The sequence below is a fragment of the Myceligenerans salitolerans genome (assembly GCF_017349295.1).
Taxonomy (GTDB): domain Bacteria; phylum Actinomycetota; class Actinomycetes; order Actinomycetales; family Cellulomonadaceae; genus Myceligenerans; species Myceligenerans salitolerans.
In genome coordinates this window covers 172385-227873 of sequence record NZ_JAFMPK010000048.1, presented here as the reverse complement: position 1 = coordinate 227873, position 55489 = coordinate 172385, and the positions used below count along the sequence as shown (strand labels likewise).

Sequence of the window (55489 nt, the reverse complement as noted above, 5' to 3'; positions counted from 1 at the left end):
GGCAAGGGGCGGCCGGGCGTCGGCGGCGGCGAAGCCGGCGATCTCCTGATCACCGTCCATGTGACGGAGCACCCGGTGTTCACGCTCGACGGCGCGAACGTCCGCCTCACACTGCCGGTGACCTTTCCTGAGGCGACCCTGGGAGCGACGGTCGAGGTTCCGACGCCGTCAGGGGAGACGGTGAGGATGAAGCTGCCGCCGGGGACGCCCTCGGGCAAGGTGCTGCGCGCCAAGGGCCGCGGCGTGCGTACGGCGCGTGCGACGGGAGACCTCCTGGTCACCGTGCAGGTGGTGGTCCCGCAGAAGCTGAGCAAGGGTGCCCGGGAGGCGCTCGAGGCCTTCGCGGCGGCGAGCGACGGCACCGACCCGCGTGCGGACCTCGCGGAGCGGGCGAAGGAGTAGGAGAGAGCGTGGCCGACGACGCACCGGTGTTCACCGTGTCCCAGGCGGCGGAGCTCGCGGGCATGCATCCGCAGACGCTTCGCCAGTACGACCGGCTGGGGCTGGTCGTGGCCCGGCGTACCCGGGGGCGAGGCCGCCGGTACTCGTTGCGCGACGTCGCCCGGCTGCGGCAGGTGCAGGAACTCGCGCAGGGCGAGGGCATCAATCTCGCGGGGATCAAGCGCATCCTCGACCTCGAGGCGCACGTGTCGATGCTGGAGGAACGGCTCGAGGACGCGCTGGTGCAGCTGCAGCAGACCGGAAGGGTCTTCGCCGCGGGGACGAGCGGTGACGTGGTCGTGGTGCCCCGCGGCCGTCGGGTGCGCCGCGGTGAGATCCATGTCGAGGAGACCGTGGTGGAGCGTGCCGAGGGAGGCCGTCGTACGCGCGCGTCCGGCGCGCTCGTGCTCTGGCGGCCGCACCGCGGTGAACGGGGCTGAAGGGTCAGCGCACCCCATCCCCGGATTTTGTTGATGCCATTGTTTCTCAATGGCATTCTTCCGTTCGTGGCCCTGGATAAAGCTCAGGCAAGCCTTTCCTGGCTATCCGATCCCCGGCTTGTGGAATATGTTGGTGAGTGACCACGGAACGCCCGGCGAACCGCCCGGCGTGCCGTTCGTACCGGGGAGGCAAGCATGAGCACGTTGATGGACATGCCCGAGGTCGCCGAATGCTCGGTGGAGGGCTGCGGATACAACCATGACCATGGCTGTCACGCCGGCGCCGTCACCATCGCCGGCCATTCCGGCGACGCGTCCTGCGCGACGTTCATCCCGCTGAGCACCAAGGGCGGGTTGGAGAAGGTCATCGCTCACGTGGGCGCCTGCCAGCGCGGCGAGTGCACGCACAACGACCAGCTGGAATGCACGGCCGGCTCCATCCGTGTCGGGGCGGGCCCGGACGACGCGAGCCACGCGGACTGCCTGACGTTCGAAGCGCGCTGAACCGTCCGGCGCGGTCGCGATCCGTCGCACGGCGGCAGGGCGCGGGCCGTGGAGGTGTCTCGCCCTGCTGTGCCGCGGAGCGCGGCCGCACCCGCGGACGTGGTGGGCCGTGCCGGACACCGGCCCGGCGGCCCGCCCGACGGTCAGCGGCTCAGGTGCGAGAGCAGCATGAGCGCCGCCTCGTGCGTGTCGGGCAGACGCTCCAGCCAGACGCGGGTGGGGCGCCGCACCTCGGCGGTCAGCCCCAGCACCTCGGCGTTGTGCTCGACCACACGGCGTAGCGCCTGGCCGGTGTCGGCGGTCGCCCTCCCGCGCTCGCACAGGACGGCGTAGGTGGCGTCCGTGATCGCCGCCATGGGGTGTCCCTCGCCGAAGACCTGGTGCAGGGTGCGGCCGATGGCCGCGGAACGGGCGAGACGCTGCCAGGTGTCGAGGTCGTCGATGCCGACGTCGAGCATGAGCAGGCAGTGGGTGGCGGCGACGGTGCTGCCGTCGCGTTGCGCGGCGCCGTAGGTCTCCCGGAGACGTTCGGCGAGGTACTCGCCGGTGGGCAGGCCGGTCGCCGGATCGTGCGCGGTCACCTGGAGCGGGACGCGTTCGTTCTCCGTTACCCAGCCGACGGCGACGGCACGCATCACGTGCGGGGGAATCGGTAGCCGGGCGACCGCGTACAGCACGGTGACGTCGTCGAGCGTCTCGGCGATGCCCGCGCCGACGGCGGCGCGGGCAGCACCGAGACGCTCGGCAGGCCCGTCGACCGGCCGGTCGTCCACCACTGCTTCCACGAGTGCCTCGACAGCCGGGTGGTACCAGTCCCCAGGACGGATCCACACCGTGGCCAAGCTCTCGTCGCGCCAGCGTTCTCGCAGGCCGCGGACAGGATTCCGGGCCTTCTGCTGCGACTCGCTCATAATTGTTGGACCCCCACGGGGATACATCATGACGCATATTCAGACCGGTGAGACCACCCCCGGCACAATTTCATCCGTGGTTTCACCCTCCCGCGTTCCGCGCCAATGGGCCTATAGTCTGATCCGTCAAGTGTGTTCCGGGGCCGATGGCGGACCACACCGGACGAGCACGAGACCGAGGGCGGCGAGGGTGGCAACGTGACGCAAGTGGATCGCGGCGCTGGAGAAGCGCCGAGCGACGCCGAGTTGATCCTCCAGGTCAGGTCAGGTGACCGGGAGGCGTTCGGCACGCTCTACACGCGTCATGCCGCGGCCGCTCGAGCGCTCGCGCGCCAGTACGTGAAGCCCGGCGACGCGGAGGACGTCGTCGCCGACGCCTTCGGGAAGCTGTACGAGATGCTGCGCCGGGGCGCCGGCCCGGACAGCGGGTTCCGTACCTATCTCTACACGGTCGTGCGCCACCGCGCGTACGACGTGTCCAGGGGCGCCAGCCGGATGCGCCCCGCGGAGGACGCCGAGATCGAGGCCGCGCTCGGGCGGGTGGCCTCCTCGGAGGACCCCGCTCTCCAGGGCTTCGAGCGCTCCGTCGTCTCGCGCGCGTACTTCGGCCTGCCGGAACGCTGGCGGGAGGTGCTCTGGTACTGCCTGGTCGACGACCTCAAGCCCGCCCAGGTCGCCCCCGTGCTGGGACTCACGCCGAACGGTGTGTCCGCGCTCCTGTACCGGGCGAAGGACGCTCTGCGCGACGGATATCTGCAGCAGCACCTGACCCACGCGCCGTCGGACACGTGCCGCGCGGTGAACCCCCACCTCGGCGGGTATGTTCGTGACAGCCTGTCGCGCCGGGAGAAGGCGCGGATCGAGGACCACCTGTCGACCTGCGGCACGTGCAGCGCCCTGGTCCTGGAACTGGCGGACGTCGCGCACGGGATGAAGTGCGTGGTCGCGCCCCTGGTGCTGGGCGCCGCCGGGCTGGCTCTCGTCGGCTCCGCGATTCCCGTGGGAGCGAGCCTCGCGGCAGCGGTCAAGGCGGCGTCGGCCGGCGGCATCACGGGGACCTCGGCAGGCGGTGGGGCCATGGGCGGTGTGGGGAGCGCCGCAGCCGGCAGCTCCGGCATGGGCGTCGGGGCGAGTGCGACCGCCGGCGCCACGGCGGGCGCGGGAACCACGGCGGGTGCCGGCGCGACGGCGACCGTCGGCTCGACCGCCGGGGCCGCGGCGACCGTGGGAGCGTCCGCCACGAGCACGGCGGCCGGTGTCGCCGGGGCGACCGCGGGCGCGACCGCGGTGGGCGTGGTCGGGGCCGGTGGCGCCGCCGCCACGGGCGGTGCGATGGCGGCCGGCGCGATCACGGTCGCGACCGTCGGCGTGGTGGCCGCGCTGCAGATCATCGGCACCCACGCCGAGGCCGAGCCGGACGGGCCGCCCGCGGCCGTCGTGGCCTCGCCCGTGGCCTCGCCGTCGCCGCGGCCGACGACGACCGGGCAGCCGTTCGTCCCGCCGGACGAGAGCGCCGCGGACCCGGCCAACCTGCTCCCGCTCGTCGAGGACCTGTCCCTGGCGTTCACCGGCGGTGATGCGCCGTTGCAGCCGCGAGAGGCGCAGGACCTCGTGCTCAGGCTGGAGAACCACGGTGGCGCCGAGGTCACCGGAACCACGGTGCACCTCACCCTTCCCGACGGCATGACGATGGCGGCGCAGGACTCGCCGTCGGGCTCCGGCTTCGGTCGGTCGATCGTCGACACCGACACCGGCGACAAGCCTTCTTCCGGCGGGAACGAGGCCGGCGGTGCCGGCAAGGGTGCCGCCGGCAAGGGCGCCGCCGGCGACCGGGATGCCGGTGACGCGGCCGACGGCGCAGCCGCAGCGGACGACGGCGACTCGACGGAGTCGCCGGCGGGCGGGGCGGACACCGCCACCGGTGACGGAGGGGCGGACACCGACGGGAACGGCGGTGTCCCGGAGGAGACTCCCTCGGACCGGACCACCGCTCCGGTGCGGACCGTCTGCACACCCGGCGCCGAACCCGGTGCGGTGGTCTGCGACGTCGGGCACCTCGGTGCCGGCGTGACGCACGAGGTACAGGTCACGGTGCGCGCGCAGGCGGGCGGCAGCTACCCGATCGGGGCCGAGCTGCGGGCGGACGACATCGATGCCACCTCCATGGAGCTCCCGGCGCGCCGGGTGGCATCCTTCGGCCCCGAGCTCACGGCTCAGGCCGGAGCCTTCGGACTCGCCTCGCCCGGCAGGGGAGTCCTTCCCCTGCGGATCGGGAACACCGGTGACGAGCGCGCCGCGTCGGACTGGTCGATGGCGGTGACGCTGCCGGAGGGGGTGCGGCCGGCCGTGCAGCAGGACGCGCTGGTCTGCACGACGATCGAGTCACGGACCTGGTCCTGCGTCGCCGGGGAACCGACCGGGATGGAGCCGGGGCACTGGCGTGAACTTCCGCTGTCCGTCGTCGCGTTCTCGAACTCCGTGGCCGCGCAGGTCTCCGGGACGGCCGTCGCGGCACCGGCGGGTGTCTCCCACGCACGTGACGCCCGGGCCCAGGTCGTCGTGACGCCGGCCTGGGCGGGTGCCGCCCAGGGCGCCGGAGCCCTCACGTCGAGCTGCGTCGCGTCCGGTGGCCTCGCCGAGGCGAAGGCCGCGATCGCCGGAACGTACACGAACACGACACCGGGGACGGTGTTCGTCACGCTGGAGGCGGCGGGCGACAGCGCCTCGCACGCCGATCCGGTCTCCCCCGGCCAGAGCGTCACGCTCCGGCGCGACGAAGGCATCCGGGTTCCCGGCGGTTCGGCGACCTGGGTGCTCACCCGGACGGTGGAGGGCACGGCGTACGAGCACCGGGTGCCCGCGGGCGAACTGCCCGCCGTGGACTGCTACGACCCCGACTGGGCCGCCACGGCGAAGGCCGAGACGGTCAACACGGCCGGACGGGTGGGCGTCCGTGGCACTCTCGCCAACGCGTCGGACGAGCCCATGAACGTGAAGATGATCGTGCAGGCGAAGTCCGGCCGGCTCGTCTCGGAGGCGCGGACCGTGCCGCCGGGCGGCCGTGACACCTTCACCGTTCCCACGGGGGCCAAGCGTCTGCCCGCCGGCGCCGTGACGTTCGAGCTGGCTCGCTGGACCTTCGACGAGGACGGCGATCCGCCGAAGAGCGCTGCCCGGCCCGAGGCGGGGCCGCGGGCCACGTATGCCCAGGCGGTGATCGCGCCGTCGTACACCGGCCAGCACACGATGAGCGCGGAATGTGCCTACGACGCCGGGCGCGGCGCCTCGATCGGGACCTTCCGGATCCCTGTCGACAACACCTCGTCGACGTTGCCCGTGACCTTCCGGCTCGGCGGCGCGACGCACACGGTGGCGGCCGGTGAGGCCGGGACCCTCGTCGCGCGCGTTCCCTGGGGCACCGGCAAGCTCCCGCTGCTCTCGGGCGACGATCCGCTGGGCGACATCGACGTGACGTTCTCGTCCTGCGCCCAGGTGGACTGGCCCGAGGACTCGATCGAGGTGCACGTCGAGAGCCAGTGCGTGGACGGACGCGAACAGGTGGTCGCCGACGTGCGGAACACGAGCGGTGCGACCTGGAAGGGCCGTCTGGTGGGGAAGTACTCCGGACGGAACGGTGACGAGGCCGAGGTGCCGGCCGGAGGGTCGGCACAGCTCGCGCTACCGGGCTCGGACGCCCCGGTCCCCGACCTGGAGGTGCTCGTGCGGCTCCATCGGGAGTTCGAGGGAGCCGTGCGCGTGGTCGAGCGGGACTACGACGTCGTGCGGGTGACGTGCCGGCCGGAGGACAGGTGCCACGACGGGGAGGAAGCACCGAACTGGCTCGCGGCGCTGTTCGGCCGCCAGTGCACGGACAAGGACCGGGACGACCGTGGCGAACACGTCGAGCAGGCGACGTTCATGCCACCCGTGTTCTGGGGCCGGAGCCAGGGCGCCTGACAGCCGTCACACGACGCCGTACAGCCGGTCGCCCGCGTCGCCCAGGCCGGGGACGATGTAGGCCTTCTCGTTGAGACGCTCGTCCACGGCCGCGACGACGATCTCGACATCCACCCGGTCTCCCGCGTGCTGCTCGACGACCTTCAGCCCCTCGGGTGCCGCGAGCAGGCAGACGGCGGTGACCTCGCGCGCGCCGCGCTCGAAGACGTAGTCGATCGCCGCGACGAGCGTGCCTCCCGTGGCCAGCATCGGGTCGAGGAGGAACACGTGGCGCCCGGTGAGGTCGTCGGGCAGGCGGTTGGCGTACGTGACGGCCTTGAGCGTCTCCTCGTCGCGCATCATCCCGAGGAATCCCACCTCCGCCGTCGGGAGCAGGCGAGTCATGCCGTCGAGCATGCCGAGGCCCGCGCGCAGGATGGGTACCACGAGCGGGGCGGGGGAGGCCAGCGTGGTCCCGGTCATCGACGTGACCGGGGTCCGGATCTCCTTCGGCTCCGTGGCGATGCCCCGGGTGGCCTCGTAGGCGAGCAGGGTGACGAGCTCGTCCACCAGCAGCCGGAACGTGGCGGACGGCGTGGTCTCGTCCCGCAGGGTGGTGAGCTTGTGGTCCACCAGCGGGTGATCGGCAACGTGCAGGCGCATGAGGCCACCGTACCGGCCGGTGAATAGGCTGGGCCGCATGACCGACGGCTTTCCGGGTGTGACGCTCGCCGAGCGAACGGCGACGTGGGAGTCCGCGATGGGCGCCGCGCTGGCCGAGGCCGCCGCGGCGCTCGGGTCCGGCGACGTTCCCGTGGGCGCCGTGGTGCTGGACGAGGCGGGACGCACCATCGCCGTCGGGCGCAACGAGCGCGAAGCTGCGGGCGACCCGACCGCGCACGCCGAGGTCCAGGCGTTGCGCGCTGCCGCGGCCGTGCGGGGCGAGTGGCGGTTGGAGGGCTGCACGCTCGTGGTCACGCTCGAGCCGTGCGTGATGTGCGCGGGTGCGCTGCTACTGGCGCGGGTGTCACGGCTGGTCCTCGGGGCCTGGGACGCGAAGGCCGGGGCCACCGGCTCGGTGTGGGACCTGGTCCGCGACCGCCGCGGCAACCACGAGATCGAGGTGATCGGCGGGATCCGCGAGGAGGAGTGCGGCGCCGTCCTGCGCGACTTCTTCGACGCCTGCCGACCGCGCTGAGAGCCCGGAGCCGCCTCGTCCATGGCCGGTCTGTCGCCGGCCGGCCCGGTTTGCCGCCGACCGCCCCGGTCAGCCGCTGGCCGGCCCGGTCAGCGGCCGCCCCGGTCATGGCGACCACGCCATCTTGAGGGGGTGGGAGCGCGCCCATCCCCTCAAGATGGCGTGGTCGACGACATGGCGTGGTCGCGCGCGGGTGCCGACGGCTCTGTTCAGGCCGCCCCGGGAACCAGCCAGTTCGTCGTGCGGCTCGCCAGGTCGGTGATACCGCCGCGGTCGGACGGCGAGTAGGTGCCCACCCGGGTTCCCGGGTGCAGGCGGGGATCGCCCTCGTAGAGCTCGGCGAGCTCCTCGGCGGCGACGTCGTCCCCGGCGTCGGCCGCGACGAGGAGGTGCGCGAGCTCGTCGGCAAGGGCATCGAACTCCTCGGACGACACGTCGAGGCCGGCCATACCCGCTGCGGCGGCGGCCCGCTTGCCCGCTGCCTGCGGGGCGTCGTCGGGGAGTGCTCCGATGACGGGTCCCCACACGTCCCACAGCAGCAACTCGTCACGGTGCCGGTGTGCCACCTCGAGCAGCACGTAGCGCCGCACGAAGTCCCGGCCTGCGAGCTCCGGCACACCTGCCACGCCGTACTTGGCCGGGTCGGCCGCACCGGCCTGGATCGCGAGCCAGGCCTGCGCCGCGGTGACGAACGGCTGGTCCAGGTCGGACGCCGGGTCACGGGTCGCCGCGACGGGCATGTCGTACGGGTCGAAGTCCCACTCGTCGCCAGGCGTGAGCTCCGGGTCCCAGCGGACCCACCGGGTGCCGTCCCAGTGCTCGGCCACCACGTGATCGACGCCGGAGCCGGGCTCGAGGTAGTGGGCGAAGCCGATCCGGGAACGGGCCGGCACGCCGTGGGTGCGCAGCACGCCGAGCGAGAACAAGGTGTGGTCGCGACAGCAGCCGGCGACCTGCCGGTCGGCTTCACGCGGTGAGGTGAGCGGGCCCGCGGCACGCTCGGTCGCGGCGTCGAGGATCGACGAGAGCCAGCGCCGGTCGATGTCGTTCCACTGTTCCGGGGTGGGCCCGTCGGGCAGGTTCTGGTCCCGGTAGTGCACCACCGTGGCGCAGGCCGCGGTGTGCACCGCGAGCGGTTCGGGCGGGATGGCGGTGAGCAGGTCGGTGTGCGGCGCGGGATCGCTGTACGGGCTGTGGGTGGCCCAGTCGCCAAGGCTCGGAGCAGGCACGTCGTCGTCCCTTCACGGTTGCGGTGAGGCGACGGTAGCAAAACTCAGATTTGACGCGCCAGAGACTTCTCCGGGCGGCCGCACTGCGGCGCTCGCTGCTCGGGCGGCCGCACTGCGGCGCTCGCTACGGCCCCGAGGCGTCGAGATCCGGCAGTCGTGTGACGAGAGCGGGCAGGACGCTGCTCGTCCCGCCGTCCACCTTCACCGTGGCGTGAGCGTCGCCGCGTGTCACGCCGCGGTTCACGATGACCACGGGTTTGCCGTCCCTGGCGGCGCGCTTCACGAATCGCAGGCCGCTCATCACCGTCAGTGAGGACCCGGCCACCAGCAGGGCGTCGGCGCCGTCCACCATGGCGTACGCGGCCTCGACCCGGGCGCGCGGCACGTTCTCGCCGAAGTAGACGATCTCGGGCTTGAGCACTCCGCCGCACGAGTCGCACGGCGCCGGCCGGAAGTGGGAGGTCGCGGAGATGACGGCGTCGGCGTCCGGGGCGATCTCGATGTCGCCCACCGCTCCGATCGACTCGGCGAAGCCCGGGTTGAGCGCGTCGAGGCGCTCGGCCAGCCGGGAACGCGACACGACCTGTGAGCAGGACAGGCAGACCACGCGGTCGTAGCGCCCGTGCAGGTCGATGACCGCGCGGGATCCCGCCTCCTGGTGCAGGAGGTCGACGTTCTGGGTGATGGTCCCGGACAGCAGTCCTCGCTCCTCGAGGCGCACGAGCGCGCGGTGCCCGGCGTTCGGCCGGGTGCGGCGCATGTGCCGCCAGCCCACGTGGTTGCGCGCCCAGTAGTGGCGGCGGAACGCCTCGTCGCCGACGAACTGCTGGTAGGTCATCGGGTTGCGGGGCGGCGAGCCGGGCCCGCGGTAGTCGGGGATGCCGGAGTCCGTGGAGATCCCCGCGCCGGTCAGGGCGACGAACCGGATCCCGGCGAGCACGCGGACGGCGTCGTCGACGGTGGTGAGGGGCACGGTGACAGGCTCGGGCTGCCAGGTGGTGGGGCGCGAGACGGGCTGCACGGGAACGAGCCTAGAACGTGAGGCCTTGACGCCATGTTCTACATCGATGAAAACTAGCCGATGGCGTCCGGAAGGTCGCCGGAACCTCAAGGAGGAGGTCTCTATGGAACCGATACGGGTACTCCCGCGGCGTGGCCGACGGGTGGCGCTCACACTGCTCTCCGTCATGGCCCTCGCCCTGGCCTGCGTCGTGGTCCCCACGGCCGGGCCGGCGTCGGCCGCGACGATCGACGCGAACACCTGGTACGTCCTGGTCAACCAGCACAGCGGCAAGGCGATGGAGATCGCAGGAGGGTCGTCCGCCGAGGGCGCCGAGGTCACGCAGTTCACCCGCAACGACACCTGTGCGCAGCAGTGGCGCTTCCTCGACTCGGGTGGGGGCTACCACCGGTTGCAGAACCGCTGCAGCGGCCTGGTGGCCGAGATCTACGAGCACTCGGTGGACAACGGGGCACAGGTGGTCCAGTGGTCCGACCTGGGCAACCCCAACCAGCAGTTCCGTGTGCAGGACGTGGCGGGCAACATCCAGCTCGTCAACCGCAACAGCGGCAAGGCGCTCGACCTGTGGGGCTGGTCCACGGCCGACGGCGCGCGCATCTCGCAGTACGACGACACCGACGCCGCCAACCAGCAGTGGCGGCTCGTCGCCGTCGACACCGTGGCCGCCGACTACCCGGGTCCCGGTGCCGTCTCGGGCGACACGTTCGCCCACGACCCGACGGTGATCAAGAAGGCGAACGGCGAGTACCTCCTCGCGTTCACGGCGAACGGCGTGGGGCTCAAGTCGTCGGACGACCGCACCACGTGGAACGACGTGGGCGCGGCGTTCCCCGGGGGCACGCCCTGGGCCGACGAGTACACCGGCGGCGACCGCAACCTCTGGGCGCCCGAGCTCAAGTACGCGAACGGGCAGTACTACCTCTGGTACTCGGCGTCGTCGTTCGGATCCAACAGGTCGGCGATCTTCCTCGCGACGAGCCCGTCCGGCGCGTCGGGCACCTGGACCCACCGGGGCGTGGTCGTCGAGTCCCGCGCCGGTGACACCTTCAACGCCATCGACCCGGCCGTGACCGAGGACCAGAACGGGAACTGGTGGATGAGCTTCGGCTCCTTCTGGTCGGGTATCAAGCTGATCCGGCTCGATCCCTCGACGGGCCTGCGGTCCGGATCGGAGTTCCACGGCATCGCGAGCCGGGGCGGCGACGCGGTCGAGGCGCCGACCATTCATCACCGGAACGGCTACTACTACCTGTTCGTGTCGTTCGATCGGTGCTGCCAGGGCGCCGACTCGACGTACCGCGTCATGGTCGGGCGGTCCAGGTCGATCACGGGCCCCTACGTGGACCGTGCGGGGACGCCGATGACGAACGGCGGCGGAACGGAGATCCTCGCGGGTCACGGGTCCGTCCACGGGCCGGGACACCAGACGGTGCTCGCGGACAGCGACGCCGACGTGCTCTTCTACCACTACTACCGGGACGACGGCGTCGCGCAGCTCGGGATCAACCTGCTGCGGTACGACGACGGATGGCCGAGCGTGTACTGAGCGTGTTCCGTGGCACGGGGCTCCCGCCTGGCGTGATCGCCGAGCGGGAGCCCTTCGCGCTCCCGGCGGGCCGGCCCGGCGGCGAGGCACCGGGACCGGTTCGCCCGGACGTCGGGGCGCCGTCGCAGAACTGCCCAGGACCCGGGACGCGGTCACAAACGCGGGTGGCGAACCGTCATCGGTGAGGACGGGTGAGGCACCGCGATCTCGCGCGGGGTAACCGGACGGTCCGTACGTCGAAGCGGCCATCCGGCGGGTGCTCACCCGGCGAGACCGCCGGCACGACGAAGGAGAACGGCATGGACGACAAGGTCGCGACAGGACACCGGCCGCGCGGGGACGGCTCCGGCGAGGAGCGTCCGCACCCGACGGCGTTCGCCCACGCCGCGCGCACCCTTCCCGCCTCGTCCGCGGGGACGGACCCGGAGGCAGCGGCGCTCCTGGCCGACTCCGTGGGCGGGGCGCTGCTGGTGGTCCTGGAGACGCTGGAGCCGACCGAGCGGCTGGCGTTCGTCCTGCACGACATGTTCGGCGTCCCGTTCGACCAGATCGCCGACATCGTGGACCGTTCCCCGGTCGCCGCCCGCCGGCTCGCGCGCCGCGCCCGGCGCCGGGTGCGGGGCAACCCGGAGCCGCCGAGCCCGGAGATCACCGCGCAGCGCGACCTGGCCGAAGCGTTCACCACCGCGGCTCGCGAGGGCGACGCCGGAACCCTCGTGGCCCTTCTCGACCCCGACATCGCGCTCCGTACCCACAGCGACGACCTCTGCCTGACCGTCCGCGGCGCCGCGAACGTCGCGAGTCGTGCCATCGCCTTCTCTTCCATGGCCGAGACCGGGCATCTGGTCCGGGTCGGCGACAAGATCGGCGCGATCGCCGCCACCACCGCGGCGCCGCCGAGCATCATGGTCTTCACCGTCGAGGACGGCCGGATCCTCACGCTGGACGCGTACACCGACCCGGAGCTGATCCGTGCGTTGAGACCGGCGACGCTTGACGCCTGAGCCCGACGCCGGTGAGCCGGTCGCCCTTCTCGGACCCATCCGGATCGACGGCCGCTCCGAACCTCCGATGCCCTACCCAGGCGGCAGCTCGCCGCCGGTCTACAGGAGGACACGTCATGCGCAAGACACGACTCGCCATCATCGCCACCACCGCGACCCTCGTCGGCCTGCCGTTGGCAGCGGGGCCTGCCGCGGCCGACGACCACAGCGGTCACGAGCTCACCGCGCAGCTCTCCCAGCTCAACGACTCGGGCGCTTCGGGTACGGCGTGGGCCAAGATCGACGGCACCCAGCTCGAGATCCAGCTCGAGACGCAGGGGCTGCTCGCCGGCGCTCCGCACGCCCAGCACATCCACATCGGCGGGCAGAACGTCTGCCCCGCGAACGACCAGGAGGGCAGCGGCTTCGAAGGTGCCCTCCAGGTCAGCGACGCGGCCGACCAGTACGGCGGGGTCGCCGTGTCGCTGACGACGGAGCCCGGTGAGACCGGCCCCGACGCCGCCCTCGACGTCGAGAACTTCCCCGCCGACGCCAGCAACACCTACTCGCGGACCATCACGGTTTCCGAGGAGGTCGCTCAGCAGATCGCCGCCGGTGACGGCGTCGTCGTCGTGCACGGTGTCGACCACGACGGCTCCGGCGCGTACGACGGCGACACGAAGTCCGACCTCGACCCGAGCCTGCCGTCCGAGGCGACCGACCCGGCCGCGTGCGGTGAGCTCGACGTGGTCCAGATGAGCATGCCGGAAGGCGGCGTCGAGACCGGCGGCAGCACCACGGCGGGCGTCGAGTACCCGGCGGCCCTCGCCCTCGGCACCATGGCCATGGGCCTGGGCGTCGTCGGCCTGATCGCCGCCCGGCGTCGCGCCACCAGGTGACGACGACGGGTCCGGCCAGGAACCGCGCACACCGTCACCACCGAGCCGTGGTGGCGGTGTGCGCCGCGCTGGTCGTCATCGGCGGGGTCGCCGCCGCCTGGGCGGCTGCCCACCAGGTCGGTCCGCCGCCGGCGCCTCCTGCGGCCGCCGACGTGACGGAGACGGGCCCGGCGGCGCCGAACGGGGCTCCGGAGCCGGCAGACGGCCGGCCCTCGGCGTCCTCCCGGACGATGCCGACGGCCCCGGACGGGCCCGCGGAGGCCACGGCCCGTCCGATGCCCGCCTCGCGGCCCACGGCGGTACGCATCCCGAGCATCGGGGTGGACTCGCCCGTCCACGGGCTCGGTCTCGACCCGGAAGGGCGGCTGCGGGTGCCCTCCGGCGCACGCTACGACGAGGTCGCGTGGTACGACGGGTCACCGACGCCCGGTGAGGCCGGACCGGCCGTGCTCGAGGGCCATGTCACCGGCACCGGCTACCGTCCGTCGGTGTTCTTCGAACTCGGCAACACCCGCCCGGGTGACCGCATCGAGGTGGACCGGGCGGATGGCAGCACCGCGGTCTTCGAGGTCACGGAGATCAGGAGCGCCCCCAGGGCGGACTTCCCTCGTGTCGACGTGTACGGCGCGACCAAGGGGCCGGAACTGCGGGTGATCACCTGCGGCGGCACGTTCGACGAGGAGTCGGGACATCATCTGGACAACGTGATCGTCTTCGCGGAACTGGTGCGGGGCTGAGCGGAGCGGTCGTCGACGTGCCGCACCGGCGGTCGGCACCGAGGCCGCCGCTGACCCACGACACCACCCCGCGAACGCCGAATGGCCTGAACCCACATTCCGTGGGTTCAGGCCATTCCGATGTCCTGCGACATCACAGTGCGGTAGCGGTGGGATAATCGTGCCAACTTGCATGGCGTTGTAAGGACGCGCACATTGTTGTTCTGGCCTGCGAGGATGCTGGTTGCCGTTCGCATCCGTTCGGACGCGCTTGGACCGGCCGCGAGGCGATAGACGGGGGTAATCCGGGGACTTGAATCGCTTCGCGGTGCCCTACCTGAGTCGTACCCGACGTGGCTTGCCATCTGGGCGCACCACCCACCGAAGGCCGTTCATCGTGAACTTCACTGTGTGAGAGAGTCGAGCTGCCCGGGTTTGAGCATGTCCCCACTGGTCGCGAAGCGCTCTTCCTCGTCAGGTGCGAGCAAGGCGAAGCGCAATGGCTCCGCGTCGCTGTCGATCCGCTCCACTATGACGTCGTAGGCGGGTGACGCGGCACGGTTCGCGACGATGACCAAAGCATTGTTGTCAAAGCCCGAGATCGAGCGGGCCCGTGCGGAGACCCGAGCCGCTTCCGTACGGCGTTGCCGCCGTATGTCGAGGCGCCAGATGACCAGGGCGGCGACTACTGCTCCGACAGTGCCGAGGCTGCTGATCGCGTCCCAACCAGGAGCCCAAGGGCTAGCGGTACCGACCTCGTCGTCGTGGTGGATGCAGGTCAGTTCTTGCACGGTGCATGCTTCGTCAGGTGTCTCAAATGTCGACTCTCGCAGCACGATCTGTGATGAATCAGTCATTTGCATCCCAGGGGGCTGACCAGTTCTCCTTGAGGCACAGCTCTTCAAAGGGAAGCGTAAAGATGGCCGTCATTTCCTTGTTGGTGTACAAATCTTTGAGTCGAGGAGCGAGAATGTCGACCGGGGTCGCCTGTGTCGTTTCGTCCCCCATATCTTTGCGGGCCTCGATCACGAACTCTGAATAGAGGCGAAGAAGCACGCGGGCTGGGGCGTTTGCGAATGTGCCTTGCATGAATCTACCAAATGCTCCCAAGGCGCCATCGGAGGCATATATAACGGCCCACGTTTGAAACTTTCCGATAGCGTTTATATCGAGATCCTCCGGTTTATTGCCTGGCGCAAGAGCTTTGCCGAGTGTGACAATAATGGACGAGTATACGTCGTACTTCTGGACTGATACCCGCGCCTCGAGTCGTTGGAGCCTTGCAGACTCGTCTTGCGACGCCCGGGACTCTACCGCGGAGCGTCGCGATGAGATTGCTGCCCACAAAGAGATCGCAGCCGGAATGGCGACCAGAACGAAGGCCAGAGCTGCCGACTGCCAGCTGGTCGATTCAGGCATCTCGACCGTGACCCAGTTGCTCCAGTGGTTCGAAGTGTTGCTGAGTGCAGGATGTCAGGTGGTCCATGTTTGTTCGAAAGATCATGGCGGCATCTTAGGGCTCGATCGTGCGATCGGGGCCAAAATCTGGGGCCAAAGTCGCGGCAGGCAGAGTGAACGCCGATGATCTCCATAAGGTGGAGATTCGCCTTAACTTTGCCAGAGGTGGGCGTTGATGGACCGGCGGGCGCTTGTGCGAACGGGCTGGCCACTTCACCGTGCGTTCTGGGCTGCGAGGGCTCGCCACGTTCGCGCCGCGTCGCGGACGCCGTCGAAGTCCCCGGTCGTGAGGCTGTCACCAAGCAAAGGTGAGCCGATGCCGAGCGCGGCGGCCCCGGCGTCGAGCCATGCCTGGGCATCTTCGAGGGTGACGCCGCCGGTTGCCATCACGCCGACGTCGGGTAGCGGTGCGCGGATCTGTCGGAGGAACTCGGGGTTGTGGGAGCTGGCAGGGAAGAGCTTGACCAGCTCGGCCCGTGCCTGCGCGGCGTGATCGGCTTCGCTTGGAGTGAAGACTCCGGGAAGCATGGTTACGCCGCGCTGCTGGGCGTACTCGACGACGGGAAGGGACAGGCCAGGGGCTACCAGGAAGGTAGCCCCGGCATCGATAGCGCGTCGGGCGTCGTCGATAGTTCGGACCGTTCCAGCACCGACGTGGATATCGGTGCCGAGGCGAGCAGCGGTCGTTGAGATGACGTGGAGTGTCTCGGGCCGAGTGAGGGGGAACTCGATCGTGCGGATTCCCTCGTCGGCGAGCACCTCGGCTGCCGCTGTGAGGCGGGTGGTGTCGTCGCTGCGGAGGATCGCGACGAGGCGAGACTCGCGGATCGCGTCAGCGGCACTCATCCGGCCGCCGCTCCGCTGTGGATCGTGGTCAGCATCCGTGATGCCTGCGCCTGGAGTGGTTCGCTCGTCGCGGAGTTGTCGATGATGACGTGCTCCGCTGCGGGCCGGTAGGCCAGGTCAACCCCGGAGAGGTAGTCACCCCAGTTGGCGAGCTTGGCGGTGTCGCGGGCTGCGCCGCGGCGCTTCAGGTAGGTGAGCATCGTGCTGGCGTCGCAGTGCACCCACACGAGGGTGAGGCCGATACCGGCCGCGCTGAGGCGGGTGCTCACGCGCTCGATCCATGCCGGGTCCTGGAATTCGCGGATGAACGGCGCGGCGCCGATCACGCCGAGGCCCACGTCTGCGTTTTCCTGGATGGTGGACAGGAGCGCCTCGTACTCGTGCGGCCGGGCGTGCTCCAGGTAGGCCGGTGACTCGCGGTCGTACGGCAGTTGCCCGAGTTCTTCGAGGAGCCGCTCGACGACGGGCCGCGTGATGGTGTCCTTGTCGACGATGGCTGACCCGGTGAGGCGTGAGAGCACGCGGGCAAGCTCCGACTTGCCCGAACCCGCGTAGCCGCCGATGAGGAACGTGTGCGGCTTGCGCGTCTCGTCGGGCGCGGCGTGGGGCGTGATGCCGCTGCGGACGATGCGGCGCGAGCGGGAGACGTTCTCGACGAGTCCCTCGGCGGCGAGCTGTTCCATGGCCTTGTTGATCGTCCAGACACTCACGCCCATCTGTTCGGCGAGCGCGCGGGTTGAGGGGAGCGCTTCGCCGTCACGGAGCCTGCCCGCCTCGATGTCGTTTCTGAGGATGTGCTCGACGCGGTCGAGTTTCTTACCGCCGACGTGTTCGGCGCTGTACTGCGACATATGACCTACCTCACATCGTGAGCGTTCAACTGATCAGTTTCTGCCTAACAACTGGGCTGGCACCGATCATCCACCCATAGCGCGCGTCTGCCAAGTCGCGTCCACAGTGGCCGATCAGTTGACAGGCTCGCCAGGTCTACTGTTAGGTTTCCATTCATCAGGTCTGTGGGCCGGGTCATAGATCCGGCTCACAGCTCGCCGAGATGGAGGAGAAGTCATGGACAAGGAAGTCGAGCCGTCGTTGTCGGCTCTGGCCGCGATCGAGGCCGAGTGGCCGGTGATCGAGGCCGAGCGCGCCGTCGTGGACGCCGAGTGCGTCCTGGCCGCGCGTCCGAGTGAGGTCGCGGTGCGTCGTCACCGTCAGGCCGTGGCCGCGCTGGCCGCGGTGTCGCGCAAGTCCCCGGCCGCCCGCGTCGCGGTCGTCAAGGTCCGCCACTCCGGCGGCCCGCGTTCGATCCGTCCCCGTTCCCTCGCCGTCGCGCCTGCGTCGGCGGCTGCCTGAGAGGAAGAAACCCATGGTCACGATGTCTGTGTTCTTCGTCCTGCTGGTCGCTTCGGTCGCTGGCTTCTACTTCAAGCGCATCGCCGGTGGCTCCTGGCTGCTGGGTGTCCTGTTCGGCCTGGCGCTGGCCGCGACCGCGTGGGGTCCGACGATCCTGGGCGGCTTCCAGTCGGCCCTGGACTCGATCGTGCAGGCCATCTCCAGCGCGGCGGGTGCCTGATGGGTGCCCGGTACCCGCGGGTGCTCGACCGCGTGCGCCTGAGCGACGGCGTGTTCGGCGAGATCGTCGCCCGCGACGGCGTTAACACGCCGCGCACGGTGCGCTACAACGTTCGGCTCGACGGCGGCGGCTACCGCCACGTGCGCCTCGACGAGATCGCGGCGGTTCTGTGATGGCGTCGCCGATCTTCGCCCAGGCGTGGAAGACCGATTCTGTAGGGAGGGCTGCCCGATGACCTGTGAGAACGAGGACCGTATGCCCAGTGATGCCGAGCTGGTGGAGCTGGTCTACGGCAACAACCCGCCCGTGGGTGACGGGCTGGACCAGGGCATGGTCCAGCCGGAGCAGGACAACCCTGCACCCGAGGCCGCGGCCGAGGTGATCGACGCCCCGGCGTCGCCTGCCGAGGTGGCGGCGCGGCCTGCTCGGGTGATCGAGCACCGTGGGGACCGTGAGGTTCCGGTGCTGCCGGAGTGGCTGACCTCGTGGGATGTGTTCGTTCCCGCGTTCCGCCGGCACGCGAAGTTCCTGGCGACCTGGTCCGCGCACCACGGTGTGCGGGCACCGTTCCTGTACCTGCCCCGCTTCCTGGGCCGGGCCGCTGTCGGTCTCGGAGTCTGCACCCGCGCGGTGGCCCGGTGGGTGCTGGACTCGGAGAACAAGGCCAAGCGGAACGCCCTGATCGCGGGTGCCCGTGGCACGGCCGAGTACAAGACACTGCGCAAGGAACACGCTGACGGCGTACGCGCCCGTCTGGGTGGCCTCGCCGCGGCGGGTGCCCTGGTGGGCGTGGTCGGGGTGACCACGTACGCGAACGCCGGACCGGACGGGCTGACCGTCGCGGCGGTGTCGGCTGGTGTCGCCGCGGTGACGGCGTTCGGGATCGTGGGCACTCGCCGTGTGGCCTCGCCGCTCGTGACGACCGCCAAGAGCGAGGTTCCCAAGCTCACGGTCGACGTCGTGCAGGAAGCGTTGCTCACGCTCGGTCTGGGGTCGCTGGGGGAGGCCAAGCGCGGCAACGCCGAGATCAAGGTGCTGCGCATCTTCCCGGCCACCGGCGGTGTCGAGATCCACATCGATCTGCCGCCCGGCGCCACCGCCGCGGACGTGATCGAGCGCAAGGAACGCCTGGCCGCGGCCCTGCGTCGCCCGATCGACTGCGTGTGGCCCGAGGGCAACCCCAAGGCCCACCCGTCCCGGTTGAACCTGTACATCGCCGACCGGGCGCTGTCCGAGCGGGGCGCGGTGTCGTTCAAGCACCGGCTCAAGGGCGAGACGAACGTGTTCGAGGACCTGGAGATCGGCCAGGACCAGCGCGGGCGGCCGGTGACGACGTGCCTGATGTACAACAACGGGATCATCGGCGGGCTGCCGGGCATGGGCAAGACGTTCCTGCTCCGGGTGCTGATCATGGCCGCGGCGCTTGACCCGCGTACCGAGCTGCACATTCACGAGTTGAAGGGCACCGGTGACCTGCTGCCGTTCGCCCCGATCGCGCACGTGTGCCGCTCCGGCGACGACCCCGAGGACCTCAAGGCCCTGCTCGCGGACCTGCGCGCCGTGCAGGCCGAGATGCGCCGCCGCGCGGCCGTGATTCGGTCCCTGCCGCGGAGTGTGGCGCTGGAGTCCAAGGTCACCGACCAGCTCGCCAAGGCCGGGAACCCGCATGGGTTCAAGCCGCTGCTGTTGGTGATCGACGAGTCCCAGCTCGGCTTCAAGGCCCCCGAGGTCGGGGCGGAGGTGACCGAGCTGGTTGAGGACATCACCCGCCGCGGCCGCGCCCTCGGGATCATGGTTTGGCTCGCGACTCAGCGGCCGAACAAGGACGCCATCCCCACCGGCATCTCCGCTCTGCTGTCCCTGCGTGTGTGCCTGCGCGTGGGCGACCAGACGACCAACGACATGGTGCTCGGCACCAGCATGTACAAGGCCGGGCACCGGGCCACGATCTTCTCCCAGGAAGACAAGGGCGTCGCCCTACTGGCCGGGGAGAAGTCCGACCCGCAGTTGGTCCGCGGCGCCTACATCGATGGCGAGCTGGCGGACAAGATCGTCGAGCGCGCCCGCGCCATCCGCGAAGCACGCGGCCTGCTGACCGGTGAGGCCGCGGGGGAGATCGCGGCCGACACCGACCACTCCACGATCCTCGACCACATCCTCGCCGTGTGGCCGGCCGAGGACCCCGAGTGGCCCAACGGCAAGATCTGGTCCTCGACCCTCGCGGAGCGCCTGGCCGAGCACAAGCCCGCCCTCTACGAGGGCTGGACCGGCCCCCAGGTCACCGCCGCGGTCAAGCCGCACGGCATCACCGCCAAGGGCGTCAAGCACCGCGGCGCCGTGCAGAACGGCCTGACCCGCGCCCACATCACCCGCGAACTCGGCACCACCGACACCGCCACGACGAACGACAAGGAGGACTGACCATGACCATGCTCACCCGCCCTGCCAGCTCCCGGCGCCTCGTGCTCGCCGCGGCCGTCTCGGTCGCGCTCATCTCCACCGTGGGCGCCTACCTCGCCATGGTCGCGTTCGGCATCGACGTCCTGGCCATGGACGCCGCGACCGCCTACGCCACCGCCGGAGTGTTCGAGCTGTCCCTCGTCACCGTCGCCCTGCTGGCGCGGGAGGCCGCCAAGGACAACCGCCCCGGCGGGACGCTCCTGACGCTCACCTGGGCGCTGTCGTCCGCGTCGGGCGCGTTCGCAGCCTGGCACGAGATCTTCATCGGCCACCCGCTGGGCGCGGCCGTGTTCCGGTTCCTCGTGCCGCTCCTGGCCGCCCTGATGTGGCACCTCGCCCTCATCGGCGACCGCCACCTCGCCACCGGGCAGTCCTGGACCGGCGCCCGCCAGGCCCGCCGCATGCACGCCCTGTTCCTCGCCACCGAAGACCTGTTCCGCGCCCAGCACTTGGGTGGGCGCCGCCTCGCCGCCGCCGAGGCTCGACGCCGCCGCGCCCGTGCGGTCGCGCTGCGAACCGTGCCGCCGGAGGCCATGCGCGGACAGGTCACCACCTGGGTTGAGGCACTGGGCGCCGTGGGCGAGGGCACCGCCGACGTCGCACGCCTGCACACCGAGGACCGCGCCCGACTGTCCGCCATACTCACCCCCGGACAGACCACCACCCCCGCCAGCCTGTCCGCCCCGGACAGCAACCCGGACGCCTACGCGATCGAGGCCGCCGGACACGTCGCCGCCGAGGTCGCCGACATCACCACCGACACCGCCCGTGTCCGGGCCGGACAGAACCGCCGCACCGCCGCGGCAGGTCAGGCGCGCGGCGCCTCACGCGCCACCGCCCGCACCCGCCGCACGCCCCGCCCTGCCGGGGCGGACAAGGCCGCACGCCTCGCGATCGTGTCCGCCCTGCTGACCGACCGACCCGACGCCACCGCATCGGCTGCGATGTCCGTGCTGTCCGAGGCCGGACACGACGTCACCGACCGCACCGCCCGCCGCCTACTGTCCGAGGCCCGAGCCGCCGCCAGCGCCTCGGACGCCGCGGCGAACACCACCCCGGACGCCGACACCACCACGACCACCCACACGACCGACACCACGGCACCCACCGCGGCGCGGGTGCTCGCGGAGGTGAACTGACCATGACCACCACCCCCACCCCGCACGAGCTGGACCAGCTCGCGGCTACCGAGCTGGCCGAGCTGCGCGAGGACGTGCGCCTCGCCCGCCTGATCCTGGGCCGCATCCGCCAGGCCGCCAGCCGCGCGGGCTGGGGCATCGCGGCCGGAGTCGCGGGCACCGGGATCGCGATCTTCACCGGTACCGGCTGGCTCGCCGACCTCGCCGCCGCCGTGGCCCTGTTCTCCCTGCTCGCCGTCATCGGCCTCACGCTCCTAGCCGCGTTCCTCGGCGACCCGCCCGACCCCGAGGCCGACGACCGGCTCGCCGCATGGTGGCCCGACGACGACCACGACCACGACGACGCCCCCGACGAGGACCCCGCCGACCCTCGCCGCGGTAGTGCCGACCCCCGCTACCGGTAGCCGCGCCACTACCCCCGGGAACCGCGTGATTCCGCGGAAGTAGCCGGGTAGCGGCACCACCAGCTACCCCCGCCCGGACCCGTAACCCCACCCCCGCCAGGGCACGGCGGGCGCTACCACTACCCGCCGTGCCCCTACCCCCGTCATGCCAAAAACAGGAAGGAACCGCGATGCCCGCCACCACACCGCCCGCCGGGCGCGCCTACGACCGCCGCATCATCGCCGCGTGGCTCCACGGCTACGACACCGGGCACAACGTCGGCTACCACGACGGACGCCGCGCCGGGAACTTCGAGGGCTGGCAGGCAGGCCACACCGCCGGGCACGCCGAGGGCTGGCACGCCGCCGACCAGGCCGCCGCCGCCAAGTACCGCACCTACCTGGCCATGTCCGACGCCTCCCGCCCGAACATCGCACGCGGCAGCTTCGGCGAGGCCAAGCCGCTGCCCAGCTACGCCGACTGCCTCGCCTCGTGGGGACCACCCACCGCCGCCCGCCGCCCCGTCCCTGCCCGCGTCCGCGCGGCTGCCTGAACGGAGACACCCACCATGACCACCTTGAGCCCGCTGGAGCGCGCCGCCCGCGCCGCCTACACCCGCCCCGATGGCTCCATCCCGTGGGAGCGGCGTACGACCCGCACCCGCGCCTACTGGCGCACCATCGCCCGCCGGGCGCTGGACGCGGCCCTGGACGTGCTGGAACTGGCCGCCGTGCTAGAGACCCACCGCGAGGCCGCACCCGTCCCGCACCCCGAGGCCGGGCACGTGGACGTGTGCGCGCTGTGCGGCATCGTCGGCGACATCCACGCCCACCAGGCCGACAAGATCCGCGCCACGATCCTCGCGCCCGTCGTGCGCATCGTGCCCAACAACGCGCCGGGCCGCATGTACGGCGAGGGCTACGGCGGCGGCTGGGACGACGAGGGCACCGCCGCCGAGGCCGCCCGCGTCGCACGCGAACTCCAGAACCGCCGCCAGCAGCAGGCCGAGGACGAGGGCGAGGACCAGTCATGACCACGATCCCCACCACCCCACCCGACACCGACACCGACACCATGGACGTGGAATCGGTGTTCTGGGAGGCCCGTCCCGAGCTCGCGGCCGTGCGCCAGTACGCCCGCGCCGCGATGGCCTCACCGTGGGCCGTCCTGGGCTGCGTGCTGGCCCGCGTCGCGCTGTCGGTGCCGCCCGTGGTGGTCCTGCCGCCCCTGGGCAACGACTCCAGCGCCGTCGCGAGCTTGAACCTGTTCGTAGGCCTGGTCGCTCCCTCCGGCGTCGGCAAGGGCGTCGCCACCCGCGCCGCCGAGGGATTCCTCAGCATCCCGCCCGGGGGCGGACGCCTCATCGTCGAGCGGCCCCTCGGCTCTGGTGAGGGCATGGCGCACGTGTTCACCGACCAGGACGAGAGCGGCGAGGACGTGCCCGCGCTCCACTCCGTGTGGTTCGACGTCCCGGAGGTAGACACCCTCACGGCCCTGGTCGGCCGCAAGGCCTCCACCCTCGCGTCCGAGGTGCGCAAGATGTTCACCGGGGAAGGTCTCGGCTTCCAGAACGCCGACGCGACCCGCCGCAAGATCGTCCCCGCCCACTCCTACCGTGCCGCCCTGGTCGCCGGAGTCCAGCCTCGCAAGGCCGGGCCGCTGCTCGACGACGCCGCCGGCGGAACGCCCCAGCGGTTCCTGTGGATGCCCGCCACCGACCCCGGCGCGCCAGACGTGCTCCCGCCCGCGCCGGAACCGCTGTCCTGGTGCTCGCCCGTGCTGGCCACCCACGCGGGCCGCGCGCCGCTGCACGTGGCCGGATCGATCAAGGCCGAACTCCAGGCCGAACGCCGCGCGCGGCTCCGCGAAGAGCTGACCGACGACAACGGGCAGCAATCCCTCGTGCGGCTCAAGGTCGCGGCCCTGCTCGCGCTCCTGGCCGGGCGCACCGACGTCACTGAAACAGACTGGCACCTGGGCGACTACGTGATGGGCGTCTCCGACCGCACCCGCCAGCGCATGCGCGAGGCGCTGCACGCCGACGCTCAGCAGGCCGTACGGGAGCGGGCCGAGGCCCGCGCGGCGTTCGACGAACACCAGGACCACGCGGCCGTCCAGCGCACCGCGAGCAAGATCCTCGCCCGCCTCACCAGCGAGCCCGCCCCGGCCAGCGGCATCCGGTCCGGTCTGGGCAAGAACCTGCGCGACTACTTCGAAGCCGCGACCGACGAGCTGATCCGACGCGGCCTCGTGATCCGCACCGACGACGAGTACCGGGGACAGACCCGCGTCATGCTCCACCGCCGCGGATAGCCCCGTAGCCCCGGCATGTGCCAGGGCTACCAGGGCTAGAACACCAGGCCTAAAACCCCAGGTCAGACACCGAAACAAGCCATGGCGGGTTAGCCCTGGCACATGCCAGGGCTAACCCTCGAACGACGAAGCTCCAGGCAAGGAGAACCACCATGACGACCGCAACCGCTATCGGTCCGAAGCTCATGACCCCTGACGACCTCGCTGACTACCTCGGCGTCTCGCTCCACTGCGTCTACGCCTGGTCCAGTCGTGGCGGCGGTCCCCGGATCACCCGAGTCGGTGCGCGGCTGCGCTACCGCCCGGCCGACGTCGAGGCATGGCTCGACAGCGCGAACGACGAGCGAAAGGTTGCCTGAAGATGCCGAAGCTGCCACTTGAGCCCGGACGCTGGAGCGACATCTACACGAAGGAGGTCCGTCCCAACTCCTGGCGCGCGCGAACGACCTACCGCGACTTCACCGGCGCGACCCGCGAGCCCGAATCGTGGGGCAAGACGAAGGCCATCGCGAAGCGTCGCCTGGAAGACAAGTTGCACAAGATGTCGGGCGCTGAGAACGCCGATGGCGTGGTCGCCATCACGAGCACCACGAGGATGGATCGCGTCATCGACGAGTGGGTGCGTGAGCGCAAGCAGGAAGGAGAGGACGGAATCACGTCTCAGTCGCTCATCACCTACGGGAGCACGATCAAGAACCACATCAGGCCAGGCCTCGGACAGCTCCGGGTACGGGAGGTGACGCCCGTAGCCGTGAACCGACTGCTCGCTACGCTCCACGCGGCCGCGAAGTACGACACCGCACGCCAGGTGAACAACGTCCTGACTCAGATCATGGGCATGTGCGTAAGGTACGGAGCGATCACCGCCAACCCGGTCCGCGACGCCGCCCCGGTGCGCAAGCCTCGTCGCCGCAAGGAGGTCCGCACGCTCTCGCTCGAAGAGGTCGCCACACTGCGCGCGGCAGTGCGCTCCTGGGAGAACCGCCCGGCGAAGCGTGGCGTCCGGAACATCACCCTGCTGCCCGAAATCGTGGACACGATGCTGGGCACGGGACTCAGGATCGGGGAGGTGCTGGCGCTCCGCGAGGATGACCTACAGCTCGACGGCGACGCCCCGACGCTCACGGTCAACGGGACGGTCGTACGCGCCGAAGCGCCCGACGCGACTGGAAAGATCCGGCGTCGCCTGATCCGACAGCCCAAGCCCAAGACTGATTCGTCGCGCCACACGGTGACCCTCCCCGGGTTCGTCGTCATAGCGATGCGGACCGCCCTCGATCTCGCGCTCGACGGGGGACCTGACGGACTGCTCTTTCCTTCGACATCAGGGACGGTGCGCTCACCGGGCCGCGTGCGGGAGCAACTGAAGGAAGCTCTCGACGGCACGGGTGTCACGGTGAGGCCGCACGACTTCCGCCGAACGGTCGCGGACCACATTCACGATGAGCTCGACACGAAGACGGCGGCTGCCCAGCTCGGGCACTCGTCGGAGGCGACGACGCTACGGCACTACGTGCGACGGAAGAACATCGCACCCGACGTCCGGACCGTGCTCGACATGCTGATCGGCGGCACGCCTAAGCCATCCACGAAGGTCGACTCGTAGCTGGCCGACGGAAGCGAAGTTATCCCTCAGCGCCCGGCCTGGACCTGCCTCCAGGCCGGGCGCGATCGTGCCTGATTCGGAAGAATCACTCCGACCGGCGGGTGGCCGCATGGCCTCGACCGTCGCAGGCGCGTCGCCCGGCCGTCGATAGTAGTACCCAAAGAGCCAGGCATTATGCTACGAACTTGCTGCGGCGGTCGGATCTGCCGGGAGTCGCACGCAGGTGGCGTCCGCAAGGACAATTTCACCCGAGGGCGGGGCCCAACCGGGCTCCAGGGCTGGAAGGATTTGCCTATGGGGATCATCCACGGTGCTGAGGCCCGTCCACGCGCGATCTTTCAGGGGCTTGACCCACAAGTCATCGAAGAACTGATCCCGCTGGTGGGTTCTTACGTTGAGGTCACAGCTGGCGGCCAGACGGAAATTGACCAACGCGAGTACGACCTTTTCGTTACGACACAGGATGTCCAGTGTTCCAGACATTTGCACGTTCTCGCGCTGGGGTCCGATCTTTTATCTGGCCTTCACGGCAACGCCATTACGTCAGTCGTCCTACGCCATACCGATGTCACAGCAGCACAGCTGAACGTTCCCGACGAGGTCAGTCAGGCCATCCGTGACCTAATTATCCGCACACTTGTACCCGTGGTGGAGGAACGGCCGCGTCCACGTTGGAAGTGGGATACACGTCGCCTGTCCCCTTTGCGTGAGGGCGATGTGGCGTATACGCCGCTTCTAACCTCGCATGCCCACGATGAAGTCCTCGCGTTCGTGGGCCGGTTTAAGCGCAACGACCAGCCGGAAGGCGGCATGGTCCTTGCCCTTCCTGCCATACCAACTGAGGTCGCTCCATGGCTGCGCTGGTTCCTCGATATAGCACGTAAGGTGACCCCCGAAGCGTTTCCCGTACACGCAGACTGGCAGGAAGACCCTCGCTGGGGACCCCCAGGATTGCAGGACGTCCTCGCTGAGCGGAGTGCGCTACAAGCGGAGCGGCTGCGGCTACTCGCAGAACTTGATCAGCGAGCCGAAGCGCTCGACGCCAAAGTTGCGGACGAAATGGCCGCTGCTGAGACTGGGATTTGGCGATTGCTCACGAAGCAGCACGAGGAATTCGAGGATGCTGTCGGTGACGCCCTTGAGGAGCTCGGATTCGCGGTCGAGCGCCGTAACGCCGTCATACCCGATGGTCAGCCCAAGTACGAAGATCTCCGGATTTCCGATCCAAGCGAACCGGGTTGGGTCGCCTTGGCAGAGTGCAAGGGCCTGACCAAGGGGGCCAAGGCTGGGGCTGTCAGACAGCTGAGTACCCGTCCGGTCCACGCCTTCGTCCTCGAACAGAAGAGGGCACCAGACGCCCTGTACTACATCGTCAACCACACCATCTCGACGCCACCTCCAGACCGGCCTGAACCCCTCGATGCTGACGCTCCGACGATTAGCCTCCTGGCAGAGCAGGGTGGCGCGGTCATCGACAGTCGCGCACTTCTCCAAGCACAGATCACCGCGCTGCTAGACCCGCAAGCGAAGCCCAAGTTGCGGGCGGCGATGCGCGAGAGCAGGGGTAGATGGGACGGGACAATCGATGCGACAACGGTCGGCCTCGACGACGAAGCCGAGTAGGAGAGCGATCCACCCAGTGTCCGGTCCGCAGAGGTGGCTGAGATCGGCTGGGGTTCCCTAAACCCGGGGATTATCCGGGGATCGCACCAAAGATCGAGCCCCTGACCGGCGTTTCCGCTGGTCAGGGGCTCGGATTGTACTGCGGGTGCGGTAGCGGTGGGATTTGAACCCACGGTGGACTGTTAACCCACACACGCTTTCGAGGCGTGCTCCTTAGGCCGCTCGGACACGCTACCTGGCGCCCGCCTGAGCGGGCCGTAGCAGCATACCGGTTCGTACCCGGGATCGCCCAATCGTCGGCCCCGGTGGCCAGTCGGTGTACGACGACGTCCTCGCGTCCCACCACGACGACGCCTCGAACGAGCAGATCCTGGTTCCCGATCCTGGGCCCCGGTACCGCGACGGGCTCGACCGCACCCCTGGCGGTCGAGCCCGTCGTTCCGTGCGGTGCCGGTCGTCAGCTCAGGCGCACGGCACCTCGGCGTCCCAGGCGCTCGTGGGATCCGTGCCCGGTTGGTCGCCACGGGTCCACCACATCGCGACGTGGTTCACGCCGGCTCGCGAGACGACGTCGCCGCGGCGGTACGTCTCGTCGGGCGACCATGCGGGAGCGCACTCCTCCGCCTCGACGGGGTGGTCACCGTGCTGCCCGACGGCGAGCCAGGGGTCCTTCCGTCCGCCGGTTCCCGGGGTGTCGTCGCGCGTCCACCAGGTGGCGCGGTACTCGACGCCGTCGTGCGACACGATGTCGCCCGCCGTGTAGACGCCGGTCGCGTACCAGGGTGCGGCACCGCCGTCGGGGACGAGAGGTCCGGGGGTCGCGGCGCGCAGCGTGCCCGCCAGGGCCCCGCCCAGCTCGTTCTCGAAGTCGCCGGTGATGTCCCAGAAGAACGCCCCGCCGTAACCCTCGGTCGCGACGAACTCGGCCTTGTCGGTCACCGAGCGAGGCGTGTCGAGGCTCCACCACTCGTCGCCGTCCCAGCGGTAGCCCGCCATCGCGGTGGCGTCGTAGTACTCCTCGCCGACGTCCCGCAGCAGGTTGTAGTTCCGCACGCCGACGGCGGCCCCGGCGGGTGCGCCCGGGGTCGGGTCGTCGACCCCGGACCAGCCCTGGCCGTAGGCGGCGAGTCCGAGGTTGACCTGCGATCCGTCGTACCCGGCGGCGCGGTAGGCGGCCAGCAGGTCGTCGGCAGCGAGACCCCAGTTGGCCCAGTCGTCGCCCGAGTCGGGCCAGCGGTACTTGTGCAGGTTGCCCTGGTGCCCGGTGCGGTCGGCGACCCATGTCCCGTGGTAGTCGTAACCCTGCACGTTGAGGAAGTCGACGACGGACGCGAGCCGGGGGTCGGTCCACCCGCCGTTCGTTCGTGGCGCCCAGCCCGCGGGTGCGAAGCCGGTCAGCAGGTAGTCCTCCCCCGTCTCGGCGCCGAGGCGGTCCATGGAAGCACGCAGTAGTTCCATGAAGGCGAGGAAGTTCTCCTTGTCCTCGTCCGGGCGCGGGGACGGGTGCTCGCCGTCGGCGGCCGGCCACTCCCAGTCGATGTCGATGCCGTCGAAGATCCCGGCGGCGACGCCCTCGCCGCCCTGGTCGCCCCGGACCGGCAGGTTGCCGCGCAGGTACAGGTCGACGCAGGACTCGACGAGCCGTTCCCTTCCCTCGGGCGTGGCCACGGCGTCGGAGAAGTTGTCGGACCAGGTCCAGCCGCCGATCGAGATCAGCACCTTCAGGTCCGGCGCGACGGCCTTGAGCTTGCGGAGCTGGTTGAAGTTGCCGGCGAGAGCCTGTCCGGGCCGGTCCGCGACGCCGTCCACGGCGTCGTCCGCGTCCACGAGATGCAGGTAGTCGGACTCGGGATCGCCCTCCGGCTCACCGGGGTCGACGCCGTCGTCCGGCACCTCGGCGTCGGTGATGTCGCACACCAGGTCGGTGGTGACGTTCCCGAACGCGTAGTTCAGGTGCGTCAGATCGGCGATCGCCCCGGTCCTCACCAGGTCGGCGACCTGGTAGTCGGCCTCACCGGTCGGGGCCCAGCCGGGGAAGTAGCCGATCGACCGGTAGCCGTTGATCCCGTCGTCGCCGTGGCGTACGGGAGAGGGGGCCGCGGACGCCGTGGCCGGCGCTCCGGCCGCGGCGAGGCCGATGGTCACGAGTGTGGCGAGGCCGACGGCGAGGCCGTGCCTGCGTGGTCTGGTGCGGGGCAAGGGGAACATGGGACTCCTCACGGGGGGTGGTCGGGTGTGACGGTAGTCACGCACAGGACGATTACGCAAGGGTCCTAGCGAATTGGCCGCGTCATCCACAGCGACGACACAGCCGGGTAGCAGCAACCACGGGGCGCCGGAGGGTTACCTCGACGGACAGAAGCAAGACATCTTCCGTTCATCCAGGAGCCAGCCATGTCGTCCCTCATGCTCTACGCGGTCGACCTCGTCGCCGTCGTCGTCCTCGTCCTCGCCCTCTACTTCCCGCGCCACCGCCGCCGCGACCTCGTGGTCGCATACCTCCTGGTGAACGTCGGGGTGCTGGCGGTGAGCTCGGCACTGGCGTCGAGCACCGTCGCGGCCGGCCTGGGACTCGGGCTCTTCGGCGTCCTGTCGATCATCCGCCTGCGCTCCCTGGAGCTCGAGCAGCACGAGGTGGCCTACTACTTCGCGGCCCTCGCGCTCGGTCTGCTGGGCGGGCTCGGTTCCACCACGGGCTGGCTCGGGCTCGCGGGAAGCGTGCTGGTCGTCGGCGTCATGGCCGTCGCCGACCACCCCCGCTTCCTTGCCCGCGTGAGCCACGAGACGCGGTCGGTGATGCTCGACGGAGCGCTGACGGACCACCTCGCGCTCGTGGCCCGGCTCGAGACGCTGCTCGGCGGGACGGTGCACGCGGTGTCCGTGCGGAAGCTCGATCTCGTGAACGACACCACGCTCGTCGACGTCCGCTTCTCCGCGGGTCCGCGCCCCGCGCCGTCGTCGGGACCCGGTATGCCGTCGTCGCGCACCGCCCTCCTTCAGGGAGCGGCCCGGTGATCGCCTGCCCCCTCACCCGGTTCACCCCCGTCGGCCTCGACGAACTGGACGCCGCCGCGGCGCTGCAGACCCGGCAGGACCGCAAGTACGTGCTGGACGCCGCCGCGTGCCACGGCCTGCTGGCCGCGCTCGACCCCGCGACCCGGGTTCTGGAGATCCACGGCGCCCGCACCTTCGCCTACGAGTCCACCTACTTCGACACGCCAGGCCTCGACGCCTTCCGGCTGGCGGCACACCGCCGCCGTCGTCGGTACAAGGTGCGCACGCGCACCTACGTCGACTCCGGCGCCTGCTTCGTCGAGGTGAAGACCCGCAGCGGACGCGGCCTGACCGTGAAGGAACGGCAGCCCCACGACGCCGGACCCGCACGCCTGGGCACCGCCGGCTCGTTCGTGGCCGAACGGCTCGCCGCGGCCGGCCTCGACGCGGCGCCCGCACGGGCGCTCGCCCCGACGCTCCGGTCCTCGTACCGGCGGACCACGCTGCTCCTCCCGGACGGCCGGCTCACCCTCGACACGGACCTTGCCTGGACCCTCCCCGGCCCGGACCCGGTCGCCGCCGTCGTACGCCTCGACCGTCGCGTCGTCGTGGAGACGAAGACCGGCGGGCCGGGGCCGTCGTCGGCCGACCGGCTCCTCTGGCGGGCCGGGCACCGGCCGGACCGCATCTCCAAGTACGCGACCGGGCTCACGCTCCTGCGACCCGGTCTTCCCGACGCCCCCTGGCGCCGAACGATCCGTCACCGCCTCGCACCGGAGTCCGCTCCCTAGCCGGAACTCCGGGCCTTCCCGCTCGCGACGGCGGCCGATCCGACCGTGCCGGCCGCTCCGGCCGCCCACTCACCGACATCCGCACACCTCACAGCAAGGACCCACACCGATGCGCATCAAGCGACCCAAGACCCTCCTCGCCGCTGCCCTGGCCGCCTACCTCGCGGTCGCGACCCTCACCGGCTGCAGTCTCAGTTCCGCGGCCGAGACGATCGGCACGGAGTCGAGCACCTCCACGTCGAGCGCGACGTCCTCCACGGACGTGGCACTCACCACGGACGACGCGCTGGCCGACAACAAGGACCACGCGGAGACCGCCGCTCTCGCCGATGAGACCTGGGACGAGGCCGACGAGGTCCGTGTCACCCTCGACGGCGACACGGCCGAGGCGTCGGGTGCCGGCGTCGAGGTCGACGGCTCCACGGTGACGATCACCGCACCCGGCACCTACCGCCTCACCGGCACCCTGACGGACGGTCAGGTGGTGGTGTCGTCCGAGGCCGACGGCCTCGTCCGGCTGGTGCTCGACGGCGCCGACATCACCAGCGCCACCACCTCGGCCATCGCGGTCATGGAGGCCGACGACGTCTCGGTGGTCCTGGCGGACGGCAGCGAGAACTTCCTGCGGGACGCCGCGGAGTACGAGTACGAGGGCGACGAGGACGAACCGAACGCCGCACTGTTCTCCAAGGACAGCATGGTCATCTCGGGCGACGGCTCACTCGGCGTCACCGGCAACGCGAACGACGGGATCACCTCCAAGGACGGCCTCGTCATCGCGGGCGGCACCATCACGGTCGAGGCGGCCGACGACGCCGTCCGGGGCAAGGACTACCTCGTCGTGACCGGTGGAACCCTCGACGTCACCGCCTCCGGCGACGGCCTCAAGGCCGACAACGAGGACGGTACCGACGACGACGGCGACACCGTCGGATATGCCGCGTTCCTCGGCGGCGAGGTCACGGTCAGCTCCGGGGACGACGGCGTGCACGCCGAGTCCGACCTCGTGGTCGCGGACGGAACCCTCACCGTCACGCGGTCCGCCGAGGGCCTCGAAGGCGCGCACGTCCTCGTCGCGGGAGGTACGACGGACGTGACGGCGTCGGACGACGGACTCAACGCGGCCGGGGCGACGGGCACGACGTCCGGCGGCATGGGCGGCGAGTCCGTGGGCGACTTCTCGCTGGCCGTCACCGGCGGCGCACTGACGGTCGACGCGGGAGGTGACGGCCTGGACTCCAACGGCACCACCACGGTCACCGGCGGCGACGTGACCGTCCTCGGCCCGACCTCGAACGGCAACGGCGCACTCGACAGCCAGGGGACGTTCACGGTGGACGGAGGCAACCTCGTGGCCGTGGGTCCCTCGGGCATGACGCAGGCGCCCGACGGCGGCTCGGCGCAGGCATGGGTGGTGGCCACGTTCGACACCCTCGCTGCCGGGACCGAGGTCCGCGTGGTGGGGGACGGTGGCAGCGTGCTCGCCGCCCTCACGCTCACGAAGGACGCGCAGTCGATCGTGCTGAGTGCGCCCGACCTCGTCGACGGTCGGACCTACACGGTCCTCGCCGCCGGTTCCGAGGTCGCCACGGTGACCGCGGGTGAGGCGGTCACCGAGGGCACAGGAGGAGTGGGACGCGGTCGCCGCGGCTGACGCCTCGCCCGCCCGCGCGGACACGACCTCGCGCCCCGGAGCCGGGCGGACCGTTGTCGCTTCCGGGCACGAAGTCAGCACGATGCCGTAATCCTCGTCCCTGCCGGGGGCCTAGCGTGACAGGCGCAACCCTGACACTGCGAGAGGGGACACGGATGGCACACGATCACGACCCGGCGTCGACGCTCGAGGTCCTGGGAGCAGTCGGCATGCTCGCCTGGACACTCTTCATGTGGGCGGCGATCGCCCTCCTCGCCTACGCGCACGGGCGACCCGTTCGGACCTGGATGCTCCGCGGCGCGACAGGGATCGTCGTGCTCGGGGTGGTCGGCCAGATCGGCCACATGCTCGAGCACGTCGCTCAGGCGGGCTACTGGATCATGCGGCCCTACGAACCCGCCTGGATGACACCCTGGGGCACCGGGCTGGCCAACGGGTTCGGCGTGGTCGACCCGACCAAGCCGTCGCTGGGCATGGAGATCCTGCACTTCGTCGGCAACATGCTGTTCCTGGCCGGCATCGTCGGCGTCGTGCAGCTCACCCGGCGGGTGACCTACCGCTCGACCGCGCGCAGGTGCGCACGGATGGGAGTGTGGATGCAGGGCATCCACGGCGTCGAGCACCTGGCCCTCATGCTGTCGGTGTGGCTCGGCGCCCCGACCGCCATCGGCCTGTCCACCTGGTTCGGGCTGATCGACCCGGGGGTCGCACTGTCCACCCATCGGATCTGGTGGCACTTCCTGGCGAACGTCCTGGGCTCCGCGATCTTCGGCCTGGCCCTCTACCACCTGTGGCGGGAGCGTCCCCGGATCGCCGCCACCTACCAGCCGTCGACGTCAGGAACGCCGACCGCAGCCCTGGCCCCCGCCGTCTGATCCGGGCCCACACGTCCCTCATGCCGGGTCGCTGCGCCCCGTCCGCCCAGGGGCGCGCGGCTCCGGCTCCGCGATCCCGGCCAAAGCCGGTCCGGAGGGCGCCATCCGCTCCGACCGGAGGTCGGACACGACCGCGCGGACCAGGCCCGGCAGGAAGTCTCCGCCCCGACGCCAGGTCCACGGGATCCCCTTGGCCACCAGCCACCCGGCACGCTGCCATCGGGACGGCGGGTCGGGCGCCGCAGGGAGAAGGGCGGCGAGCGTAGCCTCGGACGGCCCCGGCCCCGGCCCCGGCCACGCGCCCGGGGACGCTGTCGCCCCGGCCGGTGGCGATCCCGCCGTCCCGGCGTGCTCCTGACTGCCGGGCGATCCGCCGAGCCAGGCGCTCGCCGCCCCCAGTGCGAGCCGCCGGTGCCCCGCCGGTGACGGGTGCACGCGGTCGATGTGCCAGGCCAGGGCGCCCGCCGACGCGACCGCCCGGGCACCGTCGACCACCACGACGCGCCCGGGTGCCTCCCGCGCGGCGGTCGCGGCCGCGTCGACCGCCGTGTTGACCACGGCGACCCGCTGGCGCATCACGCGCCGCACGGCGGACGGAGCCAGCTCGAAGAGCCCGATGACGGGGAGCCGCACGAGGACGACGTCGCTGCCGGAAGCCGCCAGCGCGTCGACCGTCCGGGCGAGGGCGTCCTCGATCTCCCGTGCGGAGAAGTCGCTCCGCAGTACGTCGTTCCCCCCGACCAGGACGGTGGCGAGCGCAGGCCCGAGCCGGAGCGCCTCGGTGAGCTGGCGGCCGGCGACGTCCCGGGCACGCGATCCGTTGCTCGCCAGGTTCCGGAACGTCCCGGCCCGCAGGACCGTGGCCAGATGTGCGGCCCACCCCGCGCCGTGCGGGGCCTCGGGACCCACGGTGTCACCCACGCCGACGGTGATCGAGTCACCCAGTGCGACCGCGACCGCGGGCCCTCCCGTCATGGCCGCGAACCGGCCATCACCACACCGCCCGCCGGGGTGTCGGTCAGGGAGGCCGCGGCCGGGGAGGAAGGCTTGTCGTGCAGCGCGAGCATCGCCTCACCGGTCGCGGTCCACGGGAACAGCTCGGCGCGCCCCCGCGCGGCCGCACGCCGTGCGACCGGGTCACGGTCCAGGACGTCGTGGAGTGCGAGCGCGAGTGTCGCCGGCTCGGGAGCCGCCGCCGCACCGGCCGGTCCGACGATCTCCGGCAACGCGCTCGTCGCGGAGCACACCACGGGGGTGCCCGAGGCCAGGGCCTCGAGCGCGGCCAGCCCGAACGTCTCGATGGGCCCCGGAGCGACGACGACGTCGGCGCAGCTCAGCAGGGTCGCGAGACGCACCCGGTCCGGCACGAACGAGAGGAACTTGTGCGGCAGCCCGGCCGCGGCGGCCCGGTCACGGACCTTCGGCAGCAGCGGGCCCGCCCCGGCGACGACGAGCCGCACCGGGCGACCGTCGCGCATCACCTGGGCGGCGGCGTCGACGGCGAGATCGACGCGCTTCTCCTGCGAGATGCGGCTGGCCGTGACGATCAGCGTGGTGCCCGGCGGGGCGTACTGCTCGCGGAAGTCGTCGTCGTACCGGTCGGGCCGGAACATCTCCAGGTCGACGCCGAGGGGGACACGGACCAGCGGTGGCAGCGCGGCGCTCCGCGACCTGCGGCGCAGGCGTTCCACCTCGCCGGCGGCGAACTCGGTGGTCGCGACCAGCCGGTCGAACTTGGGCAGCGTCGCGAGGTTGTAGCGGTCGGCGAACCGCGGGGCGGTCGCGGCACCCAGCGCGGCGATGCGCCCGTCCGGTCCGTGGCCGGGAACCCACGAGCGCAGCACACCGTCGACCCGCTCGTGCAGCATCGCGAGCGACGGCACGCCCTCGGCGCTCGCCCAGTCCCCGATCCCGGTCAACGTGGTGCGGTCCGACACCTCCAGGCGGTCCGGTTCGAGCGCCTCCAGGAGCCGCCGGACCTTGCGAGGACGCACCACCACGCGATAACCGCCGGAGAACGGCGCACGAGGCGCGGCGACCGTGATGAGCCGGACGCCGTCCACGTGCGACACCGAGTCGTGCTCACCGGGGACCACGAGCACCGGTTCGTGCCCGTGCTTCAGGTACTGCCCGGCCATCGCGTGCATCGCGGTCCGGATCCCGCCGGAGCGCGGACCGTAGAAGTTCGCGATGTGAACGATGCGCACGGTCAAACCTCCGCCGACCCTGCCCTTTCGTGGACCCGGATCGCGTCTTCGTAGTGGTGCACGAGCTCTTCGCAGATGTCGTGCCAGGTGCGGCCCTCGGCGCGCTCGCGGGCCGCTGCCCCGAACGCGAGCCGCTTGCGCTCGTCGCCCACGAGGTCGGCCACGTGCCGCCGCAGTGCCCTGTGGTCACCTGGAGCGTACAGCCATCCGTCATGGGAGTGCCGCACGATGTCCAACGGCCCGCCGGCCGCGGGCGCCACCACGGGGACACCGCTCGCATGGGCCTCCTGGAGGGTCTGGCCGAAGGTCTCCAGCTCGCCCGGGTGCACGAAGACGTCCAGGCTCGCCATGGCACGCGCCAGTTCCTCACCGCGGAGCAGGCCCGTGAAGTGCGCCGTCGGCAGCAGGTGGTGCAAAGCCTCTCGCTCCGGCCCGTCACCGACGACGACGAGCCGCACGTTCGGCAGGTCCTTCAGCACGCTCAGCGCCTCGACCTGCTTCTCCGCGGCCAGCCGCCCGACGTACCCGACGAGCACCTCCTTGCCGTCGCCCACCGCGCGGCGCCACGTCTCGTCGCGGAACCGCGGGTGGAACGACGTCGTGTCCACACCGCGTCCCCACAGCCGCATGTTCGGGATCCCGTGGGCCGCGAGCTGCCGCATGGTGGCGGTCGACGGTACGAGGTTGAGCGTCGCCTTCTCGTGCAGGTCCTTGACGCGCTTCCACAGGAGGGGCTCGAAGTGGCCGAGCCCGTAGCGGGAGGCGTAGCCGGGCACCTCGGTCTGGTAGACGGCGACGGTCGGCAGGCCCATCCGCTCGGCCGCGAGCATGCCGCGCCAGCCCAGGATGAACGGCGAGGCCAGGTGCACGACGTCGGGCTCGAACGCCGCGAGCGTGCGCTCGGTGCGCCACTTCTTGCCGACCACGAGGCGGACGTCCGGGTAGCCGGGGAAGCCGATGGAGCCGAGTTCGACGACGGGCGCACCGCTGACGAAGGGCGGTACGGCGCCGCTGTCGGCGTCGGGAGCGAGCACCATGGCCTCGTCGCCACGCTGTTCGAGGTGCTCGAGTACCCGCAGCACGGAGTTGGTCACCCCGTTCACCTGCGGGAGAAAAGACTCTGTGACGATAGCTACACGCACGGTAGACACTCGACCATCGTTCGGTGACGTGTCAGGAGCCTGGGGGCGGAGTGTCGGCAAACGTCACGTGTCATCTTGCTCCTTCTGCAACGCCGGGGCGTCCGCGGAAGCCCCGCCCCGAGCATCCCGGCGGTCTGCCGCGGCCGCGATCTGAACCAGTCGCACAACCGCTCCCAGCAAGAGTGCCACGAGAAGGGCGTTGCGCACCGCTCCGACCAGGGTCATTTCAGGGAAGCCCCCGAGAAACTCCCCGTAACGGACAGGGAAGATCATCTTCGTGAGCGAGGCGGTGACGATCAGGCCCAGCGCCGGCGGCAGCCAGGTGCGCCGCGCCTCGGTGGCGTCGCGGCCGTAGAGCGCGACGGCCGCGGCGACCGGAGGCCCGAGCCACGCGATGAACTGGGGAGACCCCACCTTGTTGCACACGATCAGGGCGAGCAGCCCGGCCGCCGCGGTGAGCAGCAGGATGTCCTGGGCGCGCTCGGGCCGCCGGCGTACCGCGAAGGCGGCGAGCAGCGCGACGAGCGTGACGACGACGAGCAGCGCGACGTCCAGCGCCTCCGCCATGGCGTGCGGTGCGGAACCCAGCACCTCGTACGTGTAGATCTCGTCGTTCCAGGCGGGGTCGTACCGCGGGCCGTCCATTCCGATGAGGAGGAACGGCGTGGCGCCGACCGACTCCACCTGGAGGTTGCGGTCGCTCTGCTCGCCGAAGACGTCGAGCACCCTGCCGCCGCTGCCGCCCGCGAGCGCCCAGCCGAGGACGAGGGTGGTGACCAGGGCTCCGGGCAGGACCACGTTGCGCGCGAACCGGTGGATGCTGCCTGATGTCGCGGCGATGGCGACGGCGACCGCGCCCGGCGCGATCTTGATCCAGGCGCCGATGGTGGCCAGGGTCATGGCTGTCGCGGGATGTCTGGCCGCGATCACCAGCGCGACGAGGATGACGGGGGCGATCACGCCGTCGAGGCGGCCGAGGAAGATCGGGCCGAGTGCGATGAGGAAGACCAGCCAGAACCACGCGGCGAGGGGTCCTCGGGGGCGGGCGCGTGCGAGGAGGACGGTGGCGACGGCGTTGAGCGTGACGACGAGGCCGAGCCACACCCATTCGTAGCCGGCCGTGGTCTGGGAGACCCAGGCAGGTGGCGTGATCGCGAGGAGCGCGCCGACCGGGTAGACCCACGCGTAGTCGAAGACCGGCCATCGGGCGGCGTCGACGCCGTTGCGGGCCCACCACTCGTAGAGGACGACGTCACCGAAGATCTGTGGTTCCCACTGCCACGCCTCGTGGATCAGCCAGGCGTGGGCGGCGACGAAGGCGGCGGCGATGCCCCAGGGCGAGAGGAGGGCGCGGGTCAGGGCGCGGACGGGTCGGGCGTCGGTCAGCACGATTCACATCCTTGCACCGATCACTCGCGGGGTGTTATGCCCGGATTGGGAGCGTCGGGTGCGAGCGCATGACAGGTGCGCGTCGACGCGTGACGTGTCCGGCGGGAGGATCCGCCCGGGAGAGGGGGAACGATGCGCACCGTACGGGGCGCCGTGGCGGGGTCGGTGGCGACCCTGGCCGCGCTGCTGTCGCACCTGCTCGGCGGGGGTGCGGTTCCCGCCTGGTACGGGATCGTCGTCCCGTGGGCGCTGTCGCTGCTCGTGTGCGCGGTGCTGGCCGGGCGCCACCTGTCGCCGTGGCGTCTGGCGGTGTCGGTGGCGCTGAGCCAGGCGTTGTTCCACGCGCTGTTCGCCGCGGGAGCCCCGGCGACGTCCGGCCGGTACGACGGCGGGCACGGTGCCGACGGGGTGCGCCATGCGCACGGCGAGCCGTCGGCGGACCTCACCATGTGGCTCTGGCACCTGGTCGCGGCAGCCGTCACGGTCGTCGCCCTGTACCGCGGTGAACGTCTTCTGCTGCGGCTGCGGGAACTGGCGGGGGAGGCGGTGTCCTGGGTTCGCCGGCGCCTCGGCGTCGTGGCGGCCGTGCTTCTGCCGGCCCCCGTGGTGGCCGTCGCGATGCCTGTCCGGGCGGACCGGCGCAGGCACCATGATCCGCACCTCTCGGTCCGTAGGAGGCGGGGGCCACCGGCGTCGCCGTGCGCCTGATCAGCCCCACCGTCCTTCTCGTCCGAAAAGAGGAACCCATGACCACCACCGTCTCCGGCGTGCCCGCGAGCGGGTCGCGGCAGTCCCCTCCGCCGCGGGGGCCCGACCCCGCGAAGCGCGGCTGGCTGCGGCCGCTGCTGCTGCGCCTGCACTTCTACGCCGGCCTGCTCGTCGGCCCATTCGTCCTGGTCGCGGCGCTCAGCGGGGCGCTCTACGCACTGACGCCGAGCATCGAGCAGGTCGTCTACGACCGGGAGCTCCACGTCCCGGTCGACGGACCGTCGGCCGGCGCCGGGGGGCCCGGCGCGGCGGCGCCGTCCCTGACCGAGCAGGTCGCGGCGGCCCGGGAGTACCTCGCCGGGCGGGGCCAGGACGCGGACGCCGACCTGTCGGCGGTTCGGCCCGCTCCGGAGCCCGGTGACACGACGCGCGTCATGTTCACCGAGCCGGGCCTCGGGTCCAGTGAGTCCCGGGCGGTGTTCGTCGATCCCGGGAGCGGCGACATCCGCGGCGACCTCACGGTCTACGGCACCAGCGGGGCGCTTCCGTTGCGCACCTGGGTGGATCAGCTGCACCGGAATCTCCACCTCGGCGATCCCGGTCGTCTCTACAGCGAGCTCGCGGCCTCGTGGCTCGGGATCGTCGCGCTCGCCGGGATCGGCCTGTGGATCGCCCACTTCCGCCGGGTGCGTGCCCGGCGGGACCTGCTCCGTCCGGCGTTGCGGCGTACCGGGTACCGTCGCCTGTTCTCGGCGCATGCCTCACTCGGTCTCTGGGTCCTGCTCGGCGCGTTGTTCCTGTCGGCGACCGGAATCACGTGGTCGCAGTACGCGGGGGCCAACGTGGGAGATCTGCGTGCCGCGATCGGGTGGGGGACACCGGCACTGAACACGGTCGTCGACGCCGGTGAGGCGGGGTCCTCCGGTGCGGGGGACCCGGCCGGGGGCGACCACGCGGAGCACGGCGGTGCGTCCGGCAGCGGCGGCGACGAGGACGGCGGGCACACCGGGGACCACTCCGGGCACGCTGCGGGGAGCGGGCCGGGGGAGTCGCCCGTCGGAGCGGCTGACGGGACGGCTCTGCCGGACGTCGCCACGTTCGACGACGTCCTCGCGGCCGCTCAGGCGGTCAACGTCGACACCGGGCTGGTCGAGATCCGCCCACCGGCGGAGCCCGGGTCCGCCTGGGTGGTCCAGGAGATCCAGCGCAGCCATCCCACCGAGGTCGACGGGGTCGCGATCGACGGCGCCACCCTGGCGGTCGTGGACCGGACCGACTTCTCCGAGTTCCCGGTCGGGGCCAAGCTCGCCCGGTGGGGCATCGACCTGCACATGGGCAGTCACTTCGGTGTGGCCAACCAGGTGGTGCTGTTCCTCGTCGCGTCCGGGATCGCCACGATGGTCGTGCTCGGTTACCGCATGTGGTGGACGCGGCGCCCGACGACGTCTCGTGCGGTGGGCGGGCCGCCGCCCCGCCGGGGCGTCCTTCGTGACGCGCCGTGGTGGGGGCTGCTCGCCGTGGCCGGCGCCGGGGTGGCGATCGGCCTCTTCTTCCCGCTGGTCGGCTACACGCTGGCCGCGTTCGTCGTCGTCGACGTGATCGTCGGACTCGTGCGCCGCCGGAGAGCCGGAGCCGTGATGCACGGCGGGTGAGCATCGGTCGGGCGGTCGCGGCCGGGCCCAGCGCGGCCGCGACCGCCCGCGGGCGTCAGGCGAACGCGCTCACGCCGGTGATCTCGCGGCCGATGATGAGCGCCTGCATGCTCTCGGTGCCCTCGTAGGTGTGCAGGGCCTCGATGTCGGCGAAGTGGCGTGCCACGCGGTTCTCCAGCAGGATGCCGTTGCCGCCGAGCATGTCGCGGGCGATCTGCGCGATCTGGCGGGCGCCGCGCGTGCAGGAGTACTTCGCGATCGACGCCTGGGGGCCGGTGAGCTCGCCGGACTCGGCCAGCCGTGTCATCTGCTTCACCAGCAGCTGGATCTGCGTGAGGGTCGACAGCATCTGTGCCAGGCGCTCCTGGACCATCTGGCTCGCGGCCAGCGGCCTCCCGAACTGCACGCGCTGCTTCGAGTACGCCACCGCGGACTCGTAGCAGGCGATGGCGTGCCCGACGGCGGACCACGCGACGCCCAGGCGCGTCGCGAACAGCACGCGGCCGGTGTCCTTGAACGACCGTGCCTTCGGCAGCAGGTTCTCCGCGGGGACGAACACGTCGTTCAGGACGATGTGCGCCTGGTGGATCGCTCGCAGCGAGACCTTGCCCCGGATGGTGGTGGCCTCGTAGCCAGGGCTGTCCTGCGGGACGATGTAGCCGTGGACCTGCCCGTCCTCGCCACGGGCCCACACGACCGTGATGTCGCCCGTCGAGCCGAGGCCGATCCACTTCTTCTCGCCGTTGATGACGTAGCCCTCGACGCCGTCGCGGGTGGTGGCGACCGCCGTCGTCTCCAGGGCGACCGAGTCCGAGCCGTGCGTCGGCTCGGTGAGGCCGAACGCGCCGAGGATCTCCCCGCGTGCCATCGGGCCGGCATACTTCTCGATCTGCTCGTCGGAGCCGAGCATCACGATCGACTGGAGGGCGAGCCCGCCCTGCACCCCGCAGATCGTGGCCACGGAGCCGTCGCCGCGCGACATCTCCATCGCGGCCAGGCCCTCGGCGTACGGCGTGACGTGCGGGAGGCCGGGCACGTCCACGCCGTCACGCAGCAGGTCGAGCTCGGCGAGGCGCTTGACGAGGTCCATCGGGATCTCGTACCGCTCCCAGTGGTCGGCGATGACCGGCAGGACCTCCTCCTGCACGAACCGGCGGACCTTGTGCTGGTGGGCACGCTCCTCCTCGGTGGCGTCGGCGAACGCCCCGGCGAAGTCGATGTCGAGCGGCTGGGACAGGTCGTATGCGGGCGCCGTCACCCCGGGAGTCTGAGTCATGCTCACCATCGTGCTCCGGTACCGAATCTCACGTCAAGCGATACGGCGTCTCACGCGGCGGCGGCCGCCTGCTCCCTCCGCTGGACCCGCCACCAGACGAAGAAACCCACCAGCGTGAACCCTCCGTAGAACACATACATCGCCGCCGTCGCCCAGTACCCGGCGCTCAGCAGCAGCGGCACGCCGACGATGTCCACCGCGACCCAGATCAGCCAGAACTCGACCCAGCCCTTCGCCATGCCGTAGGTGGCCAGCAGCGAACCCATGAAGATCCAGGCGTCGGCCCAGACGGGCTCGAACGAGCCGAGCGCCCGGAACAGCGGGGTCAGCAGGAGCGTGCCGCCGGCCAGCGCCGCGACCAGTCCGAGGCGTGCGGGCCACGACGCCCAGCGCGGGTGCACGGCGGCGCCGTCGTCCGCGGGGACCTTGCCGTCCGCACGGACGTCCGCGGCACGGCGGCGCGTCTCGCGCCAGCGGTACCAGCCGTAGACGGACACGGCGATGAACATGACCTGACGGCCCGCCTGGCCCAGCATGTCGGCCCGGGAGGTCTCGCCGAACCACGAGCCCAGGAAGACGGTGAACAGCAGCACGTTCCCGACGATGCCGACCGGCCAGGCCCAGACCTTCCGGCGCATCCCGCCGAGCGCGGACGCCAGTCCGAAGGCGTTCCCGATCACCTCGCGCCACAGCAGCTGCTGGTCACCGATGCTGAAGGTGGCGTCGAACAGCCAGCGGATCACGTCCATGCGAGAAGGATCGCACGCCGCCCGGGACCCGCCCGGGATCGTTCTCACGAGGTGCCGGACGGACCGCCGAAGCGGCGGAGGGGGCGGTCCGCGGGTCTTACACTCCGAGGAACCGGACCCGTCCCTGACCCTGGAGGAGAGTCATGCGCGACACGCGGACCGCACGGCCCACCCTCGAGACGGTGGCACGCCTGGCCGGTGTCTCCCGCGCGACGGTGTCCCGCGTGATCAACGGCTCCGAGGGCGTGACCCCGGGAGTGCGGGAGGCCGTCGACCGGGCCGTCGAACAGCTCGGCTACGTGCCCAACCCGGCGGCGCGCAGCCTCGTCTCGCGCCGCACGGACTCGATCGCCCTCGTCGTGCCGGAGCCGGCGGCGCGCATGTTCTCCGACGACGCCTTCTTCACCGGCATCCTGCGGGGTATCGGGCAGGAGCTCGACGCCGCCGACAAGCAGCTCGTCCTCCTGCTCGCCTCGACACCCGCGAACCACGGCCGGATCACGCGCTACCTGCGCGCCCGGACCGTGGACGGCGTCATCCTCGCCTCACTCCACGGGGCCGATCCCTTCCCGTCCGAGCTCGCCGCGATGGGCGTGCCGGCGGTCGCGAGCGGCCGCCCGCTCTCGGGCGGCGTGATCCCCTACATCGACGTCGACCACGTGGGCGGTGTCCGTGCCGCCGTCGAACACCTGCTGGCCCAGGGACGCAAGCGCATCGCGACCATCGCCGGCCCACAGGACATGGTCGCCGGGATCGACCGGCTCGCCGGGTACCGCGGCGCGGTCGCCGCGGCCGGCATGCGGTCCCTCGTGGAGATCGGCGACTTCACCCGCGAGTCCGGGACGACCGCCATGCGGCGGCTCCTCGACGACGAGCCCGCCATCGACGCCGTCTTCGTGGCCTCCGACCTCATGGCCGAGGGCGCCCTGCGCACGCTCCGCCGCGAGCGCCGCCGGGTGCCGGAGGACGTCGCCGTCGTCGGGTTCGACGACGCCACGGCGGCCCGCTCCACGGAACCACCGCTGACCACCGTACGGCAGCCGATCCACGAGACCGGCCGGATGCTGGCTCAGCAGGTGCTCAGACTCGCGTCGGGGGAGAGCGTCGAGCCGGCGGTCATCCTGCCCACGGAACTGGTGCTCCGCGAATCGGCGTGAACGCCCCTCCGGCCCCGTCCGCCGGGCGCGCGAGCACCGGCGGCCGAGCTAGCCCAGGGCGTCGCGGACCGCCCGGGCGACGTCGTCCGGCGGGGTCCCGCCGTCGAGAACCGTCACCACGATGCGCCGCCGAGGCCCCGCATCCGCCTCCGGTGACGGACCACCCTTGCTCACCACGACGGCGCGGCGCAGGTCGGCGAACGCCTCCTCCAGGTCGGGGCGCAGGTCGAGCGACGGGTTGCGCAGCCAGCGCCGCAGGATGGCGTTGTGCACCGCCACCACCGACGCCGCGAACGCGATCGACGCCGTCGTGTTCGACCGGTCCGGCGGCAGGGTGTCGCGCAGGTACTGCGTGAACGCGCGCTCGTAGCGGTGCGTGGTGACCAGTTCGCGGTCGCGCAGTGCCGGGACCTGCTGCAGCAGCTCGTACCGCGCGAGCGACGTCTCGCGCTGTCCCACGTGGTGGTCGAACACCATGCGCGCCGCCCGGCACACCTCGAGGTACGGGCCCGCCTCCGGGTCCCAGCCGTGCCCGACGTCGCCCCCGGCCTCCTCGCTCGCACGCGCCTCCGGACGGGTGGCGGCCAGCATGACGACCACCTCTTCGAGAAGAAGCTCGTGGTCGGCGAAGACGACATCTTCCTTCGAGCGGTACCTGCGGAAGAACGTCGCCCGGCTGACCTGGGCGGCGTCGGCGATCTCCTCGACGGTGGTCTTCTCGTAGCCCTGCCGGGTGAAGAGGTCGACCGCGGCGTCGACCGCCTGGGCATGCGTATGAGGTCGGACCGCTGTCATGCAGGGCAGGTTACCGCTCCCGGATCCTGCCGGTACGGAGCCGCTGGAGATAGCGCACCTCCCGGAGCGCGACGGCGATGCCCAGGACGAGCGGAAGGGCGGACCACGGATGCCCTGACAGGAGACCGAGCAGCCCGGCGACGGCCACCGCGCCGCCACCCAGGACCGTGAACAGGCTCGACCATCGCATGGTGCTCACCGTAGCGGAGGGCCGCCCACACCGGGCCCGGCGTCGCCGGACAGTCGGCATAGGGTCGGGTGCATGACCGAGACCACCACGACCCCCGCACCCGTCGTCGACGTGTACGTCGACCCCGTCTGTCCGTTCGCCTGGATCACCTCCCGCTGGGCGCTCGAGGTCGCCCGGCACCGCGATGTCGAGCTCACGCTCAAGCTGATGAGCCTCTACCTGCTCAACAAGGACCGTGACATCTCCGCCGACTACCGGGCACTCATGGACAGTTCGCGCGGCATCGGACGCGTCGCCTGCGCGGTGCAGACCGACCACGGCGCCGACGCGTTCGCGGCCTTCTACGGCGCCGCGGGCACCCGTATCCACAACGGGCGCGACAAGGACTTCGGCGCCGTCATTCCCGACGCCCTCGCCGAGGCCGGGCTTCCCGCGGAGCTCGCGGCCGCCGCCGAATCCGACGCGTACGACGACGCGCTCGCCGCGTCGCACGAGGCCGGCATGAAACCGGTGGGAGAGGACGTCGGCACGCCCACCATCCACGTGGACGGCGTCGCGTTCTTCGGCCCCGTCCTCCAGTCGATCCCTCGCGGTGAGGAGGCGGTGCGCCTGTTCGACGGTGCGGTGGCCCTGGCCTCCTACCCGGACTTCTTCGAACTGAAGCGGACCCGGTCGGGGTCGCTGGACTTCGACTGACGTCCCGTCGGAAGGTTTCCCGCACCGGTGACATTGTGGGGGGCATGAGTCTCGATCTCCGCATCTTCACCGAACCCCAGCAGGGCGCCTCGTACGACGACCAGCTCGCCGTCGCCAAGGCCACCGAGGAACTCGGCTTCAGCGCCTTCTTCCGCTCCGACCACTACCTCGCCATGGGCAGTGACGGTCTTCCCGGCCCCACCGACGCCTGGACGACGCTCGCCGGCCTGGCGCGCGAGACGACGACCGTCCGGCTCGGCACGCTCGTCTCGTCCGCGACGTTCCGCCACCCCGGTGTACTCGCCATCCAGGTCGCGCAGGTGGACCAGATGTCGGGCGGCCGGGTCGAGCTCGGCCTCGGCACCGGCTGGTTCGCTGCCGAGCACGCCGCCTACGGGATCCCGTTCCCCGACAAGCGGTTCGGCATGCTCGAGGAGCAGCTCGCCGTCGTGACCGGGCTGTGGAACACGCCGGAGGGCGAGACGTTCTCGCACGCCGGTGAGCACTACACGCTCACGGACTCGCCCGCCCTGCCCAAGCCGGCACAGGCCCGCGTCCCCGTGATCGTCGGTGGCGGGGGACCCAGGCGGACTCCGGCGCTCGCCGCCCGGTTCGCCGACGAGTACAACCAGGCGTTCCCGGAGATCGACACGATCGGCCCGCGGATCAAGGTCATCGAGCAGGCGCTGTCCGACGCCGGCCGGAGCGCGGACTCCCTGGTCCAGTCCGCCGCGCTCGTGGTGGCCGTGGGCAAGGACGAGGCCGAGTTCGCGAAGCGGGCCGCGGCGATCGGCCGGGAACCCGCCGAACTGCGGGAACACGGGATCGCCGGCACGGTCGGCGAGGCGGCCGACCGGCTCCGCGGACTGGAGAAGGCCGGCGTGACGCGGGTGTATCTCCAGGTCCTGGACCTGCACGACCTGGACCACCTCGACCTCGTCGCCCGCGAGGTGCGGCCTCAGCTCGGCTGAGGGAGCGGGGCGCGCCCGTCGCCGTGACCGCCGCGCGTGCCGGGTGCACTACTCTCCGCTCGGTACACGAGCGACGAGATCGGGGCCTGGCATGAAGATCGGTTGGACGGTGCACGGTGACGGCGCGCGGATCGCGCCGGGTGAGGCCGTGGCGCCCGGTGAACGGCTGACCTGGCCGCGGACGATCGGTATCGGGCTGCAGCACGTGGTGGCGATGTTCGGCGCCACCTTCCTGGTGCCCGTGCTGACCGGGTTCGACCCCGCCACCACGCTGTTCTTCTCGGCGATCGGTACGGCCGGCTTCCTGCTGATCACGGGGAACCGGCTGCCGAGCTACCTGGGTTCCAGCTTCGCCTTCATCGCGCCGATCACGGCCGCGACGGCGTCCGGCGGCCAGTCCGTCGCCGTCGGGGGCATCCTCGTGACCGGCCTGCTGCTGGCGGCGGTGGGTGCGGTGGTGCACCTGGCGGGGGCGCGCTGGATCGACACCGTCATGCCGCCGGTGGTGACGGGCGTGATCGTGGCGCTGATCGGGCTGAACCTCGCCCCGGCCGCGTGGGGCACCTGTGACGAGGGCGGTGCCTGCTCGGGCTTCCAGGCCTCACCACCGACCGCCGTCGTGACGCTGGCGGCGGTGATCCTCATCTCGGTGCTGTTCAAGGGGATCCTCGGCCGGTTGTCGATCCTGCTCGGCGTCGCGGTGGGCTACGCGTTCGCGGCGGCGCGCGGCGAGGTGGACCTCACGCCGATCGGCGAGGCGGCCTGGTTCGGCCTGCCGACGTTCACGGCGCCGTCGTTCGATCCGGCTGCGCTCGGTCTGTTCGTCCCGGTGGTGCTCGTGCTCGTGGCGGAGAACGTGGGTCACGTGAAGTCCGTCGCTGCGATGACCGGCAGGAACCTCGATGGAGTCACCGGCCGTGCCCTGTTCGCCGACGGTCTCGCGACGGCGTTCGCAGGCCTCGGCGGAGGCTCCGGCACGACGACGTACGCCGAGAACATCGGTGTCATGGCCGCGACGCGCGTCTACTCCACGGCGGCCTACTGGGTCGCCGCGGCCGGTGCGCTGGTGCTCAGCCTGTCGCCGAAGTTCGGCGCCGTGATCAACTCCGTGCCCGGCGGGGTTCTCGGCGGAGTCACGACGCTGCTCTACGGGATGATCGGCGTGCTCGGCGCGCGGATCTGGGTCCAGAACCGGGTGGACTTCTCCGACCCGGTCAACCTGACCACCGCGGCCGTACCGCTGGTGGTGGGCATCGCGAACTACACGTGGGCAGCCGGGGACCTGCGGTTCGAGGGCATCGCCCTGGGTACGGCGTCAGCCCTCGTCATCTACCACGGCATGCGCCTGGTGGAGCGTCTGCGCAAATAGCCTTCCCCGGGACTGAACGCGTGTGTAGCATGTTGAACGTGCGTTCAGCCCAGGGTCGCCCAGCAGGGCGGGAGCGGACGCCCGTCGCGGACCAGACCGCGCGGGCGCGCATCCGTGACGCCGCGGTGCTTCGCTTCGCCACCAACGGCTTCGGCGCCTCGGTCCGTGCGATCGCCAAGGACGCAGGAGTCAGTCCCGGCCTGGTGATGCACCACTTCGGCTCGAAGGACGCACTGCGCGAGGCGTGCGACGCGCACGTCCTCGCCCAGATCCGCGAGCTGAAGAACGAGAACATCGAGCACGCGGCCGAAGGCGGCAGCTTCCTGCAGGCGTTCGCGACCGCTGAGGACAACGCAGCCCTTCTCGGCTACGTCCTTCGGTCCATGCAGGACGGCAGCACCCTCGCCCGGGAGTTCATCGACCACATGATCGGTGACGCCGCGGAGTACACCCGGCACGCCGTCGCCTCCGGCCTCGCCGTGGCCAGCCGTGACGAGGCAGCTCGAGCGCGCTACATGACGGTCTCCGCGCTGGGGGCCCTCCTGCTCGAGATGACCCTGGACCCGCCTGCGGACCCCTCCGACCTTCTCGCCGTCCTCAACCGGTTCATGGAGCAGAGCTACCTGCCCATGCTGGAGCTGTACACCGAAGGCTTCCTCACCACCCGCCGCATGCTCGACGACTACCTCATGTACGTCACCGATCCGCCGGGAGAAGCGACGGCCGGGTAGGAGCGCTACCGCGCCACGCTCGCCGTCGCCCCGGACACCGCCGTACCGCGGAGCCGGTACCGCGGCCCCCTTTCCGTGCACTGGTCATGACAACCAGAGAGCGAGCATCAGATGACCACTACTTCCTCCGGCGTGCCCGCGATCGAGATCGCGGGACTCGACAAGTCCTTCGGCTCGGTGAAGGCCCTCGACGGCCTCGACCTGACGGTCCGCACCGGCGAGGTCGCCGGCTTCCTGGGCCCCAACGGCGCCGGCAAGTCCACCACCATCCGTGTCCTGCTGGGCCTGCTGCGGTCCGACGCCGGCGTCGCCCGCATGTTCGGTCGCGACGTCTGGCGCGACGCGGTCGAACTGCACAAGCACATCACCTACGTGCCCGGCGACGTCAGCCTGTGGCCGAACCTCACCGGCGGGGAGTGCATCGACTACCTCACCCGCCTGCGGGGCGGCGCCGACACGAGAGCGCTGCGCGCACGCAGGGCAGAACTCCTCGAGCGCTTCGAGCTCGACCCGCGCAAGAAGGCCCGGACCTACTCGAAGGGCAACCGGCAGAAGGTCGCGCTCGTGGCGGCCTTCCTGTCCGACGCCGAGCTCTACATCCTGGACGAGCCCACGGCCGGCCTCGACCCGCTCATGGAGTCCGTGTTCACGGACTACGTGCGCGAGGCCAAGGACGCGGGCCGGTCCGTGCTGCTGTCCAGCCACATCCTCAGCGAGGTCGAGAAGGTGTGTGACACCGTCACCATCATCCGCAACGGCACCGCCGTCGAACACGGGACGCTCGACGAGCTGCGGCACCTCACACGGTCGAACGTGACCGCGGTGGTGGGCGAGGACCCGGCGGTACTCGCCGGACTCGGAGCCGTGAACGGCCTCCAGGTCATGGCGCACGACGGCGGCACCCGAATCGCCTTCGACGCCGACAACGCGGACATCGCCGACGTCCTCAAGGCCGTGACCGCCCTCGACGTGCAGAGCATCACGGTCACGCCGCCGTCGCTGGAGGAACTGTTCATGCGGCACTACGGCGACGTCATCGAGGCCGACGAGGTCGTGGCCGACGAGGCGGCCGGCGACGAGCCTCCGGCGGACCGGGCGGCACGGAGGGCCGCCCGCCGGGCGGCCAAGAAGGCGGGCGTGCGATGAGCGCCGTGGCAGCGCCCCCGGCCGGGACGGCGGTACCTGACGTCGGGACCGCCCGATTCGGTTCCACCCTGACGGGGACCGGGCGGATGGTCCGGTTCATCCTGCGCCGGGACCGGGTGCGAATCTTCTGGTGGACGTTCAGCATCGTGGCGTTCTACCTGTACTTCATGGCAGCGCTCGGCACGTTCGACGCCGAGGCGATGGCCGGCCGGGCGGCGCTCATGGAGACTCCCAGCGGAATCGCGATGGGTGGCCCCGGGTACGGCGTCGAGGACTACACCCCGGAGCGTGCCGTGGCCAACGAGGGCATCACCTGGTGGGTGATCGCTCTCGGGGTGATGAGCATCCTGCACATGGTGCGGCACACGCGGACCGAGGAGGAGTCGAGCCGGTCGGAGCTGGTCCGGGCGAACGCCGTCGGCCGGCACGCACCTGCTGTCGCGGCGATCGCGACCCTCGCGCTGGTGAACGCCTTCATCGCTGTGGTCTCCGGCGCCATTCTCGTGGCCATGGGCGGTGAGTACGTGACCGTCGCCGACTCGTTCGGGCTCACTGTCGGCGTCGCGCTGGCGTCGATGGTGTTCGGACTGGTCGCGTTCGTCTTCGCACAGCTGACCGCGCACGGTCGGGGCGCGATCGGCCTCAGCATGGCGGTGCTCGGTGCGGCGTTCTTCGCGCGGGCCGCGGGCGACATGATCGAGACGCACGGCAGTCCGTTGTCCTGGGTGTCGGCCTTCGCCTGGGCCCAGCAGATGCGCCCGTTCGTCGACCTCACCTGGTGGCCGGCTCTGCTCTCCCTGACAGCGATCGTGCTCCTGCTCCTCCTGGGCTCGTTCCTGGCGTCCCGGCGCGACTTCGGCGGCGGAATGCTCGCGGAACGCGCCGGGCAGGCGGAGGCGGCGAGCTCACTGGCCGGACCGATCGCGCTGGCCTGGCGACAGCAGCGCTGGGCGCTGTTCTGGAGTGCCCTGGGCCTGGGGCTCCTGTGGTTCGCCAGCGGCACGATGCTCCCGGACATCAGCGGCCTGATGAGCGACATGGTCGAGAGCAACCCGATGATCGGGGCGCTCTTCGGTGACGACCCCGAAGGGTTCACCGCGGCGTTCCTCGGCATCATGCTGCTGTACGGGATGCTGTGCGTCGCCGCGTACGCGATCGTCATGGGCGGTCGCGGGAAGGCCGAGGAGTCCGCCGGGCGCGCCGAGCTCGTGCTCGCCCGGCCTGTGGCGCGCTCCACCTGGTACGGGGCCCAGCTGCTCGTGGCCGGGATCGGGACCGTGGTCCTGGCGGTCGTCACGGTCTACTCGATGTGGGCCGGCGGGGCGGCAGCGGGCGAGGACTTCTTCTCGTTCGGCGACTACACCGAAGTGCTCTGGCCGTACATTCCGGCCGTGCTCTGTTTCCTCGGGTTCACCGCGACCATGTACGCGTGGTTCCCGCAGCACGCCGGGCTGGCCTGGATCCTGCTCGCGTACTCGTTCGGGATCGGGATGTTCGGAGCGCTTCTGGAGAACCTCCCCGAGGAGGCGAACTACGCCAACCCGCTGTACTGGCTCCCGGAGCCGTTCGCCGAGAGCCCGGAGGCCTCGCACGTGATCGGCCTCGGGCTCGCCGTCGTCGTCCTGTTCGCTCTCGCGTTCATCGGCTTCCGGCGGCGGGACATCCCCGCGGTCTGACGCACGATGCCCGACGCCTGTCGTGGGCGCGCCGCCCACCTGAGCGCGCCCACGACGGCGTCGTCGGGTGTCCTCCGGGGCGAACGTCCGACGAGCTGCCCGAGAAGAAGCTGTGTATACACCACGGACTTTGCGTGATGTGACCGTTTCGATAGGCTGTTCCGCCGCTATGACCGTCGTCGAACTCTAGGATTTCAGCCATGATCTTCAAGGCCGTCGGGGGCGGCCGTCCCTACCCCGACCACGGGCGCACGCGCACCCGGGACTGGGTCGACGTCCCTCCCCGTCAGGTCCGCCTCGACGAGTTGGTGACCACCAAGCGGACGCTGGACCTGGAGACACTCCTTGCGGAGGACTCCACGTTCTACGGCGATCTGTTCGCCCACGTGGTCGAGTACGAGGGCACCCTCTACCTCGAGGACGGGCTCCATCGTGCGGTGCGCGCGGCGCTGCAGCAGCGCCCGGTGCTGCACGCGCGCGTCCTCACGATCGGTTAGGTTCATAGCGTGACAGACCCTTCCTACGACGAGGCGCGCGTCGCCCGGCGTCGTCGTCAGCACGAGCGCCAAGCTGTCGTCTTCGGCGTGATCATCGCCTTCCTCGCCGTCGCCGGCATCTTCGCGCTGGCGATGTACACGGGTTCCCTCGTCGGTCCGTTCCAGCGCGAGTTCACGGTGGTCGGTGTCTCGCAGCAGGAAGAGGTTCCCGCGCCGTGCCTCCCGGAGGTGGAAGGACAGCCCGACGGCGCCCTGCCCCTGCCGTACGCCGAGGTCGAGGTGAACTCGCTGAACGCGTCGGACAGCCAGGGCGTCGCGAAAGCCTTCGAGGACGTGCTCGTGAGCCGCGGCTTCACCGTCCTGGAACTGGGCACGATGCCCGAGAGCCAACGGCTCGAGGTCTCCGAGCTCCGCTTCGGGGCCAAGGGCATCGTCCACGCGTACACGCTCGCGGCACAGTTCCCGTCGATCCGCATGGTCATGGACGACCGCAACGGCACCAGGGTCGACCTGCTCATCGGCGAGAAGTATGACAAGCCCGTCGACGTCGACGCGGTGCCCCCGGCGGACGAGCCGCTGGAGAACGTGGACGGTTGCGTCCCGGCCGATGAGATCACTCCCAAGGTGCGGGCGCTGTCCCTCGAGATGCAGGCGGCGGGAACCGAGGCCCAGGAGGGCTGAGCGCGGTGCCGTCGTTCGCGTCCTGCCCGTGACGACGTCGCCCGCTCGCCTCGGCCACCTGCCGCGTCATCGAGACGGCGGCTCGCCGCACCAGGCGCGCAGCGCCTCCTCGATGTCCCGCGGACCCGGTGGTCCCGACCATGCGACGTGACCGTCCGGGCGCACGAGTGTCGCCTGGCGTCCCGGCGAGGGGAGAAAGGCGACACGGTCGCCCCATCCGGGAAGAGAGGTTCTTCCCAGGACCGCGAACCGGCCGTTGCGGAGGTGTTCGAACAGCCGGGATCCGTTGGGAAGCCGACGGTCGGGAGCGCGGGTACCGACGGACGCCGCGTCGCCCGGGGCTCGGCCGTAGGCGATGCCCAGCCCGGAGATCTGCATGGTCGCGATTCTCGTGGCCCAGGCCGAACCGAGGACGAGCGGGGCCACCATGTCGCGCACGGCGACACCGAGCCGGGAACGGACCGTCGCGATGCGCGCCATGCGTCCGCTCGACCGCAGCACCTGGGCGCCCACCGGATGCCGGTCGGCCTGGTATCCGTCGAGCAGGCCGGGATCGGCGCCGCGGGCGACCGAGCCGAGCCGCCACGAGAGGTTGGCGGCGTCCTGCATCCCCGTGTTCATCCCCTGTCCGCCGGCGGGGGTATGGCAATGGGCCGCGTCGCCCGCGAGGAAGACGCGGCCGGCCCGGTACTCAGGGGCCTGCCGCTCGTCGGAGTGGAACCGCGAGACCCAGCGTGGTGAATGCATCCCGTAGTCGGTGCCGAATGCCTGGCGTGCGGCGGCGGAGACCTGCTCCAGCGAGAGCGGTGCGTCGTCGTCGGCCTGGTCCGCGCGGCTCCAGGCCGTCACACGCCAGAATCCGTCGCCGAACGGCGCGACGAAGGCGAAGCCGTGGCGGTTGGTGTGGACGGTCGGCATCGGGGGCGGGTCGGCGAGTTCGACGTCGGCGAGCATGATGCCGCGCATGACCGGGCCACCCGGAAAGGGAAGGCCGATCAGCCCGCGGACGGTCGAGCGGACTCCGTCGCAGCCGACGGCGTAGTCGGCGCGGAGCGTGGTGGCCTCGCCGCCTGGCCCGCGGACGGTGAGGGAGACGCCGTCGGCGTCCTGGGCGAGGCCGGTCACCTCGGTGTCGTGGCGAACGGCGACACCGAGCCTGTCGAGCCGGTCACGCAGGACGCGCTCCACGAAGGTCTGCGAACAGACGAGCAGGTAGGGATAGGCGGTCGGCAGACCGGAGAGGTCGAGCTCGGCGTTCCCGAACGCGGCGATCCTGTCCATCGTGGAGGAGGCGTACGTCAGCAGCTCCTGGGCGAGTCCGCGCATGTCGAGCATCTCCATGGTGCGGGCGTGGATCCCGAAGGCCCGTGAGAGGTTCGACAGGCCCGCCGGGCGCTTCTCGATGAGCGTGACGTCGACTCCGGCCTCGACGAGGTCACCGGCCAGCAGCAGGCCGGTCGGTCCCGCCCCGACGACGACGACCGACGTCCTGCCGGTCTCGGGACGGACGGAGGTGTGTTCGTCGGATGAACGCTGCGGAGATTTAGTTGCCATGGCAACCAGCAAAGCAGATAGGTGGTTGCCGTGGCAACTATCTTGTTAGGGTGGTCTCCGTGGATCCACAGGTGACCCTTGGCGAACGGGAACGGCGCACGTGGGCGGCGTTCGTGACCATGCGGCGTGACCTGGAGGGCGCGCTCGCCCGCGACCTTGCCCGGGACGGGCTCTCCGTCAGTGACTTCGAGGTGCTGGCCCGGCTCGATCAGGCGCCGGGAGGCGAGATGCGCGCCCGGGACCTGGCCGCCGCCATCGGCTGGGACAAGGCGCGCCTGTCCAAGCACGTGACGCGGATGGTCGCGCGTGGGCTCGTCGAGCGCCGCGAGGCCGCGGAAGACGGCCGGGGCCAGGTCGTCGTTCTCACCACCGGCGCCCGGCAGGTCACGGCAGCCGCTGTTCCGAACCACGTCGCCGCGGTGCGCAGGCATTTCTTCGACCTGATCGAGCCGGACGAGCTCGACGTGCTCGACCGGGTGCTGACGCGGATCAACGCGCGAGCGGTCGAAGGGTGACGGTGGGAGTACCGGCTGCGGTCGGCCAGGCGGGCAGTGGTCAAAGTATGTGCCCGCCGAGTCGTGCCGTGACATGCGAAGGCCCGGGAACCGTTGCGATTCCAACGGTTCCCGGGCCTCGGCGACTGCGGAGGGTGGGGGAACCTCCACTAAATCGCTGTGACTTGCAAGAACGCTGGATGATCAGCGGCGTGACTATTCGGGACTACTTCGAGCCCGGTCATCGAGGCAATGCCGGGAAGTTAGGGCGTTGAGGCTGGTGTCAAGACCGTGTTTGTGCTGGTAGCAGCAGCGAAGCTCCTGTAGTTGAGAGCAGTCCGCCAAGACAGCTTTCACCTCAGGAGCTTCGCCGCAAGAAGCTCCAGGCGTTCAACGGGGACTACGTCCGCGCAATGTCGGTCGATGCCTTCACCGACGCTGTGCAGCCGTGGCTGACGTCCGACGACGTGCCGTGGCCGGCCGAAGCTTACGACCCGGCAGTGTTCGACGCCGTGGCGGAGCTGGTGCAGACGCGGATCGTGCTGCTGGGTGACGTCGTGGAGATGCTGGACTTCCTCTTCCTGGACCAGCCCGCGATCGACGAGGCGGCGTGGGACAAGGCGATGGGCGGCGAGCATGCGGCCGACATCCTTGCGGCCACGATCGAACGGTACGAAGCGATCGACTGGAGCGCTGGAGCGCTGACGCGCTGAAGACGGCGTTGGAGGGGATCGGTGCCGGGCACGGGCTGAAGCTCGGCAAGACACAGGCCCCCTCCGTGTCGCGGCCACCGGGCGTCGAGTCGGGCTGCCACTGTTCGAGTCGATGGAGGTCCTGGGCCGCGAACGGACCCGGGAACGGCTGAAGGC

At 71.0% G+C, this 55489-nt stretch carries 57 protein-coding genes, 1 tRNA gene and 1 pseudogene (2 of these 59 cut by a window edge); 39 read left to right on the top strand and 20 right to left on the bottom strand.

Going from position 1 to position 55489, the window contains the following annotated elements:
• From J0911_RS19050 to J0911_RS19040, 3 genes are all read left to right on the top strand, one after another.
• Positions 1-402, top strand: partial view of a DnaJ C-terminal domain-containing protein gene (locus tag J0911_RS19050; RefSeq protein ID WP_207277064.1) — the end only. 597 nt of this gene lie to the left of the window's left edge; 402 of the gene's 999 nt are visible here — the last part of the coding sequence; its start codon lies beyond the left edge, outside the window; its stop codon occupies positions 400-402.
• A gap of 8 nt (positions 403-410) precedes the next feature.
• Positions 411-881: a heat shock protein transcriptional repressor HspR gene (locus tag J0911_RS19045; protein WP_207277063.1), complete on the top strand. Its 471-nt coding sequence runs from the start codon at positions 411-413 to the stop codon at positions 879-881.
• Positions 882-1076: 195 nt separating this feature from the next.
• A complete protein-coding gene (locus tag J0911_RS19040) occupies positions 1077-1385 on the top strand; it encodes a DUF1540 domain-containing protein (protein ID WP_207277062.1) in 309 nt (102 codons plus the stop codon).
• 143 nt (positions 1386-1528) lie between these two features.
• Here the strand turns inward: J0911_RS19040 and J0911_RS19035 are convergent, their stop codons facing one another.
• Positions 1529-2296: a hypothetical protein gene (locus tag J0911_RS19035; protein WP_207277061.1), complete on the bottom strand. Its 768-nt coding sequence runs from the start codon at positions 2294-2296 to the stop codon at positions 1529-1531.
• Between the two features lie 198 nt (positions 2297-2494).
• On the opposite strand from J0911_RS19035, the gene J0911_RS19030 reads away from it, so the two are divergent.
• A complete protein-coding gene (locus J0911_RS19030) occupies positions 2495-6253 on the top strand; it encodes a sigma-70 family RNA polymerase sigma factor (protein WP_207277060.1) in 3759 nt (1252 codons plus the stop codon).
• A 6-nt stretch (positions 6254-6259) separates the two neighbouring features.
• On the opposite strand, the gene upp is transcribed toward J0911_RS19030, so the two are convergent.
• The gene (upp, locus tag J0911_RS19025; RefSeq protein ID WP_207277059.1) at positions 6260-6895 is read right to left on the bottom strand and encodes a uracil phosphoribosyltransferase; all 636 of its coding nucleotides are present in this window, start codon (positions 6893-6895) and stop codon (positions 6260-6262) included.
• 97 nt (positions 6896-6992) lie between these two features.
• On the opposite strand from upp, the gene J0911_RS19020 reads away from it, so the two are divergent.
• Complete coding sequence (locus tag J0911_RS19020; protein WP_207277111.1) at positions 6993-7430, top strand: nucleoside deaminase; 438 nt, start codon at positions 6993-6995, stop codon at positions 7428-7430.
• A gap of 209 nt (positions 7431-7639) precedes the next feature.
• Here J0911_RS19020 and J0911_RS19015 read toward each other — a convergent pair whose 3' ends face one another.
• Both J0911_RS19015 and J0911_RS19010 read right to left on the bottom strand, forming a co-directional pair.
• The gene (locus tag J0911_RS19015) at positions 7640-8659 is read right to left on the bottom strand and encodes a transglutaminase domain-containing protein (protein ID WP_207277058.1); all 1020 of its coding nucleotides are present in this window, start codon (positions 8657-8659) and stop codon (positions 7640-7642) included.
• 124 nt (positions 8660-8783) lie between these two features.
• Positions 8784-9680, bottom strand: a complete 897-nt coding sequence (locus J0911_RS19010; protein ID WP_372434906.1) for a Sir2 family NAD-dependent protein deacetylase — start codon at positions 9678-9680, stop codon at positions 8784-8786.
• A gap of 103 nt (positions 9681-9783) precedes the next feature.
• On the opposite strand from J0911_RS19010, the gene J0911_RS19005 reads away from it, so the two are divergent.
• From J0911_RS19005 to J0911_RS18995, 3 genes are all read left to right on the top strand, one after another.
• Entirely contained in the window at positions 9784-11226 is a 1443-nt protein-coding gene (locus J0911_RS19005) for a family 43 glycosylhydrolase (RefSeq protein ID WP_242637001.1), read from the top strand.
• 299 nt (positions 11227-11525) lie between these two features.
• Positions 11526-12230, top strand: coding sequence for a sigma factor-like helix-turn-helix DNA-binding protein (locus tag J0911_RS19000; protein WP_207277055.1), 705 nt, complete (start codon positions 11526-11528; stop codon positions 12228-12230).
• A gap of 116 nt (positions 12231-12346) precedes the next feature.
• Entirely contained in the window at positions 12347-13108 is a 762-nt protein-coding gene (locus J0911_RS18995) for a CHRD domain-containing protein (RefSeq protein ID WP_207277054.1), read from the top strand.
• A gap of 34 nt (positions 13109-13142) precedes the next feature.
• Here J0911_RS18995 and J0911_RS20650 read toward each other — a convergent pair whose 3' ends face one another.
• Complete coding sequence (locus tag J0911_RS20650; protein WP_242637042.1) at positions 13143-13415, bottom strand: hypothetical protein; 273 nt, start codon at positions 13413-13415, stop codon at positions 13143-13145.
• Positions 13416-13428: 13 nt separating this feature from the next.
• Between J0911_RS20650 and J0911_RS18990 the strand changes: the two genes are divergently transcribed.
• Positions 13429-13845: a class F sortase gene (locus tag J0911_RS18990; RefSeq protein ID WP_307865180.1), complete on the top strand. Its 417-nt coding sequence runs from the start codon at positions 13429-13431 to the stop codon at positions 13843-13845.
• A gap of 383 nt (positions 13846-14228) precedes the next feature.
• On the opposite strand, the gene J0911_RS18985 is transcribed toward J0911_RS18990, so the two are convergent.
• The 4 genes from J0911_RS18985 to J0911_RS18970 form a co-directional block, all read right to left on the bottom strand.
• Positions 14229-14615, bottom strand: coding sequence for a hypothetical protein (locus J0911_RS18985; RefSeq protein WP_207277052.1), 387 nt, complete (start codon positions 14613-14615; stop codon positions 14229-14231).
• A 58-nt stretch (positions 14616-14673) separates the two neighbouring features.
• Positions 14674-15243, bottom strand: coding sequence for a hypothetical protein (locus tag J0911_RS18980; RefSeq protein WP_207277051.1), 570 nt, complete (start codon positions 15241-15243; stop codon positions 14674-14676).
• Positions 15244-15495: 252 nt separating this feature from the next.
• Positions 15496-16128 (bottom strand): bifunctional 4-hydroxy-2-oxoglutarate aldolase/2-dehydro-3-deoxy-phosphogluconate aldolase, encoded by a 633-nt coding sequence (locus J0911_RS18975; protein WP_207277050.1) that lies wholly within the window; start codon positions 16126-16128, stop codon positions 15496-15498.
• Complete coding sequence (locus J0911_RS18970) at positions 16125-16979, bottom strand: GntR family transcriptional regulator (protein WP_207277049.1); 855 nt, start codon at positions 16977-16979, stop codon at positions 16125-16127. Before J0911_RS18970 ends, J0911_RS18975 begins: the two co-directional genes overlap by 4 nt.
• Positions 16980-17196: 217 nt before the next feature.
• Here J0911_RS18970 and J0911_RS18965 point away from each other — a divergent pair, with 217 nt between their 5' ends.
• From J0911_RS18965 to J0911_RS18910, 12 genes are all read left to right on the top strand, one after another.
• Positions 17197-17481, top strand: a complete 285-nt coding sequence (locus tag J0911_RS18965; RefSeq protein ID WP_207277048.1) for a DUF6284 family protein — start codon at positions 17197-17199, stop codon at positions 17479-17481.
• Between the two features lie 13 nt (positions 17482-17494).
• On the top strand, positions 17495-17701 hold the full coding sequence (locus tag J0911_RS18960; RefSeq protein WP_207277047.1) for a hypothetical protein: 207 nt from the start codon (positions 17495-17497) through the stop codon (positions 17699-17701).
• A 20-nt stretch (positions 17702-17721) separates the two neighbouring features.
• The gene (locus J0911_RS18955) at positions 17722-17874 is read left to right on the top strand and encodes a hypothetical protein (protein WP_207277046.1); all 153 of its coding nucleotides are present in this window, start codon (positions 17722-17724) and stop codon (positions 17872-17874) included.
• Between the two features lie 82 nt (positions 17875-17956).
• The gene (locus tag J0911_RS18950) at positions 17957-20122 is read left to right on the top strand and encodes an FtsK/SpoIIIE domain-containing protein (protein WP_207277045.1); all 2166 of its coding nucleotides are present in this window, start codon (positions 17957-17959) and stop codon (positions 20120-20122) included.
• A 2-nt stretch (positions 20123-20124) separates the two neighbouring features.
• Complete coding sequence (locus J0911_RS18945) at positions 20125-21300, top strand: hypothetical protein (protein WP_207277044.1); 1176 nt, start codon at positions 20125-20127, stop codon at positions 21298-21300.
• Positions 21301-21302: 2 nt separating this feature from the next.
• The gene (locus tag J0911_RS18940; RefSeq protein ID WP_207277043.1) at positions 21303-21704 is read left to right on the top strand and encodes a hypothetical protein; all 402 of its coding nucleotides are present in this window, start codon (positions 21303-21305) and stop codon (positions 21702-21704) included.
• A gap of 170 nt (positions 21705-21874) precedes the next feature.
• Positions 21875-22237, top strand: coding sequence for a hypothetical protein (locus J0911_RS18935; protein WP_207277042.1), 363 nt, complete (start codon positions 21875-21877; stop codon positions 22235-22237).
• A 15-nt stretch (positions 22238-22252) separates the two neighbouring features.
• Positions 22253-22717 (top strand): hypothetical protein, encoded by a 465-nt coding sequence (locus J0911_RS18930; RefSeq protein WP_207277041.1) that lies wholly within the window; start codon positions 22253-22255, stop codon positions 22715-22717.
• Positions 22714-23997 (top strand): hypothetical protein, encoded by a 1284-nt coding sequence (locus tag J0911_RS18925; RefSeq protein WP_207277040.1) that lies wholly within the window; start codon positions 22714-22716, stop codon positions 23995-23997. Before J0911_RS18930 ends, J0911_RS18925 begins: the two co-directional genes overlap by 4 nt.
• A 152-nt stretch (positions 23998-24149) precedes the next feature.
• A complete protein-coding gene (locus J0911_RS18920; protein WP_207277039.1) occupies positions 24150-24356 on the top strand; it encodes a helix-turn-helix transcriptional regulator in 207 nt (68 codons plus the stop codon).
• Positions 24357-24358: 2 nt separating this feature from the next.
• A complete protein-coding gene (locus tag J0911_RS18915) occupies positions 24359-25603 on the top strand; it encodes a site-specific integrase (protein ID WP_207277038.1) in 1245 nt (414 codons plus the stop codon).
• 294 nt (positions 25604-25897) lie between these two features.
• The gene (locus J0911_RS18910) at positions 25898-27226 is read left to right on the top strand and encodes a hypothetical protein (protein WP_207277037.1); all 1329 of its coding nucleotides are present in this window, start codon (positions 25898-25900) and stop codon (positions 27224-27226) included.
• 148 nt (positions 27227-27374) lie between these two features.
• On the opposite strand, the gene J0911_RS18905 is transcribed toward J0911_RS18910, so the two are convergent.
• Together J0911_RS18905 and J0911_RS18900 are read right to left on the bottom strand one after the other, a co-directional pair.
• Positions 27375-27462: transfer RNA gene (locus J0911_RS18905), tRNA-Ser, on the bottom strand.
• Positions 27463-27688: 226 nt separating this feature from the next.
• A complete protein-coding gene (locus J0911_RS18900) occupies positions 27689-29434 on the bottom strand; it encodes a glycosyl hydrolase family 18 protein (RefSeq protein ID WP_207277036.1) in 1746 nt (581 codons plus the stop codon).
• Positions 29435-29620: 186 nt separating this feature from the next.
• On the opposite strand from J0911_RS18900, the gene J0911_RS18895 reads away from it, so the two are divergent.
• From J0911_RS18895 to J0911_RS18880, 4 genes are all read left to right on the top strand, one after another.
• Positions 29621-30241, top strand: a complete 621-nt coding sequence (locus J0911_RS18895; protein ID WP_207277035.1) for a DUF4956 domain-containing protein — start codon at positions 29621-29623, stop codon at positions 30239-30241.
• Positions 30238-31011, top strand: a complete 774-nt coding sequence (locus J0911_RS18890; RefSeq protein ID WP_307865179.1) for a polyphosphate polymerase domain-containing protein — start codon at positions 30238-30240, stop codon at positions 31009-31011. Before J0911_RS18895 ends, J0911_RS18890 begins: the two co-directional genes overlap by 4 nt.
• Positions 31012-31120: 109 nt before the next feature.
• On the top strand, positions 31121-32665 hold the full coding sequence (locus J0911_RS18885; protein ID WP_207277034.1) for a carbohydrate-binding domain-containing protein: 1545 nt from the start codon (positions 31121-31123) through the stop codon (positions 32663-32665).
• 155 nt (positions 32666-32820) lie between these two features.
• A complete protein-coding gene (locus J0911_RS18880; protein WP_207277033.1) occupies positions 32821-33540 on the top strand; it encodes a DUF6008 family protein in 720 nt (239 codons plus the stop codon).
• An 18-nt stretch (positions 33541-33558) separates the two neighbouring features.
• Here J0911_RS18880 and J0911_RS18875 read toward each other — a convergent pair whose 3' ends face one another.
• The 4 genes from J0911_RS18875 to J0911_RS18860 all read right to left on the bottom strand — a co-directional run bounded on the left by J0911_RS18875 (position 33559) and on the right by J0911_RS18860 (position 38278).
• Positions 33559-34515: an SGNH/GDSL hydrolase family protein gene (locus J0911_RS18875; RefSeq protein WP_207277032.1), complete on the bottom strand. Its 957-nt coding sequence runs from the start codon at positions 34513-34515 to the stop codon at positions 33559-33561.
• A complete protein-coding gene (locus J0911_RS18870) occupies positions 34512-35747 on the bottom strand; it encodes a glycosyltransferase (protein ID WP_207277031.1) in 1236 nt (411 codons plus the stop codon). The genes J0911_RS18875 and J0911_RS18870 overlap by 4 nt, the downstream gene beginning before the upstream one ends.
• Before the next feature lie 2 nt (positions 35748-35749).
• Complete coding sequence (locus tag J0911_RS18865; protein WP_307865178.1) at positions 35750-36841, bottom strand: glycosyltransferase family 4 protein; 1092 nt, start codon at positions 36839-36841, stop codon at positions 35750-35752.
• Positions 36842-36952: 111 nt separating this feature from the next.
• Positions 36953-38278, bottom strand: coding sequence for a glycosyltransferase family 87 protein (locus tag J0911_RS18860; RefSeq protein ID WP_307865177.1), 1326 nt, complete (start codon positions 38276-38278; stop codon positions 36953-36955).
• Positions 38279-38410: 132 nt separating this feature from the next.
• Here J0911_RS18860 and J0911_RS18855 point away from each other — a divergent pair, with 132 nt between their 5' ends.
• Entirely contained in the window at positions 38411-38986 is a 576-nt protein-coding gene (locus J0911_RS18855) for a hypothetical protein (protein ID WP_207277030.1), read from the top strand.
• Positions 38987-39024: 38 nt separating this feature from the next.
• Positions 39025-40638 (top strand): PepSY-associated TM helix domain-containing protein, encoded by a 1614-nt coding sequence (locus J0911_RS18850; RefSeq protein ID WP_207277029.1) that lies wholly within the window; start codon positions 39025-39027, stop codon positions 40636-40638.
• Positions 40639-40693: 55 nt separating this feature from the next.
• Here the strand turns inward: J0911_RS18850 and J0911_RS18845 are convergent, their stop codons facing one another.
• Together J0911_RS18845 and pnuC are read right to left on the bottom strand one after the other, a co-directional pair.
• Complete coding sequence (locus J0911_RS18845) at positions 40694-41914, bottom strand: acyl-CoA dehydrogenase family protein (RefSeq protein WP_207277028.1); 1221 nt, start codon at positions 41912-41914, stop codon at positions 40694-40696.
• Between the two features lie 50 nt (positions 41915-41964).
• Positions 41965-42663 (bottom strand): nicotinamide riboside transporter PnuC, encoded by a 699-nt coding sequence (gene pnuC / locus J0911_RS18840; RefSeq protein ID WP_207277027.1) that lies wholly within the window; start codon positions 42661-42663, stop codon positions 41965-41967.
• A gap of 143 nt (positions 42664-42806) precedes the next feature.
• Here pnuC and J0911_RS18835 point away from each other — a divergent pair, with 143 nt between their 5' ends.
• Positions 42807-43820, top strand: a complete 1014-nt coding sequence (locus J0911_RS18835; RefSeq protein WP_207277026.1) for a LacI family DNA-binding transcriptional regulator — start codon at positions 42807-42809, stop codon at positions 43818-43820.
• Positions 43821-43868: 48 nt separating this feature from the next.
• Here J0911_RS18835 and J0911_RS18830 read toward each other — a convergent pair whose 3' ends face one another.
• A complete protein-coding gene (locus tag J0911_RS18830) occupies positions 43869-44615 on the bottom strand; it encodes a TetR/AcrR family transcriptional regulator (RefSeq protein ID WP_207277025.1) in 747 nt (248 codons plus the stop codon).
• A 10-nt stretch (positions 44616-44625) separates the two neighbouring features.
• Entirely contained in the window at positions 44626-44805 is a 180-nt protein-coding gene (locus J0911_RS18825; protein ID WP_207277024.1) for a hypothetical protein, read from the bottom strand.
• 72 nt (positions 44806-44877) lie between these two features.
• On the opposite strand from J0911_RS18825, the gene J0911_RS18820 reads away from it, so the two are divergent.
• The 8 genes from J0911_RS18820 to J0911_RS18785 all read left to right on the top strand — a co-directional run bounded on the left by J0911_RS18820 (position 44878) and on the right by J0911_RS18785 (position 52572).
• Positions 44878-45501 (top strand): mycothiol-dependent nitroreductase Rv2466c family protein, encoded by a 624-nt coding sequence (locus J0911_RS18820; protein ID WP_207277023.1) that lies wholly within the window; start codon positions 44878-44880, stop codon positions 45499-45501.
• A 44-nt stretch (positions 45502-45545) separates the two neighbouring features.
• A complete protein-coding gene (locus J0911_RS18815) occupies positions 45546-46472 on the top strand; it encodes an LLM class F420-dependent oxidoreductase (RefSeq protein WP_207277022.1) in 927 nt (308 codons plus the stop codon).
• A gap of 91 nt (positions 46473-46563) precedes the next feature.
• Positions 46564-47841, top strand: coding sequence for a uracil-xanthine permease family protein (locus tag J0911_RS18810; RefSeq protein WP_207277021.1), 1278 nt, complete (start codon positions 46564-46566; stop codon positions 47839-47841).
• A 29-nt stretch (positions 47842-47870) separates the two neighbouring features.
• Complete coding sequence (locus J0911_RS18805) at positions 47871-48572, top strand: TetR/AcrR family transcriptional regulator (RefSeq protein ID WP_207277020.1); 702 nt, start codon at positions 47871-47873, stop codon at positions 48570-48572.
• Positions 48573-48683: 111 nt separating this feature from the next.
• A complete protein-coding gene (locus J0911_RS18800) occupies positions 48684-49718 on the top strand; it encodes an ABC transporter ATP-binding protein (RefSeq protein ID WP_207277019.1) in 1035 nt (344 codons plus the stop codon).
• A complete protein-coding gene (locus tag J0911_RS18795; protein ID WP_207277018.1) occupies positions 49715-51394 on the top strand; it encodes an ABC transporter permease in 1680 nt (559 codons plus the stop codon). Before J0911_RS18800 ends, J0911_RS18795 begins: the two co-directional genes overlap by 4 nt.
• Positions 51395-51594: 200 nt before the next feature.
• Positions 51595-51891, top strand: a complete 297-nt coding sequence (locus J0911_RS18790) for a type II toxin-antitoxin system VapB family antitoxin (protein ID WP_192861665.1) — start codon at positions 51595-51597, stop codon at positions 51889-51891.
• A gap of 9 nt (positions 51892-51900) precedes the next feature.
• Positions 51901-52572: a LytR C-terminal domain-containing protein gene (locus tag J0911_RS18785; protein ID WP_207277017.1), complete on the top strand. Its 672-nt coding sequence runs from the start codon at positions 51901-51903 to the stop codon at positions 52570-52572.
• Positions 52573-52638: 66 nt separating this feature from the next.
• Here the strand turns inward: J0911_RS18785 and J0911_RS18780 are convergent, their stop codons facing one another.
• Positions 52639-54126: an FAD-dependent oxidoreductase gene (locus tag J0911_RS18780; protein WP_207277016.1), complete on the bottom strand. Its 1488-nt coding sequence runs from the start codon at positions 54124-54126 to the stop codon at positions 52639-52641.
• Positions 54127-54185: 59 nt separating this feature from the next.
• On the opposite strand from J0911_RS18780, the gene J0911_RS20645 reads away from it, so the two are divergent.
• From J0911_RS20645 to J0911_RS20915, 3 genes and pseudogenes are all read left to right on the top strand, one after another.
• Positions 54186-54641: a MarR family winged helix-turn-helix transcriptional regulator gene (locus J0911_RS20645; RefSeq protein WP_207277015.1), complete on the top strand. Its 456-nt coding sequence runs from the start codon at positions 54186-54188 to the stop codon at positions 54639-54641.
• A 392-nt stretch (positions 54642-55033) separates the two neighbouring features.
• Positions 55034-55333, top strand: coding sequence for a hypothetical protein (locus J0911_RS20920; RefSeq protein ID WP_207277014.1), 300 nt, complete (start codon positions 55034-55036; stop codon positions 55331-55333).
• Positions 55334-55403: 70 nt separating this feature from the next.
• Positions 55404-55489, top strand: a pseudogene (locus J0911_RS20915) (hypothetical protein) (its annotated part continues 22 nt past the right edge of the window); the annotation flags it as partial.

Excerpts from the sequence above, each read along its gene's own strand:
- J0911_RS19040 (WP_207277062.1), top strand. The coding sequence starts at position 1,077 with ATGAGCACGTTGATGGACATGCCCGAGGTCGCCGAATGCTCGGTGGAG.
- J0911_RS19035 (WP_207277061.1), bottom strand. The coding sequence starts at position 2,296 with ATGAGCGAGTCGCAGCAGAAGGCCCGGAATCCTGTCCGCGGCCTGCGA.
- upp (WP_207277059.1), bottom strand. The coding sequence starts at position 6,895 with ATGCGCCTGCACGTTGCCGATCACCCGCTGGTGGACCACAAGCTCACC.
- J0911_RS19020 (WP_207277111.1), top strand. The coding sequence starts at position 6,993 with ATGGGCGCCGCGCTGGCCGAGGCCGCCGCGGCGCTCGGGTCCGGCGAC.
- J0911_RS19005 (WP_242637001.1), top strand. The coding sequence starts at position 9,784 with ATGGAACCGATACGGGTACTCCCGCGGCGTGGCCGACGGGTGGCGCTC.
- J0911_RS19000 (WP_207277055.1), top strand. The coding sequence starts at position 11,526 with ATGGACGACAAGGTCGCGACAGGACACCGGCCGCGCGGGGACGGCTCC.
- J0911_RS18995 (WP_207277054.1), top strand. The coding sequence starts at position 12,347 with ATGCGCAAGACACGACTCGCCATCATCGCCACCACCGCGACCCTCGTC.
- J0911_RS20650 (WP_242637042.1), bottom strand. The coding sequence starts at position 13,415 with ATGCGTACCGCCGTGGGCCGCGAGGCGGGCATCGGACGGGCCGTGGCC.
- J0911_RS18980 (WP_207277051.1), bottom strand. The coding sequence starts at position 15,243 with ATGCCTGAATCGACCAGCTGGCAGTCGGCAGCTCTGGCCTTCGTTCTG.
- J0911_RS18975 (WP_207277050.1), bottom strand. The coding sequence starts at position 16,128 with ATGAGTGCCGCTGACGCGATCCGCGAGTCTCGCCTCGTCGCGATCCTC.
- J0911_RS18970 (WP_207277049.1), bottom strand. The coding sequence starts at position 16,979 with ATGTCGCAGTACAGCGCCGAACACGTCGGCGGTAAGAAACTCGACCGC.
- J0911_RS18965 (WP_207277048.1), top strand. The coding sequence starts at position 17,197 with ATGGACAAGGAAGTCGAGCCGTCGTTGTCGGCTCTGGCCGCGATCGAG.
- J0911_RS18960 (WP_207277047.1), top strand. The coding sequence starts at position 17,495 with ATGGTCACGATGTCTGTGTTCTTCGTCCTGCTGGTCGCTTCGGTCGCT.
- J0911_RS18950 (WP_207277045.1), top strand. The coding sequence starts at position 17,957 with ATGCCCAGTGATGCCGAGCTGGTGGAGCTGGTCTACGGCAACAACCCG.
- J0911_RS18945 (WP_207277044.1), top strand. The coding sequence starts at position 20,125 with ATGACCATGCTCACCCGCCCTGCCAGCTCCCGGCGCCTCGTGCTCGCC.
- J0911_RS18940 (WP_207277043.1), top strand. The coding sequence starts at position 21,303 with ATGACCACCACCCCCACCCCGCACGAGCTGGACCAGCTCGCGGCTACC.
- J0911_RS18935 (WP_207277042.1), top strand. The coding sequence starts at position 21,875 with ATGCCCGCCACCACACCGCCCGCCGGGCGCGCCTACGACCGCCGCATC.
- J0911_RS18930 (WP_207277041.1), top strand. The coding sequence starts at position 22,253 with ATGACCACCTTGAGCCCGCTGGAGCGCGCCGCCCGCGCCGCCTACACC.
- J0911_RS18925 (WP_207277040.1), top strand. The coding sequence starts at position 22,714 with ATGACCACGATCCCCACCACCCCACCCGACACCGACACCGACACCATG.
- J0911_RS18920 (WP_207277039.1), top strand. The coding sequence starts at position 24,150 with ATGACGACCGCAACCGCTATCGGTCCGAAGCTCATGACCCCTGACGAC.
- J0911_RS18915 (WP_207277038.1), top strand. The coding sequence starts at position 24,359 with ATGCCGAAGCTGCCACTTGAGCCCGGACGCTGGAGCGACATCTACACG.
- J0911_RS18910 (WP_207277037.1), top strand. The coding sequence starts at position 25,898 with ATGGGGATCATCCACGGTGCTGAGGCCCGTCCACGCGCGATCTTTCAG.
- J0911_RS18900 (WP_207277036.1), bottom strand. The coding sequence starts at position 29,434 with ATGTTCCCCTTGCCCCGCACCAGACCACGCAGGCACGGCCTCGCCGTC.
- J0911_RS18895 (WP_207277035.1), top strand. The coding sequence starts at position 29,621 with ATGTCGTCCCTCATGCTCTACGCGGTCGACCTCGTCGCCGTCGTCGTC.
- J0911_RS18885 (WP_207277034.1), top strand. The coding sequence starts at position 31,121 with ATGCGCATCAAGCGACCCAAGACCCTCCTCGCCGCTGCCCTGGCCGCC.
- J0911_RS18880 (WP_207277033.1), top strand. The coding sequence starts at position 32,821 with ATGGCACACGATCACGACCCGGCGTCGACGCTCGAGGTCCTGGGAGCA.
- J0911_RS18875 (WP_207277032.1), bottom strand. The coding sequence starts at position 34,515 with ATGACGGGAGGGCCCGCGGTCGCGGTCGCACTGGGTGACTCGATCACC.
- J0911_RS18855 (WP_207277030.1), top strand. The coding sequence starts at position 38,411 with ATGCGCACCGTACGGGGCGCCGTGGCGGGGTCGGTGGCGACCCTGGCC.
- J0911_RS18850 (WP_207277029.1), top strand. The coding sequence starts at position 39,025 with ATGACCACCACCGTCTCCGGCGTGCCCGCGAGCGGGTCGCGGCAGTCC.
- J0911_RS18845 (WP_207277028.1), bottom strand. The coding sequence starts at position 41,914 with ATGACTCAGACTCCCGGGGTGACGGCGCCCGCATACGACCTGTCCCAG.
- pnuC (WP_207277027.1), bottom strand. The coding sequence starts at position 42,663 with ATGGACGTGATCCGCTGGCTGTTCGACGCCACCTTCAGCATCGGTGAC.
- J0911_RS18835 (WP_207277026.1), top strand. The coding sequence starts at position 42,807 with ATGCGCGACACGCGGACCGCACGGCCCACCCTCGAGACGGTGGCACGC.
- J0911_RS18830 (WP_207277025.1), bottom strand. The coding sequence starts at position 44,615 with ATGACAGCGGTCCGACCTCATACGCATGCCCAGGCGGTCGACGCCGCG.
- J0911_RS18825 (WP_207277024.1), bottom strand. The coding sequence starts at position 44,805 with ATGCGATGGTCGAGCCTGTTCACGGTCCTGGGTGGCGGCGCGGTGGCC.
- J0911_RS18820 (WP_207277023.1), top strand. The coding sequence starts at position 44,878 with ATGACCGAGACCACCACGACCCCCGCACCCGTCGTCGACGTGTACGTC.
- J0911_RS18815 (WP_207277022.1), top strand. The coding sequence starts at position 45,546 with ATGAGTCTCGATCTCCGCATCTTCACCGAACCCCAGCAGGGCGCCTCG.
- J0911_RS18810 (WP_207277021.1), top strand. The coding sequence starts at position 46,564 with ATGAAGATCGGTTGGACGGTGCACGGTGACGGCGCGCGGATCGCGCCG.
- J0911_RS18805 (WP_207277020.1), top strand. The coding sequence starts at position 47,871 with ATGTTGAACGTGCGTTCAGCCCAGGGTCGCCCAGCAGGGCGGGAGCGG.
- J0911_RS18800 (WP_207277019.1), top strand. The coding sequence starts at position 48,684 with ATGACCACTACTTCCTCCGGCGTGCCCGCGATCGAGATCGCGGGACTC.
- J0911_RS18795 (WP_207277018.1), top strand. The coding sequence starts at position 49,715 with ATGAGCGCCGTGGCAGCGCCCCCGGCCGGGACGGCGGTACCTGACGTC.
- J0911_RS18790 (WP_192861665.1), top strand. The coding sequence starts at position 51,595 with ATGATCTTCAAGGCCGTCGGGGGCGGCCGTCCCTACCCCGACCACGGG.
- J0911_RS18780 (WP_207277016.1), bottom strand. The coding sequence starts at position 54,126 with ATGGCAACTAAATCTCCGCAGCGTTCATCCGACGAACACACCTCCGTC.
- J0911_RS20920 (WP_207277014.1), top strand. The coding sequence starts at position 55,034 with ATGTCGGTCGATGCCTTCACCGACGCTGTGCAGCCGTGGCTGACGTCC.